This window comes from Streptomyces rectiviolaceus (genome assembly GCF_039533825.1).
GTDB classification, from domain to species: domain Bacteria; phylum Actinomycetota; class Actinomycetes; order Streptomycetales; family Streptomycetaceae; genus Streptomyces; species Streptomyces rectiviolaceus.
The window spans coordinates 1-49020 of record NZ_BAAAUG010000116.1 but is presented as its reverse complement, the minus strand read 5'-3'; the positions used below and the strand labels follow the sequence as shown (position 1 = coordinate 49020).

At 70.1% G+C, this 49020-nt stretch carries 47 protein-coding genes and 1 pseudogene; 23 read left to right on the top strand and 25 right to left on the bottom strand.

The window, feature by feature from the left end:
- Window positions 1–10: 10 nt before the first annotated feature.
- Complete coding sequence (locus ABD378_RS29280; protein ID WP_344525551.1) at window positions 11–901, bottom strand: D-alanyl-D-alanine carboxypeptidase family protein; 891 nt, start codon at window positions 899–901, stop codon at window positions 11–13.
- A 157-nt stretch (window positions 902–1058) separates the two neighbouring features.
- Here ABD378_RS29280 and ABD378_RS29275 point away from each other — a divergent pair, with 157 nt between their 5' ends.
- Both ABD378_RS29275 and ABD378_RS29270 read left to right on the top strand, forming a co-directional pair.
- Window positions 1059–1721 carry a GntR family transcriptional regulator gene (locus ABD378_RS29275; protein WP_344525549.1) on the top strand — a complete coding sequence of 221 codons (663 nt, stop codon included), beginning with the start codon at window positions 1059–1061 and terminating at the stop codon, window positions 1719–1721.
- 97 nt (window positions 1722–1818) lie between these two features.
- A complete protein-coding gene (locus ABD378_RS29270; protein WP_344525547.1) occupies window positions 1819–3126 on the top strand; it encodes an MFS transporter in 1308 nt (435 codons plus the stop codon).
- A gap of 25 nt (window positions 3127–3151) precedes the next feature.
- On the opposite strand, the gene ABD378_RS29265 is transcribed toward ABD378_RS29270, so the two are convergent.
- On the bottom strand, window positions 3152–3976 hold the full coding sequence (locus tag ABD378_RS29265; protein WP_344525545.1) for a maleylpyruvate isomerase family mycothiol-dependent enzyme: 825 nt from the start codon (window positions 3974–3976) through the stop codon (window positions 3152–3154).
- A 136-nt stretch (window positions 3977–4112) separates the two neighbouring features.
- Here ABD378_RS29265 and ABD378_RS29260 point away from each other — a divergent pair, with 136 nt between their 5' ends.
- Complete coding sequence (locus ABD378_RS29260) at window positions 4113–4928, top strand: carbon-nitrogen family hydrolase (protein WP_344525543.1); 816 nt, start codon at window positions 4113–4115, stop codon at window positions 4926–4928.
- Window positions 4929–4939: 11 nt separating this feature from the next.
- Here ABD378_RS29260 and ABD378_RS29255 read toward each other — a convergent pair whose 3' ends face one another.
- From ABD378_RS29255 to ABD378_RS29240, 4 genes are all read right to left on the bottom strand, one after another.
- On the bottom strand, window positions 4940–5434 hold the full coding sequence (locus ABD378_RS29255; protein WP_344525541.1) for an LURP-one-related/scramblase family protein: 495 nt from the start codon (window positions 5432–5434) through the stop codon (window positions 4940–4942).
- Between the two features lie 81 nt (window positions 5435–5515).
- Window positions 5516–5743 carry a hypothetical protein gene (locus ABD378_RS29250; protein WP_344525539.1) on the bottom strand — a complete coding sequence of 76 codons (228 nt, stop codon included), beginning with the start codon at window positions 5741–5743 and terminating at the stop codon, window positions 5516–5518.
- Window positions 5744–5818: 75 nt separating this feature from the next.
- Entirely contained in the window at window positions 5819–7174 is a 1356-nt protein-coding gene (locus tag ABD378_RS29245) for a M18 family aminopeptidase (protein ID WP_344525537.1), read from the bottom strand.
- 129 nt (window positions 7175–7303) lie between these two features.
- Window positions 7304–9145, bottom strand: coding sequence for an acyl-CoA dehydrogenase (locus ABD378_RS29240; RefSeq protein WP_344525535.1), 1842 nt, complete (start codon window positions 9143–9145; stop codon window positions 7304–7306).
- 135 nt (window positions 9146–9280) lie between these two features.
- Between ABD378_RS29240 and ABD378_RS29235 the strand changes: the two genes are divergently transcribed.
- From ABD378_RS29235 to ABD378_RS29225, 3 genes are all read left to right on the top strand, one after another.
- Entirely contained in the window at window positions 9281–9769 is a 489-nt protein-coding gene (locus tag ABD378_RS29235; protein WP_344525534.1) for an SseB family protein, read from the top strand.
- 117 nt (window positions 9770–9886) lie between these two features.
- Window positions 9887–10843 carry a pirin family protein gene (locus ABD378_RS29230; protein ID WP_344525533.1) on the top strand — a complete coding sequence of 319 codons (957 nt, stop codon included), beginning with the start codon at window positions 9887–9889 and terminating at the stop codon, window positions 10841–10843.
- Between the two features lie 60 nt (window positions 10844–10903).
- Window positions 10904–12010: an AI-2E family transporter gene (locus ABD378_RS29225; protein ID WP_344525532.1), complete on the top strand. Its 1107-nt coding sequence runs from the start codon at window positions 10904–10906 to the stop codon at window positions 12008–12010.
- Here the strand turns inward: ABD378_RS29225 and ABD378_RS29220 are convergent.
- Window positions 11923–14148 carry a SpoIIE family protein phosphatase gene (locus ABD378_RS29220; protein WP_344525531.1) on the bottom strand — a complete coding sequence of 742 codons (2226 nt, stop codon included), beginning with the start codon at window positions 14146–14148 and terminating at the stop codon, window positions 11923–11925. The genes ABD378_RS29225 and ABD378_RS29220 overlap by 88 nt on opposite strands.
- Window positions 14149–14312: 164 nt before the next feature.
- Between ABD378_RS29220 and aspS the strand changes: the two genes are divergently transcribed.
- The gene (gene aspS / locus ABD378_RS29215; protein WP_344525529.1) at window positions 14313–16103 is read left to right on the top strand and encodes an aspartate--tRNA ligase; all 1791 of its coding nucleotides are present in this window, start codon (window positions 14313–14315) and stop codon (window positions 16101–16103) included.
- Between the two features lie 154 nt (window positions 16104–16257).
- On the opposite strand, the gene ABD378_RS29210 is transcribed toward aspS, so the two are convergent.
- The 4 genes from ABD378_RS29210 to ABD378_RS29195 form a co-directional block, all read right to left on the bottom strand.
- Window positions 16258–16728, bottom strand: a complete 471-nt coding sequence (locus ABD378_RS29210) for a hypothetical protein (RefSeq protein ID WP_344525527.1) — start codon at window positions 16726–16728, stop codon at window positions 16258–16260.
- A 273-nt stretch (window positions 16729–17001) separates the two neighbouring features.
- A complete protein-coding gene (locus ABD378_RS29205) occupies window positions 17002–17760 on the bottom strand; it encodes an ArsR/SmtB family transcription factor (RefSeq protein WP_344525525.1) in 759 nt (252 codons plus the stop codon).
- A gap of 40 nt (window positions 17761–17800) precedes the next feature.
- Window positions 17801–18373 carry a DinB family protein gene (locus tag ABD378_RS29200; RefSeq protein WP_344525523.1) on the bottom strand — a complete coding sequence of 191 codons (573 nt, stop codon included), beginning with the start codon at window positions 18371–18373 and terminating at the stop codon, window positions 17801–17803.
- A gap of 101 nt (window positions 18374–18474) precedes the next feature.
- Complete coding sequence (locus ABD378_RS29195; RefSeq protein WP_344525521.1) at window positions 18475–19371, bottom strand: NAD(P)-dependent oxidoreductase; 897 nt, start codon at window positions 19369–19371, stop codon at window positions 18475–18477.
- Window positions 19372–19499: 128 nt separating this feature from the next.
- Here ABD378_RS29195 and ABD378_RS29190 point away from each other — a divergent pair, with 128 nt between their 5' ends.
- A complete protein-coding gene (locus ABD378_RS29190) occupies window positions 19500–20126 on the top strand; it encodes a TetR/AcrR family transcriptional regulator (protein WP_344525519.1) in 627 nt (208 codons plus the stop codon).
- 119 nt (window positions 20127–20245) lie between these two features.
- On the opposite strand, the gene ABD378_RS29185 is transcribed toward ABD378_RS29190, so the two are convergent.
- The 3 genes from ABD378_RS29185 to ABD378_RS29175 all read right to left on the bottom strand — a co-directional run bounded on the left by ABD378_RS29185 (window position 20246) and on the right by ABD378_RS29175 (window position 23745).
- Window positions 20246–20431, bottom strand: a complete 186-nt coding sequence (locus tag ABD378_RS29185; protein WP_344525517.1) for a hypothetical protein — start codon at window positions 20429–20431, stop codon at window positions 20246–20248.
- A gap of 187 nt (window positions 20432–20618) precedes the next feature.
- The gene (metG, locus tag ABD378_RS29180; protein ID WP_344525515.1) at window positions 20619–22253 is read right to left on the bottom strand and encodes a methionine--tRNA ligase; all 1635 of its coding nucleotides are present in this window, start codon (window positions 22251–22253) and stop codon (window positions 20619–20621) included.
- 88 nt (window positions 22254–22341) lie between these two features.
- Window positions 22342–23745 (bottom strand): VWA domain-containing protein, encoded by a 1404-nt coding sequence (locus ABD378_RS29175; RefSeq protein ID WP_344525513.1) that lies wholly within the window; start codon window positions 23743–23745, stop codon window positions 22342–22344.
- A 512-nt stretch (window positions 23746–24257) separates the two neighbouring features.
- On the opposite strand from ABD378_RS29175, the gene ABD378_RS29170 reads away from it, so the two are divergent.
- Complete coding sequence (locus ABD378_RS29170; RefSeq protein ID WP_344525511.1) at window positions 24258–26354, top strand: PhoX family protein; 2097 nt, start codon at window positions 24258–24260, stop codon at window positions 26352–26354.
- Between the two features lie 105 nt (window positions 26355–26459).
- Here the strand turns inward: ABD378_RS29170 and ABD378_RS29165 are convergent, their stop codons facing one another.
- On the bottom strand, window positions 26460–27389 hold the full coding sequence (locus tag ABD378_RS29165) for a hypothetical protein (RefSeq protein ID WP_344525509.1): 930 nt from the start codon (window positions 27387–27389) through the stop codon (window positions 26460–26462).
- A 207-nt stretch (window positions 27390–27596) separates the two neighbouring features.
- Complete coding sequence (locus tag ABD378_RS29160) at window positions 27597–28535, bottom strand: LysR family transcriptional regulator (protein ID WP_344525507.1); 939 nt, start codon at window positions 28533–28535, stop codon at window positions 27597–27599.
- A gap of 222 nt (window positions 28536–28757) precedes the next feature.
- Here ABD378_RS29160 and snpA point away from each other — a divergent pair, with 222 nt between their 5' ends.
- Complete coding sequence (gene snpA, locus ABD378_RS29155; RefSeq protein ID WP_344525505.1) at window positions 28758–29423, top strand: snapalysin; 666 nt, start codon at window positions 28758–28760, stop codon at window positions 29421–29423.
- A gap of 123 nt (window positions 29424–29546) precedes the next feature.
- On the opposite strand, the gene ABD378_RS29150 is transcribed toward snpA, so the two are convergent.
- Entirely contained in the window at window positions 29547–29939 is a 393-nt protein-coding gene (locus ABD378_RS29150) for a hypothetical protein (RefSeq protein WP_344525503.1), read from the bottom strand.
- A gap of 101 nt (window positions 29940–30040) precedes the next feature.
- On the bottom strand, window positions 30041–30481 hold the full coding sequence (locus ABD378_RS29145) for an SH3 domain-containing protein (protein WP_344525501.1): 441 nt from the start codon (window positions 30479–30481) through the stop codon (window positions 30041–30043).
- A 195-nt stretch (window positions 30482–30676) separates the two neighbouring features.
- On the opposite strand from ABD378_RS29145, the gene ABD378_RS29140 reads away from it, so the two are divergent.
- From ABD378_RS29140 to ABD378_RS29120, 5 genes are all read left to right on the top strand, one after another.
- Window positions 30677–31675: an ATP-binding cassette domain-containing protein gene (locus ABD378_RS29140; protein ID WP_344525498.1), complete on the top strand. Its 999-nt coding sequence runs from the start codon at window positions 30677–30679 to the stop codon at window positions 31673–31675.
- Entirely contained in the window at window positions 31672–32523 is an 852-nt protein-coding gene (locus ABD378_RS29135) for an ABC transporter permease (RefSeq protein WP_344525495.1), read from the top strand. Before ABD378_RS29140 ends, ABD378_RS29135 begins: the two co-directional genes overlap by 4 nt.
- A gap of 76 nt (window positions 32524–32599) precedes the next feature.
- Window positions 32600–33469: a hypothetical protein gene (locus ABD378_RS29130; protein WP_344525493.1), complete on the top strand. Its 870-nt coding sequence runs from the start codon at window positions 32600–32602 to the stop codon at window positions 33467–33469.
- A 156-nt stretch (window positions 33470–33625) separates the two neighbouring features.
- Complete coding sequence (locus ABD378_RS29125; protein WP_425583880.1) at window positions 33626–34657, top strand: endonuclease/exonuclease/phosphatase family protein; 1032 nt, start codon at window positions 33626–33628, stop codon at window positions 34655–34657.
- Window positions 34658–34707: 50 nt separating this feature from the next.
- On the top strand, window positions 34708–36684 hold the full coding sequence (locus ABD378_RS29120) for an FUSC family protein (protein ID WP_344525487.1): 1977 nt from the start codon (window positions 34708–34710) through the stop codon (window positions 36682–36684).
- Window positions 36685–36896: 212 nt separating this feature from the next.
- Here the strand turns inward: ABD378_RS29120 and ABD378_RS29115 are convergent, their stop codons facing one another.
- A complete protein-coding gene (locus ABD378_RS29115; RefSeq protein WP_344525485.1) occupies window positions 36897–38165 on the bottom strand; it encodes an SGNH/GDSL hydrolase family protein in 1269 nt (422 codons plus the stop codon).
- Between the two features lie 179 nt (window positions 38166–38344).
- On the opposite strand from ABD378_RS29115, the gene ABD378_RS29110 reads away from it, so the two are divergent.
- Both ABD378_RS29110 and ABD378_RS29105 read left to right on the top strand, forming a co-directional pair.
- Window positions 38345–39256: a LysR family transcriptional regulator gene (locus tag ABD378_RS29110; protein WP_344525482.1), complete on the top strand. Its 912-nt coding sequence runs from the start codon at window positions 38345–38347 to the stop codon at window positions 39254–39256.
- 26 nt (window positions 39257–39282) lie between these two features.
- Window positions 39283–39912, top strand: coding sequence for a MarC family protein (locus ABD378_RS29105; protein ID WP_344525479.1), 630 nt, complete (start codon window positions 39283–39285; stop codon window positions 39910–39912).
- Here the strand turns inward: ABD378_RS29105 and ABD378_RS29100 are convergent.
- The 3 genes and pseudogenes from ABD378_RS29100 to ABD378_RS29090 form a co-directional block, all read right to left on the bottom strand.
- Window positions 39880–41148 carry an ion channel protein gene (locus tag ABD378_RS29100; protein ID WP_344525477.1) on the bottom strand — a complete coding sequence of 423 codons (1269 nt, stop codon included), beginning with the start codon at window positions 41146–41148 and terminating at the stop codon, window positions 39880–39882. The genes ABD378_RS29105 and ABD378_RS29100 overlap by 33 nt on opposite strands.
- Window positions 41149–41333: 185 nt before the next feature.
- Window positions 41334–41729, bottom strand: a pseudogene (locus ABD378_RS29095) (DUF7144 family membrane protein); the annotation flags it as partial.
- 67 nt (window positions 41730–41796) lie between these two features.
- Window positions 41797–42111: an ATP-binding protein gene (locus tag ABD378_RS29090; protein WP_386544453.1), complete on the bottom strand. Its 315-nt coding sequence runs from the start codon at window positions 42109–42111 to the stop codon at window positions 41797–41799.
- 212 nt (window positions 42112–42323) lie between these two features.
- Here ABD378_RS29090 and ABD378_RS29085 point away from each other — a divergent pair, with 212 nt between their 5' ends.
- Window positions 42324–43172, top strand: coding sequence for a helix-turn-helix domain-containing protein (locus ABD378_RS29085; protein WP_344525472.1), 849 nt, complete (start codon window positions 42324–42326; stop codon window positions 43170–43172).
- A complete protein-coding gene (locus ABD378_RS29080) occupies window positions 43132–43428 on the top strand; it encodes a DUF397 domain-containing protein (protein ID WP_344525469.1) in 297 nt (98 codons plus the stop codon). Before ABD378_RS29085 ends, ABD378_RS29080 begins: the two co-directional genes overlap by 41 nt.
- Here ABD378_RS29080 and ABD378_RS29075 read toward each other — a convergent pair.
- Complete coding sequence (locus ABD378_RS29075; RefSeq protein WP_344525467.1) at window positions 43397–44365, bottom strand: SGNH/GDSL hydrolase family protein; 969 nt, start codon at window positions 44363–44365, stop codon at window positions 43397–43399. The two genes, ABD378_RS29080 and ABD378_RS29075, sit on opposite strands and share 32 nt — an antisense overlap.
- 204 nt (window positions 44366–44569) lie before the next feature.
- Here ABD378_RS29075 and ABD378_RS29070 point away from each other — a divergent pair, with 204 nt between their 5' ends.
- The gene (locus tag ABD378_RS29070; protein WP_344525555.1) at window positions 44570–44953 is read left to right on the top strand and encodes a nuclear transport factor 2 family protein; all 384 of its coding nucleotides are present in this window, start codon (window positions 44570–44572) and stop codon (window positions 44951–44953) included.
- A gap of 25 nt (window positions 44954–44978) precedes the next feature.
- Here ABD378_RS29070 and ABD378_RS29065 read toward each other — a convergent pair whose 3' ends face one another.
- A complete protein-coding gene (locus ABD378_RS29065; RefSeq protein WP_344525464.1) occupies window positions 44979–45344 on the bottom strand; it encodes a PH domain-containing protein in 366 nt (121 codons plus the stop codon).
- A gap of 179 nt (window positions 45345–45523) precedes the next feature.
- Here ABD378_RS29065 and ABD378_RS29060 point away from each other — a divergent pair, with 179 nt between their 5' ends.
- Window positions 45524–45997 (top strand): carboxymuconolactone decarboxylase family protein, encoded by a 474-nt coding sequence (locus tag ABD378_RS29060; protein WP_344525462.1) that lies wholly within the window; start codon window positions 45524–45526, stop codon window positions 45995–45997.
- Window positions 45998–46176: 179 nt separating this feature from the next.
- Window positions 46177–46872: a TetR/AcrR family transcriptional regulator gene (locus ABD378_RS29055; protein ID WP_344525460.1), complete on the top strand. Its 696-nt coding sequence runs from the start codon at window positions 46177–46179 to the stop codon at window positions 46870–46872.
- On the opposite strand, the gene ABD378_RS29050 is transcribed toward ABD378_RS29055, so the two are convergent.
- The gene (locus ABD378_RS29050; protein ID WP_344525458.1) at window positions 46862–47314 is read right to left on the bottom strand and encodes a DUF5707 domain-containing protein; all 453 of its coding nucleotides are present in this window, start codon (window positions 47312–47314) and stop codon (window positions 46862–46864) included. The genes ABD378_RS29055 and ABD378_RS29050 overlap by 11 nt on opposite strands.
- Window positions 47315–47549: 235 nt before the next feature.
- Here ABD378_RS29050 and ABD378_RS29045 point away from each other — a divergent pair.
- Window positions 47550–49020: sensor histidine kinase (locus ABD378_RS29045; protein WP_344525455.1), on the top strand; the 1471-nt coding region annotated here is incomplete at its 3' end.

Sequence of the window (49020 nt, the reverse complement as noted above, 5' to 3'; positions counted from 1 at the left end):
CCCGTAGGGGTTACTTCTTGAAGCCGTAGTCCATCAGCTTCTTCGCGTCCTTCGTGCGGTTGGTCGCGGAGGTCGAGGTGAGGACCGTGCCGATGACCGTCTTGCCGTTGCGGGTCGCGGCGAAGACCAGGCAGTACTTGGCCTGCGGTCCTGAGCCGGTCTTCACGCCGATGGCGCCGCTGTAGCTGCTGAGCAGGTTGTTCGTGTTCGACCACGACATGTAGCGGTAGCCACCGCTCTTCGTGGTGACCTTCTGCTTCGTCGACTTCGTCTTCACGACCGTACGGAACGTGGAGCTCTTCATCGCGCTGGAGGCGAGCTTCGTCAGGTCGCGGGGCGTGGAGTAGTTGCCCGCGCCGCCGATGCCGTCGAACGAGTCGAAGTGGGTGTTCGTCAGGCCGAGGCTCCTGGCCTGGGTGTTCATCTTGCCGATGAACGACTTCACGCGGGCGGAGCGGGTGGTGCCCTTGCCGAACTTGTCCGCGAGCGCGTACGCCGCGTCGCAGCCGGACGGCAGCATCAGGCCGTACAGGAGCTGGCGGACGGTGACCTTGTCGCCGACGATCAGACGGGCGGACGAGGCGGTGTTCCTGACGATGTAGTCGCTGTAGGCCTTTTCGATCTTGACCTTGGAATTGAGGTTCAGGTTCGGCTGCGAGAGCACCACCTTCGCCGTCATGATCTTGGTGGTGGAGCCGGTGGACCGGCGGGTGTCCGCGGCCTTGGTGAAGAGCGTCTTGCCCGTGCCGTTGTTCATCACGAAGCCGCCCTTGGCGGCGATGGACGGCTTCGGCAGCGCGGCCGCATGGGCCGGGGTCGTGAGGGCTCCGCCCGCGAGTACCGCACCTGTGGTGACGATTACGGCCGATGCGCGACGAATGCCCTTAATGGGGGTTTTCAAGGTCTGTGCTCCAAATGCCCCTGGAATGCGGCCACATGAGGGTGCCGCTCGATGGTGAGACGCACGAGGGGGGCAGATGGATGTGTTCTCAGGAGGGTGAAGTCCGGATCGTGGAATGGACGACCTCATGGGTACGTGTTGTATCTATGCTGTGCGCATGCCAGTTGCTGCCACCCCCGCCGTCAAACCGCCGCCCGCCGCCGAGCGCGTCTACGCGCACGTCAAGCAGGGCGTGCTCGACCGTCGGTACGAGGGCGGCACGCTGCTCACCGAAGGTGAGCTCGCCGAGGCCGTCGGGGTGTCCCGCACGCCGGTGCGCGAGGCCCTCCTGAAGCTGGAGGTGGAGGGGCTTCTTCGGCTCTACCCGAAGAAGGGGGCGCTGGTCCTGCCGGTGTCCGTGCAGGAGATCGCCGACGTCGTCGAGACGCGGCTCCTGGTGGAGACGCACTCGGTGCGCAAGGCGGTCCCCGCGCCGCCGGGTCTGATCGCCCGCCTCGAAGAGCTCCTGGCCCAGCAGCGGGTGCAGGCCGCCGCGGGGGCCCTCGCGGAAGCGGCGGTCACCGACCGCTGCTTTCACGCGGAGATCGTGCGGAGTGGGGGGAACGAGATCCTTGCCCGCCTGTACGACCAGCTTCGTGACCGGCAGTTGCGGATGGGGGTCGCTGTGATGCACTCCCATCCCGACCGGATCGCCAAGACTCTCGCCGAGCACGAGGAGATTCTTGACGCCTTGCGCGCCGGGGACGCGGAGGGGGCGGTGGGTGTGGTTACCCGGCACGTCGGGTGGTTCCGGGATCTTGCTCGGGGTGAGGTTCGATGAGGGTGCTCTTTGGCCTGTCGCCGACCGCCGTCGGTGGGTTTTCTTTTGCCGCTTCGCGGCGTGTTTCCCTCCCACCCACCCATTACTGGAAGTCCCGATGAGCGCCGCCTCCGCCCCCGTCTCCCTCCCCGGTGATCCGCCCGGCGGCAAGAAGGCCATGCTCGTTTGGGGTATCGGCGTCGCCGTCTACTTCGTCGCCGTCATCTTCCGGACCTCGCTCGGCGTCGCCGGGCTCGACGCCGCCGACCGCTTCCACGTCAACGCGTCCGCGCTCTCCACCTTCTCGATCCTTCAGCTGCTCGTGTACGCGGGCATGCAGATACCCGTCGGCCTGATGGTCGACCGGCTCGGCACCAAGCGCGTCCTGACCATCGGAGTCGTCCTCTTCACGCTCGGCCAGCTCGGCTTCGCGTTCTCGCCCTCATACGGCATGGCGCTCGCGTCCCGCGCGCTGCTCGGCTGCGGTGACGCGCTGACCTTCATCAGCGTGCTGCGTCTTGGCACCCGCTGGTTCCCGGCCCGGCGCGGCCCGCTGGTCGCCCAGCTCGCCGGTCTGGTCGGCATGGCGGGCAACCTCGTCTCCACCCTCGTCCTCGCCCGGCTCCTGCACTCCGTCGGCTGGACCGCCGCCTTCGCCGGCAGCGCGCTCTGCGGCGTCGTCGTCCTCGTACTGATGACGCTGTTCCTCAAGGACCACCCCGAGGGCCACGAGCCGGAGCCGGTGCGGCACACCGGCGGCGCCTTCGTGCGCAAGCAGATCGCCCTGAGCTGGCGCGAGCCCGGCACCCGGCTCGGGCTCTGGGTGCACTTCACGACGCAGTTCCCCGCGATGGTGTTCCTGCTCCTGTGGGGCCTGCCGTTCCTCGTCGAGGCGCAGGGACTCTCGCGCGGGACGGCCGGGGCACTGCTCACCCTCGTCGTGCTCTCCAACATGGTGGTGGGCCTGGTCTACGGCCAGATCGTCGCCCGGCACCACGCGGCACGCACGCCCCTCGCGATCGGCACCGTCGCCGCGACGGCCACCATGTGGGCGGTCACGATCCACTACCCCGGCGACCACGCCCCGATGTGGCTGCTCATCGCGCTGTGCACCGTGCTCGGCGCCTGCGGCCCCGCATCCATGATCGGCTTCGACTTCGCGCGGCCCGCGAACCCGCCGGAGCGGCAGGGCACCGCCTCCGGCATCGTGAACATGGGCGGCTTCGTCGCCTCCATGACGACGCTGCTCGCCATCGGCGTGCTCCTGGACGCGACCGGCGACAACTACCGGATCGCCTTCTCCGCCGTCTTCGTCCTGGAGGCGGTCGGCCTCAGCCAGATCCTGCGGCTGCGGACGCGCGCGGTGCGCCGGGAGAAGGAGCGGCTTGTCGCCAGCCGCGTCGAGGCGGTGCACGTCCCCGTCTGACGCACACCCCGTGAGCGGGAGGGAGTTACGGCGTGACCGCGAACTCCCGCAGGATCGCCTCGCCCAGGCCGTGATCGCCCTCGACCTTGATCCGGTCGGTCACCGATGCGTACGAGATACGGCCGCACGCGAGGCGGAAGTACGTCTCCCAGTCCAGGCTCAGTGTCGCGAGCGGGCCGAGTGACGGGGCGCTGTCGACCGTGGCGTGGCCGTCGGCGTCGACGCGGACCGTGCGCAGGAACTCGACGGGGCCGCTCACATCGAAGACGACCGCCGAGTTCGCCGGCGCCCCGGCCTTCTTGGCGACCACCTTGGCGAGTCCGTGAAGGAGCAGGTCACGCGCCACGTACGCCCCCTGGGAGTCCAGGTTGCCGGGCTTCTTCAGGGTCGCCCGCAGATCCTGCTCGTGCACCCACACGTCGAACGCGCGCATCCGCGTTGCCAGTTCGAGGGTCTGCTCGGTGCCGAGCGGGCCGCGCATCTTGTGGGACGGGTCGCGCGACTCGTTCCGCAGCTGCCGCGAGCGGCGGATGATCGTGTACTCCAGCTCGGAGGTCATCTCGGGCGCGGTGTGGTGGCGCCGGACGTCGACCTGGATCTCCATGTAGCGCTGGCCCTCGGTCTGTACGTGGTACAGGTCGCGGGGCAGCGTGTGGATGGGTCGCGGGTCGCCCAGCATCTCGCAGTCCATGCCTATGACGTGGGAGACGACATCCCGCACCGACCAGCCGGGGCAGGGCGTGGCCCGGTTCCACTCTCCCTCGGCGAGTGGTGACACCAGCTCGGATATGGCTGATACGGATTGGGTCCAGGCGTCGGCGTAGGTTTGCAGGCTGGGATGGAGACTCACGGGACCCCTCGACGGTCGTACGCGGGCGGTGGGTGTCTGGAACGTTAAGTTACGCTGCCCGCAGGCACCCCGGCAGTGCTTTCGTGTGACGATCGTAGGCCTGCATTGACGGCTCGAATGCCAGGACGGTGGTAGTGTGCGCGCCTCCCTCATCCAGATCGCCGTAGACGAGGGCGAATCGGTCAATTCCCGCCGCTCGCGGGTCTCTTCACTGGTACGTGAGGTAGCCGCGCGGGAGCGGCCGGATCTCGTCGTTCTTCCCGAACTGTGGACTACGGGCGCCTTCGCGTACGAGTCGTTCGCCGACGAGGCGGAGTCGCTTGAGGGGCCTACGTACGAGGCGATGGCCAAGGCCGCGAGTGACGCGGGCGTCTGGCTGCACGCGGGGTCCATTCCGGAGCGGGACGCTTCGGGGGACGGGCAGGGGGACCTCTACAACACCTCGCTCGTCTTCTCGCCCGACGGTGAACTCGCCGCCTCCTACCGGAAGATCCACCGCTTCGGCTTCGACAAGGGCGAGGCCGTGCTGATGGGGGCGGGCAGCGAGTTGGTGACGGTGCGGACGCCTTCCGCGGTCATCGGGCTCGCCACTTGTTACGACCTCCGCTTCCCCGAGCTCTTCCGGGGTCTTGTCGACGCGGGCGCCGAGATGTTCGTCGTCCCCGCGGGGTGGCCCGCGCGGCGGCGGGAGCACTGGACGCTGTTCGCCCGGGCGCGGGCCGTCGAGGACCAGGTGTACGTCCTCGCCTGTGGCACCGGGGGCACGCACGCCGGGGTCCCCCAGGCCGGGCACAGCGTCGTCGTCGACCCCTGGGGCGAGGTCCTGGCCGAGGCGGGGGACGGCGAGGAGGTCCTCACCGTCGACCTCGACCCTTCCAAGGTGGCCGCCACGCGGGAGCAGTTCCCCGCGCTCAAGGACCGGTTGCTCGGGATGGACGCCCCCCGGCGCTGAGCGGCGCAGGGTCAGTCGTCGCCCCGTTCCTTCTCCGCGAGGCGGATCACGCAGACCGCGATGGCCAGGAGCAGGGCCGGGTCGGCGTCCTCCCGGGTGACGTGCAGGCCGTACGTCTCGCGGACCCGGAACCAGCGCCGCGAGATGTCGGCCAGGAGTTCGCCGTCGTACTCGATGGCGAACTCGCGGTCCAGGATCTTGCCGCTCACGTCGAGTTCGGTGCCGTCGACCAGTTCCACGCGGTAGTGGTTGCGCAGGAGCGAGAGGCGTTTGCGCCTGACCGTGGCCAGCGCCTCGCCGTCCCGTTCGATCACCATCGTGTCGCGCAGCGCCAGCATCTTGGCGCGGATGTCGATGAGGACGCGGCCCTGCATGTCCTTGAGCTCGAAGGTCTCGCGCAGGCGCATCGCCTTGCCGTCGACGAGGAAGACCTTCTGGCCCTGGTCGTCCTCGATCCAGTAGTCGTCACCGATGCCGAGCAGCCGGTCGCGTACGAGAAGTTTCATGGGGCCATGACTACCCCGTGGCGGCCCGGCAGCCACGGAAGGCGGCTGTCCGGGCCCGGCGTCGCGTGGGGCCGTCGGCCACTAGCCGTGGTGACCGTGGTGGTGGTCGCTGTCCGTTTCGATCACGGTCGCGCCCGGTGGCACGACCGTCTTGCGGCGTGCGTTGGTGAACGCGGCGACACCGATCACGCCCACGGCCATCATGATCAGGCCGGTGACGGTGAGGTTGATGCCTTCCATCTCCCAGTCGGTGGCGAACGTGAGGATGGCGCCCGCGGCGATCAGGATGATGCATCCGCCCAGGCCCATGTGGACCGCCTCCCTAAGTCGTGGCGTGGGCACCCGGGTACCCGGGTGTGCCGCAGCCACACGGAGAGGCGGACATCAGCCCTCCAGGAACGCCACCAACGCGTTGGCCAGCAGGTGCGGGTCGTCCGCCCCGCACAGCTCACGGACGCTGTGCATCGAGAGGATCGCGACGCCGATGTCGACGGTCTTGATGCCGTGCCTGGCCGCGGTGATCGGGCCGATCGTCGTGCCGCAGGGCATCGCGTTGTTCGAGACGAAGCTCTGGAAGGGCACGCCGGCCTTCTCGCACGCGGCGGCGAACACGGCCCGTCCTGTGCCGTCCGTGGCGTACCGGTTGTTGACGTTGACCTTGAGGATCGGGCCGCCGTTGGCGCGCGGGTGGTGCGTCGGGTCGTGCCGCTCCGCGTAGTTGGGGTGCACGGCGTGGCCCGTGTCGGAGGAGAGGCAGATGGTGCCGGCGAAGGCGCGGGCCCTGTCCTCGTACGTGCCGCCGCGTGCGAACACGGAGCGTTCGAGCACCGAGCCGAGCAGCGGGCCGTCCGCGCCCGTGTCGGACTGTGAGCCGTTCTCCTCGTGGTCGAAGGCGGCGAGCACGGGGATGTACGGGAGGGATTCGGCGCCGTCCGCCGTGGCGACGGCGGCGAGCGCGGCCGTGCAGGCGTGCACGGAGAGGAGGTTGTCCATCCGCGGGCCCGCGATGAGGTCGCGGTCGCGGCCGAGGTAGGCGGGCGCCTCGATGGGGTGCGTCATCAGGTCCCAGCCGGTGACCTCGCCGGGGGTGAGCCCCGACTCCTCCTCCAGGAAGTGGATGAGGTCGCCCTCGTGCACGTCGTCGCCGAGGCCCCAGATGGGCTGCATGTGTTTCTGCTTGTCGAGCTTGAGGCCGTCGGCGGCCACCGAGCGGTCCATGTGGATCGCGAGCTGCGGGACCCGCAGCAGCGCCCGGTCGATGTTCACCAGGCGCGTCGAGCCGTCCCGCAGCGAGAGCCTGCCCGCGAGGCCGAGGTCGCGGTCGAGCCAGGAGTTGAGCAGCGGGCCGCCGTAGATCTCGACCGCGACCTGCCGCCAGCCGTGCGCGCCCGCGTCCGGCTTCGGCTTGACGCGGAGGTTCGGGGAGTCGGTGTGGGCGCCGACGATGCGGTACGGGGTGTGCGCACTTGTGCCTTCGGGGACGTACCAGGCGACGATCGCGCCGCCGCGCTGCACATACTTCCCGCCGGTCGACCCGTCCCAGGCGTCGGTCTCCTCGACATGCCGGAAACCGGCCTTCTCCAGCCGCTCCGCGGCGCTTGCCACTGCGTGGTACGGCGAGGGGCTCTGTGCCAGGAAGGTCATGAGGTCGTCGGAGTGGCCGCGGTCGAAAGCAAGAGGGGCGCGCGGAGCGCTCTTTGCAAGGGCGGCGGCGGGTGACGGGTGGGCAGGTGTGCTCATGCTTCCAGCCTAGCTAGCGGCCCCCCGGGGCGAGGGGGCCCTTTTCCGGGAGGTTCTGCACTGAAACGACGGTGGCCCGCCCCCGAAGCCGGGAGCGGGCCACCCTGCGGGTTCGCGGAGGCTGGAACGCTAGAACGCAGCCTCGTCCAGCTCCATGAGGTCCAGCTCCACGCCCTCGGCGAGCTTCCGCTCGGCCGCGACGCCCGGCAGGACGTTCGTGGCGAAGAACTTGGCCGCGGCGATCTTGCCCTCGTAGAAGGCCACATCCTTGGAAGACACAGCCTTGGCGGAAGCCGTCGCCAGCTTCTCCGCCGCCACCGCCGCGCCCCGCAGCAGCAGGTAGCCGACGACGACGTCGCCGGAGACCATCAGGAGGCGGGTGGTGTTGAGGCCCACCTTGTAGATGGACTTGACGTCCTGCTCCGTCGCCGCGAGGTCCGTCAGCATGACGCCGACGATGGCCTCGAGCTCGACCGCGGCCTTGGCCAGCTCCTCGCGGGCCCCGGCCAGCGTCTCGCCGCCCGTGCCGACCGCGAGGAACTTCTTGATCTCCTCGGCGAGGCCGTTCAGCGCGGCACCCTGGTTGCGGACGATCTTCCGGAAGAAGTAGTCCTGGCCCTGGATGGCCGTCGTGCCCTCGTAGAGGGTGTCGATCTTGGCGTCACGGATGTACTGCTCGATCGGGTACTCCTGGAGGTACCCCGAGCCGCCGAACGTCTGGAGCGACTGCGCGAGCTGCTCGTACGACTTCTCCGAGCCGTAGCCCTTGACGATGGGCAGGAGGAGGTCGTTCAGGGCGATCAGCGCCGAAGCGTCCTCGCCCTCCGCCTCCTTGATCTGGATGTCGTCCTGGACCGCCGCGGTGTGCAGGACAAGGGCGCGCATGCCCTCCGCGTACGCCTTCTGCGTCATCAGCGAGCGGCGTACGTCCGGGTGGTGGGTGATCGTCACCTTGGGCGCGGTCTTGTCCATGAACTGGGCGAGGTCCGGGCCCTGCACGCGCTCCTTGGCGTACTCCAGGGCGTTGAGGTAACCCGTCGAGAGCGTCGCGATGGCCTTCGTGCCGACCATCATGCGGGCGAACTCGATGATCATGAACATCTGGCGGATGCCGTCGTGCTTGTCGCCGATCAGCCAGCCCTTGGCGGGGTGCTGGTCGCCGAACGTCATCTCGCACGTGTTGGACGCCTTGAGGCCCATCTTGTGCTCGACGTTCGTGGCGTACGCGCCGTTGCGGGCGCCGAGCTCGCCGGTCTCCCAGTCGAACTCGTACTTCGGGACCAGGAAGAGCGAGAGGCCCTTCGTGCCAGGGCCGTGGCCCTCGGGGCGGGCGAGGACGTAGTGGAGGATGTTCTCCGACATGTCGTGCTCACCGGACGTGATGAAGCGCTTCACGCCCTCGATGTGCCAGGAGCCGTCCTCCTGCTTGATCGCCTTGGTGCGCCCCGCACCGACGTCCGAGCCCGCGTCGGGCTCGGTCAGGACCATCGTCGAGCCCCACTGCTTCTCGACGGCGATGGCGGCGATCTTCTTCTGCGCCTCGTTGCCCTCGTCGTGCAGGATGCCCGCGAACGCCGGACCGGAGGAGTACATCCACACGGCCGGGTTGGCGCCGAGGAGCAGCTCCGCGTAACCCCAGATCAGGGAGCGGGGGGCGGTCGTGCCGCCGATCTCCTCGGGCAGGCCGAGGCGCCAGTACTCGGAGTCCATGAAGGCCTGGTAGCTCTTCTTGAAGGATGCCGGTACGGGAGCGGTATTGGTCGCCGGGTCGAAGACCGGCGGGTTGCGGTCGGCGTCCTCGAACGACTCGGCCAGCTCGTTCTCGGCGAGGCGGCGCAGCTCCTCGAGGATGCTCTTGGCGGTGTCGACGTCCATCTCCGCGAACGGGCCGGTGCCGTACAGCTTGTCGCGGCCGAGTACCTCGAAGAGGTTGAACTCGATGTCGCGGAGATTCGACTTGTAGTGCCCCATGGCGACGGCTCCGTAAGCAGAAAGGGATAAGTACCAGCAAGTAGCTACGATGATGCTACCCGCCAGTAATAAGAAGCAACCCCTAATAGGTCATCTGTGACTCAGTCGTCTCGCGGGCTCAGTACTCTTGCGGGCATGTACGGCTACGACCAGAGCCCAGGCGCCCAGCAGCAGTACGCCCCGCCCGGGGCGCAGCCGCCGCCGCAGCAGATGCCCGGCGGCGCGGGCGGTTACGCCCAGCAGCCCCCGCTCTACCCCGAGCCGTCGCCCCCGTCCCTCGCGGACGCGGTGCGGTCCTTCACCACGGGCTCGATGTCCGCCGAGGACTTCCAGCAGGCCTTCGCCACCTCGAAGGTCTACTGCCCGCGCGGCGACAACCCCGGCTTCCTCGCCCTGCACAACACCCAGCAGCCCGTGATCCCGATGTTCACGTCGCTCAAGGAGCTGCGCCGGTACGCGGGCAAGGAATCCAAGTACTTCGTGATCACGGGCGCCGAGGTCATCGACCTCCTCCCCACCGGTTACGGCTTCGTGCTCGACATGGAGGGCGAGCACCGCATGGTCTTCGACGCCAAGGCCGTCGAGCAGATGGTCGACTTCGCGATGCGCCGGATGTACGGCTAGCGGCCACTTCAAGCCATCACGGACGCCCGGAGGGAATTCCCTCCGGGCGTCTCGCGTTCCCGGTGGCAAGAAGTTCTACGTTCAACTAAACTGAGCGTACGAGAAGGAGGCACCGACATGCCCGCTGTGACCGTCGAGAACCCGCTGACCCTGCCCCGTGTGGCCGCGTCCGGCGACGCCGTGGCCCGCCCCGTGCTCGCCGTGACGACCGCGCCGAGCGGCTTCGAGGGCGAGGGCTTCCCGGTGCGCCGGGCGTTCGCGGGGATCAACTACAAGTACCTCGACCCGTTCATCATGATGGACCAGATGGGCGAGGTGGAGTACGGAGCCGGGGAGCCCAAGGGCACGCCCTGGCACCCGCACCGCGGCTTCGAGACGGTCACGTACCTGATCGACGGAACGTTCGTGCACCAGGACTCGAACGGTGGCGGCGGCACCATCCAGAACGGCGACACCCAGTGGATGACCGCGGGCTCGGGCCTCCTGCACATCGAGGCCCCGCCGGAGTCCCTCGTCACGTCAGGCGGCCTCTTCCACGGCCTCCAGCTGTGGGTGAACCTGCCCGCGCGGGACAAGATGATGGACCCCCGCTACCAGGACATCCGCGGCGGCCAGGTGCAGCTCCTGACCACCCCCGACGGCGGCGCGCTCCTGCGGGTCATCGCGGGTGAGCTGGACGGGCACGACGGCCCCGGCATCACGCACACACCGATCACGATGATCCACGCCACGGTGCGCCCCGGCGCCGAGGTCACGCTGCCCTGGCGCGAGGACTTCAACGGACTCGCGTACGTGCTTGCGGGGCGCGGCACGGTCGGTGCCGAGCGCCGTCCGGTGCACATGGGCCAGACGGCGGTCTTCGGGGCGGGCTCGTCGCTGACCGTCCGCGCGGACGAGAAGCAGGACGGGAACACCCCCGACCTGGAGGTCGTGCTGCTCGGCGGACAGCCGATCCGTGAGCCGATGGCGCACTACGGACCGTTCGTGATGAACAGTCAGGCCGAGCTGCAGCAGGCGTTCGAGGACTTCCAGAAGGGCCTGCTCGGCAAGGTTCCCGCCGTGCACGGCATGTAGGCAGCGGCTGTTCGGCGTACACAACGTGCGGGGCCCAAGAGGTCATGCTCGGGTAGGAGGGTGAGCACCCTTCTGCCCGAGCCCGCACGCCGCGCCGCCGCCTGGTGCGTCGTCCTCCTGCTCGTCACCGGCGTGGCCGCCGTGGCGATCTGGCTCATCGTCATCTTCAAGACGGCCGTCACACCGGTGCTGCTCGCGCTCCTGGGCACGGCCCTGCTCGGGCCCGTCTACCGGTGGCTCCTGAAGATGAAGGTGCAGCGCTCGCTGGCCGCGGGGCTCACCTGCGCGGTCGTCGTCGCGGTCGTCGGCGGCGCGATGTACACCGTGGTCAGGGCCCTGATCGACACCGGCGACCAGATCATCGCCTCCCTGAAGCAGGCCGCGGCCGACCTCTCCGACCACTTCGGGGCCGCGGGCACATCCCTGGACGACATGGCGTCCAACGCCAAGGAACTGCTCGGCAAGTTCGGCGGCTCCGCCGCGTCCGGAGTGATCAGCGGGCTCAGCGTCGTCGGCGAGGTGATCGCCATGGCCGTCCTCGCGCTGCTGCTCGTCTTCTTCTTCCTGCGCGACTCCGACCGGGCCATGGGCTCCATGCGCTCGCTCGCCCCGCGCGGCACCGCCGACACCGTCGAGGCCATGGGCCGACGCGCCTTCGAGGCTGTCGAGGGCTTCATGCGCGGCACCACGTTCATCGCGCTGATCGACGCCATCTGCATCACCGCCGGGCTCCTGATCCTGCGGGTGCCGGGGGCGTGGGGGCTCGGCGCGCTCGTGTTCATCGGCGCCTACATCCCTTATCTGGGCGCGTTCATCTCCGGTGCCGTCGCCGTCCTGGTCGCGCTCGCCGACCGTGGCGTCATCATCGCGCTGTGGGCGCTGGGTGTCGTACTCGCCGTGCAGGTCCTGGAGGGCCACGTGCTCCAGCCGGTGATCCAGTCGCGGACCGTGCAGATGCATCCGGCGGTCGTCATGCTGGCGATCACCGCGGGGGCGTCCGTGGCGGGGATCCTCGGGATGCTGCTCGCGGTGCCGGTGACGGCGGCGGCGTTCGGGGTGGCCTCGGAGCTGAGGGGCCGCTATCCGACGGGCTCGGCCGGGCCGGACGCCTCGGAGGGCCCGGATGCCTCGGAGGGTCCTGTGGAGGGCTCTGCGGCGCCCTCGTAGAGCTCGAACCAGATGCTCTTGCCCTCGCCCCTCGGATCCACGCCCCACTCGTCGGCGAGCAGCTCCATCAGGACCAACCCCCGCCCGGAGGACGCCAGTTCACCGGGGTGGCGCTTGTGCGGCAGGTCGTCGCTGCCGTCCGAGACCTCGGCCCGCATCCGGCGCGAGCCCGGCTCCCCCATGACCTCGGCGACAAGCAGGGCGTCGCCGTCCGTGTGCACGAGTACGTTCGTGATCATCTCGGAGACCATCAGGACCGCCGAGTCGATCTGATCGGCGTCCGCCCAGTCGTGCAGCAGCTCCCGCACATGGCGCCGCGCCCCCGCGATGCGCTCAGGCTCGGCCTGCGCGACCGTCAGGACCGTGCGGCGGGCGGGCGTGCGATATGCGGGGTGGCCGGACCTGCGCAGCAGCAGGACCGCTATGTCGTCCTCGCGGCGGTCCACCAGCGTCCCCGTGGTGTGGTGCGACGAGGGCCCGTGGACGGCCTGCACGAGGTTGTCGGCCAGCTCTTCGAGGCCGTCCTCGCCGCCGCCCCCGTGCTCCTCCAGGATCGTGCGGATCCGCTTCCAGCCGCTGTCCAGGTCGTGGCCGCCGGTCTCGATGAGGCCGTCGGTGCAGACCAGCATCGTCTCGCCGGCCTCCAGGACGAGGCGGGTCGTGGGGTAGTCCGCGTCCGGGTCGATGCCCAGCGGCAGGCCGCCGGCGGTGGGGCGCAGCAGGACCGTTCCGTCGCTCATCCGTATCGCGGGCTCCGGGTGGCCCGCGCGGGCGATCTCCAGGACGCCGGTGACCGGGTCGGCCTCCACGTAGAGGCAGGTCGCGAAGCGCGCGTCAGTGGGGTCGCCACCCGCGTCGCCGTCCGAACCGATCGTGATGCCGTCCGTGATGCCCGACAGGAAGCGGGTCGCGCGGGAGAGCACGGCGTCCGGGCGGTGGCCCTCGGACGCGTACGCGCGCAGGGCGATCCGCAGCTGCCCCATGAGGCCCGCCGCGCGCACGTCATGCCCTTGTACGTCGCCGATGACGAAGGCGATGCGGCCGTTGGGCAGCGGAATCATGTCGTACCAGTCGCCGCCCACCTGGAGCCCGCCGCCGGTCGGCACATACCGCGCGGCCACGCTCATCCCCGGGATGCGCGGCCCGAGCAGCGGCAGCATCGAGCGCTGAAGCCCCTCCGTCAGCTCCCGCTCCGACTCGGCGACCCCGGCCCGCGACAGGGCCTGGGCCAGCATCCTGGCCACCGTCGTCAGGACGGAGCGCTCGTCCGGCGTGAACGAGACGGGGTAGGCGAACGCCGCGAGCCAGGCGCCCATCGTGCGGCCCGCGACGGTCAGCGGCAAAAACGCCCACGACTGCCGCTCGAAGGGCCGGGCCAGCGGCCAGGTGGCGGGGTAGCGGCGGTGGTACTCCTCGGGCGACGAGAGATAGACCGCGCGGCCCGTGCGGACCACCTCGGCGGCCGGGTAGTCCGTGTCCAGGGGCATCGCCGAGAAGGGCAGGTCGTCCCCCGGCTGGTGTCCGTGATGCCCGATGACCTTGAGCCGGTCGCCCTCGACCCCGAAGACACCGAGCCCGTCCGGCGAGAACCCCGGCATGGAGAGCCCACTGGCGACCCGAAGCACCTCCTCCGTCGACCGCGCCTCGGCGAGCGCGCGCCCCGCGTCGAGCAGGAACGCCTCGCGCGAGCGCCGCCAGTCGCCGGTGACCGGGCTGCGGGCGGCTGCGCCCGGCGGGGGCTCGCTGACTTCCTGCAGGGTGCCGATGAGCTCGTACTCATGCGTGGCAGGGTCCACGATCGGCTTGGAGCGGCTGCGCACGATGCGCAGGACCCGCCGCCCCTGCTCGTCCATGATCCGCAGTCGGGCCTCGGCGAGGGTGCCCTCGGCGACGGCGAGCTGGACGATGCCGTCGATCTCGTTCCAGTCGACGGGGTGGAAGCGGGAGCGCACGCCCGCCTCGGTGAGGGTCTGGGCGTGCGCGGGGAGCCCGAGGAGCCGGGCCGCCTCGGCGTCGAGCGTGACGGTGCCGGTCGTGTTGTTCCAGCGCCACAGGCCGGTGGCGATGGCGGCAAGGACGTCCCGTACGGGAGGCAGGGGTTCGTCCCCCGCCTGCTGCAAGGGATCGTCGGTGCGCATTGACCCACTTTAGGAAGATCCGCGGACAAGCCGCCACCGCCGGGGGTGGCGAGGAGCGCTCCCGGGGCGATCCGCGAAGTAATCCGGAAAGCGATCTCCGCCCGGACGGTAGCCTTGGGGACTGTCTGCTCTCTCCCCTATTCGCGAAGACTGGATGAACGAAGATGCATCGGTACAGGTCCCACACCTGCGGCGAGCTCCGCGCCTCTGACGTCGGCTCCGACGTCCGGCTGAGCGGCTGGCTGCACAATCGCCGAGACCTGGGTGGCATCCTCTTCATCGATCTGCGCGACCACTACGGCATCACGCAGCTGGTGGCCCGCCCCGGCACCAAGGCCGCCGAGGTCCTGGACAAGCTCTCCAAGGAGACGGTCGTCCGGGTCGACGGCAAGGCCGTCTCGCGCGGCGCGGACAACGTGAACCCCGAGCTGCCCACCGGTGAGATCGAGATCGAGGCCGCCGAGGTCGAGGTGCTCGGCGCCGCGGCCCCGCTGCCCTTCACGGTCAACGCGGACGACGGCGTGAACGAGGAGCGGCGCCTGGAGTACCGCTTCCTGGACCTGCGCCGCGAGCGCATGCACCGCAACATCATGCTGCGCTCGTCCGTCATCGCCTCCATCCGCTCGAAGATGGTGGCCCTCGGCTTCAACGAGATGGCGACGCCGATCCTGGCCGCGACGTCCCCCGAGGGCGCCCGCGACTTCGTCGTGCCGTCCCGCCTGAACCCGGGCAAGTTCTACGCCCTGCCGCAGGCCCCGCAGCAGTTCAAGCAGCTGCTCATGATCTCGGGCTTCGACCGCTACTTCCAGATCGCGCCGTGCTTCCGCGACGAGGACGCGCGCGCGGACCGCTCGCCGGGCGAGTTCTACCAGCTCGACGTCGAGATGAGCTTCGTGGAGCAGGAAGACGTCTTCCGGCCCATCGAGAAGCTCATGACGGAGATCTTCACGGAGTACGGCAACGGCCGCGAGGTCACGTCCCCGTTCCCCCGCATCCCGTTCCGCGAGTCGATGCTGAAGTACGGCAACGACAAGCCGGACCTGCGCGCGAAGCTGGAACTCGTCGACATCACCGACGTGTTCGAGGGTTCGGAGTTCAAGGCGTTCGCGGGCAAGCACGTCCGCGCCCTGCCGGTGCCGGACACGGCGTCGCAGTCCCGCAAGTTCTTCGACGGCCTCGGTGACTACGCGGTCGAGCAGGGCGCGAAGGGCCTGGCCTGGGTGCGCGTGGCCGAGGACGGCTCGCTGACAGGACCGATCGCGAAGTTCCTGACGGAGGCGAACGTAGAGGAGCTGACGAAGCGCCTCTCCCTGGCCCCCGGCTACGCGGTCTTCTTCGGCGCGGGCGAGTTCGACGAGGTCTCGAAGGTCATGTCGGCTGTCCGTGTCGAGGCCGCCAAGCGTGCGGGCCACTTCGAAGAGGGCGTCTTCCGCTTCTGCTGGATCGTCGACTTCCCGATGTACGAGAGGGACGAGGACACCGGCAAGATCGACTTCTCCCACAACCCCTTCTCGATGCCCCAGGGCGGCATGAAGGACCTGGAGGAGAAGGACCCCCTCGACATCCTCGCCTGGCAGTACGACATCGTCTGCAACGGCATCGAGCTGTCCTCCGGCGCCATCCGTAACCACGAGCCCGAGGTCATGCTCAAGGCCTTCGAGATCGCGGGCTACGCGGCCGAGACGGTGGAGCAGGAGTTCGCGGGCATGCTCCGCGCCTTCCGCCTCGGCGCCCCGCCGCACGGCGGCATCGCCCCCGGCGTCGACCGCATCGTCATGCTCCTCGCGGACGAGCCGAACATCCGCGAGACGATCTCGTTCCCGCTGAACGGCAACGCGCAGGACCTGATGATGGGCGCGCCCTCCGAGCTTGAGGAGTCGCGACTCCGCGAGCTGAACCTCTCGCTGCGCAAGCCGGTCGCCTCCGGCAAGGGTGAGGCGGACAAGGACAAGTAGCCTTGACGGCAGGCTTGTTGGGCCCGGAACCTATTTGGTTCCGGGCCCTTTCGCTGTGCGTAGGCAGCGGCGCACACGCTCCTGACAGGTGGGAAGCCCAGCGTCCGGGCGAGGACGGAGATGAGCGATGCGCAACCGGTAGTACGTCCCTACTTCACCTCAGGCGATCGGCACCGGGTTCCGGCTCTTCGGTGAACAGGTCGTTGGCGTCGTCGACCGTGGCGGAGCGGTCGCCCCAGCGGCCGAGGATGTCCAGGTCGGTGCAGTCGGCGATTCGCTCGCGGGTGCTGTCGGAGATCGGGATACCGCGCAGTTCCAGGAAGCGGAGGAGCGCCTCGGCACGGCCCTTGACCAGCCCTTCAGCGATCCCGTCTTCTTTGCCTTCGGCCTTGCCTTCGAGGTAGGCCTGCTCGCGGAACGTGCCCCGGCCCGGGAAGTAGTTGACGAATGTCATCAGCTTTCTCCATGTCTCTCTGGCCGGGGTGTCCCCCAGGCCGACATCCACGAGGTCGCCGTAGTACTCAGCGGACTCCTTGTCGGTCGCTCGCAGGGCACGAACCAGTGCTTCCAGTATGGCGTCGGCGTCCGCGTATCGCGCGTGAGTCAGGGCCGAGAAAGCCGCCATTGCCAAGTCTCGTGCCGCTACTGACGGGTCAGTGATCACCGGCACGTTGCCCGGCCCGACGACCAGGGGCCGGACGCTCAGAGCCGTCCAGCCCCGCACCCCGCAATTGAAGGGCCCGGCCGCCCAGGCTGCGGTCCTGCTGCGGCAGGCCAACGCCGCTGGACTGCGCCCGCAGTCGTAGCTCGCCGGTCGTGCGGGGGCTTCGCTGTACCGGCCCCGGTACGAATACCGCCGCCGGGCAGGATCGCTACCGGTGGGCGGGTGGGTGAGGAATCAGGTGCTCGGTACCAGCCATGGTTCCTCCGGGAGGGGGGAGCCCGTCTCCAAGAGGGACTTGAGGTTCGAGAGGACCGCCGCCCAGCCCGACGCCGCCGCGTTCCGCTCTTCCTCGTCCGCGAGGTTCTCGTGCGTCACCGTCAGGCGCACGATTCCGCCGTACGGCTCGATGTCGAACGTGACCTGGGAGGGGTCGGCGGAGGGGTCGGCCGAGTCGGGGGCCGCCCACGTTGTCACCAGGCGGGTGGGCGGCGTGCTTTCGAGCACCCTCCCCACCACGTCCGCGATGCCCGAGCCATCCGTGCGCCGGTGTTCCCAGGGCGAGCCCTGCCGCCAGTCGGAGACGTTGGCGTGGCCCCAGTACGCCGCCGTCAGCTCCGCGTCGGTGAGGGCGTGCCAGACCTTCTCCGGGGTGCTCTCGATGTAGGTGACGTAGACGTACGTCGGCTTCGTCGGGTTCGTGGTCATGGTGGCGGCCTCCGCCTGTTGTTTCAGTGTGCTGAGCGCTCGTAGGCGTGGGTGCTCGAACTTGTCGATCCATCGTTCCTGGATCTCGTGCAGAGGCACGGGATTCAGGTAGTGGAGCTTTTCGCGCCCTCGCCGCACCGTGCTGACCAGGTTCGCGGCCTCCAGGAGGGCCAGGTCCTGGGTGGTCGACTGGCGCGTCATCGCGACGCGCTCGGCCAGCTCGCCCAGCGTCTGGCCGTTGTGACCGTGCAGCTGGTCCAGGAGATAGCGGCGGGTCGGGTCGGCCAAGGCCTTGAAGACCTTGTCGACCGAGCCGACCGGGCTTTTGCTACATCCCCGTCGTCCCGTCGATCCGCTCCCTCAGCAGATCCGCGTGCCCGTTGTGCCGCGCGTACTCCGCGATCATGTTGATCAGGATCCTGCGGAGAGAGATCGGGTCACCTGTCGCTCTGCGGGTGCCCGTCACGTCCAGTGATCGCGCCGCCGCCACGATCCGGCGCGAGCGCTCGCACTCCTCGTGCCACACCGCGAACGCCTTCCCGGCGTCGCCCGTCAGGTCGCCGAAGTCCTGGTCCGGGTCCTCGTCGGAGTAGTAGAGCAACGGGACCCCCTCGCCCGTCAGTTGGATGCGGAACCACCAGCGCTCCACCCCCGCCAGGTGCCGGAGCAGGCCGTGCAGCGAGAGCTCGGACGGGGGCGCCGCGCGCTCCGACAGCTGCTCCTGCGTCAGGCCCGCGCACTTGAGCTCGAACGTTGCGCGGTGCCAGTCCAGGGAGGTCGTCAGCGCCTCCCGTTCGTCGCCCGTGTTCGGTGGGGGCTCCCGGGTGTCGTCGCTCCAATTGGGCGCGAAGTACTGGGGAGTTGGAGTGGTGGAGTCGCTGCCGCCTGTGGTGTCGGTCATGTCGGCGAGTCTGGCAGTCGCCACTGACAGTCGCCCGGCACCGGGGAGCAGGGAGAGGTGGTCCGTGGTCCGGATCGGCGGCTTCCACGGACCGATCGGGGTCACCGTCGCCCAAGCAGCTCCACGATGCTGGAGAAGCTGTCCGCCGCGTGCCCCGCCTCCATTCCGCGCCGGAACAGGTCGGCCACCGCCGACGGCAGTGCGGCGTCCACGCCCGAGTCGGTGTGGGTGTCCACCACGTGCTCCATGCTGGCAAGGCCCATGGCCAGGCGGTCCACGTCGCCCTCGTGGTTGCCCGCGTCGATGCGTGGCGCGTAGAAGGACAGGAACTCCGGCATCCCGGTCATGTTCTCCGAGGCGTACGGCAGGATGTCCGTCGCCGAGAGGCCGTTGGCCTTCGCGAGGGCGACCGCGTACCAGTAGCTGGAGACGCTCGTCCAGAAGATGACCATGTTGAGCTGGTACATCAGGGCCGCGACGCCCGCGTCCTCGCCCCGGTAGTCCGTCTCGCCCGTCAGCACCTCAAGGGTCGCGCGGTGCTTGTCGTACGCCTCTCGCGGGCCGCTGTAGAAGGTGGAGAACTCCGGCTTTCCGATGCCGTGGGGCGGGGCGAGTACGCCGCCCGTGAGGTGCGCGGCGCCGTGCCCGGCGGCCCAGACCGCCGCCTCGCGGGCCTTCTTCGGGGTGTCCGAGCTGAGGTTGACGATCACGCGGCCGGAAAGGGCGGCTGCCGCCGGTTCGAGGACGGCGTACATCGCGTCGTAATCCGTGAGGCTCAGGATCACCAACTCGTTGGCGGCGATGGCCTCCCCGGGAGTGGCGGCGAGGATCGCACCGCGCGCGACCAGGTCGTCCGCGCGGGACGCGGTGCGGTTCCAGAGGGTGACCTGGTGGCCCTTGTCGAGCAGGGCCGTGGCCATCGCGTGGCCCATGGGGCCGAGGCCGATGAGGGTGACGGGGGTGAGGGGAGTGACGGGGGTGGTGGTCGTGGCGTTCATGTGAGTCCTCCTGGGCTGGCGGTCCGGCGGCCTAGCGGTCTAGAACGAGCGCTCTATTTAGGGCGCACCGAGAACGTAGCACGCCTCTGGAACGAACGCTCTAATTAGTTGCGAGGTAAGCTGCCCGCATGGCTCAGACCCCCTCGACCTCAGGCACCGGCGCGGGCGCAGGCGCAACGACCGGCACCCGCGACCGCATCGTCATCGCTGCCGCCCGGCTGCTGCAGCGCCAGGGGTACGTCGGCACCGGCATCAAGCAGATCGCGAAGGACGCGGAGGCCACGCTCGGCTCCGTCTACCACTTCTTCCCCGGCGGGAAGGAGGCCGTCGCGGTGGCCGCGATCACCCACAGCGGCGAGGAGTTCGCCGGGATGCTGGGCGAGGCGCTGGCCACGTCCGACGACCCCGGCGCCGCGATCGAGGCCTGCGCGGCGGAACTCGCCGTGGGGCTGCGGGAGTCGGGCTGGATCGAGGGCTGCCCCGTCACCGCGGCGGCCCTGGAGACGCTGGGGACGGACTCGGAGATCCAGCGGGTGTGCGCGGCGGCGCTGGGGAGTTGGGAGCGCCTTGTCGAGGAGAAGCTGCTCGGCTCCGGTTTCGGCGCGACGGACGCGCGTGACGTGGCGACGACCGTGATCAGCGCCCTGGAGGGCGCCGAGGTGACCGCCCAGGTCAACCGCAGCGAGGAGCCGCTACGGGCGGCGGGGCGTCAGCTGGCGCGACTGGTGGGGTCGTACAGGATCGAAGCGGTCTAAGCGGTCTAAGCGGTCTAAGCGGTCTAAGCGGTCGAAGCCGTCGAAGGGGCCGCTGCGGGGCGGTAGTTCATGCGGGGCGAGAGGTCCGTGGTGGGCGAGAGGTCACGCGGTGAGTCGGCTCACGCGGCCGGCGAATGCGTCGCCGTCGCGGCCGTCGCCTCTGCCCACTCCGCCACGAGGCGTTCGTACACCTTGTGCTGTTCTGGGCGCAGATACCCGCCCGTGCGCAGCCAGAGCGCGCGTATCTCCTCGTTCACCTCGGCCGCTGAGCGCGGCCGGTCGGGGGTGCCGGGAGTCGTGGTCATACGGTGAAGCGTACGTAGGAAGATGTGAAGACGGCGTGAGTTCTGGTCGAATGTGATCGGTATCGCTATTTGACCCGCATGAATCAGCCAAGTTGGGCAAGAAGAAGGGGCCCGCGAGTTCAATCGCGAGCCCCTTCAGGGTAGTTCGGGCCGAACGGTCCGACCGATTACGGCCGGTTGCGACCGATTACGACTGCTTCGGCTCCTCCAGGCGCGGGAACAGCACCGCGCCCTTCGTCACCGTCGCGCCCACCGGCAGCTGCCCCCACGTACCCGCGTCCTGGACCTTCTGCTCGGCGAGCGCGCCAAGCGAGGCCTCAGCGCCGAGCGAGTCCCACAGCTTCTGCGAGGTGTCCGGCATGATCGAGTTCAGCAGGACGGCCACCGCGCGCAGCGACTCGGCCGCCGTGTAGAGGATCGTCGCCAGGCGGGCCTGGCCCTCCGGGGACTCGTCCTTGGCCACCTTCCACGGCTCCTGCTCCGTGATGTAGCCGTTGACCTGCTTGACGAAGGCGAAGACCGCCAGGATGCCGGCCTGGAAGTCCAGCTCCTCGCCGATCTTCAGGTCGGCCGCCGCGACCGCCTTGGCCAGACCTTCCCGGACCGCCTGCTCCGCCGCACCGGACGCCGTCGCCTCGGGGAGCGCGCCGCCGAAGTACTTGCCGACCATGGCCGCCAGGCGCGAGGCGAGGTTTCCGTAGTCGTTCGCCAGCTCGCTCGTGTAGCGGGCGGTGAAGTCCTCCCACGAGAACGAGCCGTCCTGGCCGAACGCGATGGCACGCAGGAAGTACCAGCGGTACGCGTCGACGCCGAAGTGAGACGTGAGGTCCTGCGGCTTGATGCCCGTCAGGTTCGACTTCGACATCTTCTCGCCGCCGACCATCAGCCAGCCGTTGGCCGCGATGCGGCCCGGCAGCGGCAGACCCTGCGCCATCAGCATCGCGGGCCAGATGACCGCGTGGAAGCGGAGGATGTCCTTGCCGACGAGGTGGACGTCGGCGGGGAAGGTTGACTTGAACTTTTCCTCGTCCGCGCCGTAGCCGACGGCCGTGGCGTAGTTCAGGAGCGCGTCGATCCAGACGTAGATGACGTGCTTGTCGTCCCACGGGACCTTGACGCCCCAGTCGAACGTCGAGCGGGAGATCGACAGGTCCTGAAGGCCCTGCTTGACGAAGTTCACGACCTCGTTGCGCGCCGACTCGGGCTGGATGAAGTCCGGGTTCGCCGCGTAGTGCTCGAGGAGCTTGGGGCCGTACTCGCTCAGCTTGAAGAAGTAGTTCTCCTCCTTGAGGAGCTCCACCGGCTTCTTGTGGATCGGGCAGAGCTTCTGGCCCTCGAACTCGCCGCCGGCCTCGCCGTCGATCAGGTCGCCGGGGAGCTTGTACTCCTCGCAGCCCACGCAGTACGGGCCCTCGTAGCCGCCCTTGTAGATCTCGCCCTTCTCGTAGAGATCCTGGACGAACTCCTGGACGCGGTCCGTGTGGCGCTTCTCCGTCGTACGGATGAAGTCGTCGTTCGCGATGTTCAGGTGCTCCCAGAGAGGCCGCCAGGCCTCGTCCACGAGCTTGTCGCACCACGCCTGGGGCGTGACGTTGTTCGCCTCGGCAGTGCGCATGATCTTCTGACCGTGCTCGTCCGTGCCGGTGAGGTACCACACCTTCTCGCCGCGCTGACGGTGCCAGCGCGTGAGCACGTCCCCTGCAACGGTCGTGTAGGCGTGGCCCAGGTGAGGAGCGTCGTTGACGTAGTAAATGGGGGTCGATACGTAGAACGCCTTTGCGCCTTCGCTCGTCCCCTGCTTCTCGGATCCAGTGGCCGCCATGGTCGAAATCCTAACGGCCCCGGAGCGGGCGATTCACCTTGATTCCAGGGGGTGGACCCTCGCCCACCCCCTGGACCGTCCGTGTGGCTTACGGGCGCCAGGCCGCCAGCAGGCCCTCGTACAGCTCCGCGTCCGTGAGCTCGCGGGGGGTGGGGCCCGCGTGGAAGAAGGCGGCGTTATCCGCCTTCAGCTTGCGGAGGTAGTCGAAGCCCTTCGCCTCGTGCTCGCCGAACGCGACGAACTGGAAGAAGAGGGGGTGCTTGGCCGCGTCCGCGAGGGCCTGGTTGGCGGGGCCCTTCGCGTCCGGGGGGCCGTCCGTCTGGAACACGACGAGGGCGGGGCTCCCCTTGTGCTCCGACTTCTCGTAGTGGGCTACGACCTCTTCGATCGCGCGGTGGTAGCTGGTGCGGCCCATGCGGCCCGCTGCCGCGTGCAGCTCGTCGATACGGCCCTCGTGCTCGGGGAGGGTGAGGGTGCCGGTGCCGTCGATCTCCGTCGAGAAGAAGACGACGTGGACGGAGGGGGCGTCGGGGTCCGGGGCGGTGTGCGCCGCCAGGGCGAGGACCTGTTCGCCCAGGCTCTGGGCGGAGCCGTCCTTGTAGTACGGGCGCATGGATCCGGAGCGGTCTAGTACGAGGTAGACCGGGGCGTGGACCCCGGTGAGGTCCCTCTTCTCCAGGGCTGCGCCGGCTGCCTTGTACGCGGCGGCGAGGGCTGGCTGCGCCAGAGCTTCGGCCGCTTCATCCGCCCCCGGCGCTTCGGGCTCCGCCGGGGTCACGGATGCCTCCGCTGCTTCATCGGCACCCGGCGCGTCCGGCTCCGCCGAGGTCACGGGTACCTCCGCCGCTTCATCCGCACCCGGCGTCAAGGGCTGTGCCCACCCGTCCCGCCCAGCGGGACGATTGCCCACAGCGGCGGCGGACACGTCTTCCGCCTCGGCTTCGGGTGACGCCGCAGCGGCGGGCGGCTCGGCGACCGGCTCGGTGTCGGCGGCGGTCACAGCGGCGGATGACTCGTCGATGGGCTCTGTGTCGGCGGCGGTCACAGCGGTGGGCGACTCGGCCGGCTCGGCTTCGGGTGACGCCGCAGCGGCGGGCGACTCGGTGTCGAGGGCCGTGGGCTCGTTGAGCGGCTCGGTCGCAGCGGTGGGGGGTTCCTCCGCCGGGGCAGGCTCTGTGGGGGCATCTTGTTGTGGGCATTCGTCCCGCAGGGCGGGACGGGTGGGCACAACTGACGGGGCTGAGTCAGCGGCGTCGGCGACAACCGGCTCGGGCTTCGGGGCGGCAGGCTCCGGGGTCGGGTCAGCGGCGTCGGCCACGACCGGCTCGGGCTTCGGGGTGACAGGCTCCGGGGTTGTGTCCTCGGCCTCCGGAGTCGGCTCCGGGGGCGTGGTCTCGGCCTCGGGGGCCGTGGGCTCCGGAGTTGGCTCCGGCGAAGGTGCCGGTACCGTCACGCGGTCCCGGTCGAACGCCGCGGCGACAAGATCGTCCACCGCCGCAGGCGAAGGCTCGGACGACGGCGCCGGAACCGTCGCCTTCGGCTCAGCCGCCGGAGGCACCCGCTCGGACGAGGGCGCCGGCACCGTCGCAGAGTCGGCAGCGGCAGCAGAGGCAGCAGCCTCCGGGGCATCCGGGGTCTCCGGGGCCTCCGGAGCCTCTGCTTCAGGCTCCGGAGCCTGGTTCCCCTTGCGTGAAGACAGTCCGAACGCGTTCCGCAGGACACTCAGAATGCCCATGGGTGCACCCCTTCGCGTGAGTTGATTCCCGATAACCCCTGGCCAGGGCGGACACGTAAGGTTAGCCGTCGCAATACGTGATCTTCGGCAGGGTCGCCCCACCGCCCCTCCACCATCACCCTTACCGAGCACACGCACCCCAACTGCCCTATGTGCGCTCCCGGTTCACCTCCCGTTCACTCTCAGGCCGTCGCCCTGCCGACCTCCGCGCCTAACGTCTCGGCGGAAACAAGCCACGCCCAGACACACGTCCACACAACGGAGGAACCGTGCGCAAACTGCTGCCGATCATCACCTCGCACCAGGGGAGCGGCGGCCGTTCCGCCATGACCTGCCGGTTCCGTTGTGGTGATGCCTGCTTCCACGAGGTGCCCAACACCAGCGACAACGAGTACGTCGGCGACGTCATAGCCGGCGCCCTCAGCCGCCGCTCGATGATGCGCGCCGCCGCGGTCGTGACCGTGGCGACCGCCGCCGGCGGCGCCGTCGTCGCAGGTCCCGCAGCCCCGGAGGCGGAAGCCGCCGCCGCGGCCCAGAAACCCTCGTCGCAAAAGAGCAAAAAGGGGGCGCGCGGTCTCCGTTTCACGCCCGTCGCGCCCAACACCACCGACTCCGTCACCATCCCGGACGGCTACGCCCAGAACGTCGTCATCCGCTGGGGCGAGCCCATCCTCCGCGGCGCCCCCGCCTTCGACGCGGACAAGCAGACCGCGAAGGCGCAGGCCGGACAGTTCGGGTACAACAACGACTTCCTGAGCCTCCTGCCGCTGCACCGCGAGCGCGGGCGGCAGGTCCTCGTGGCCAATCACGAGTACACCGACGAGATCCTGATGTTCAAGGGATACGACGCCGCGAACCCCACCCGCGAGCAGGTCGAGATCGCCTGGGCCGCGCACGGCCTCTCCGTCGTGGTCGTCGAGGAGGAGCGCAGGAGCGGCAAGCTGAACGCCGTCAGCCGCCACCAGCTCAACCGCCGCCTCACCGCCACCAGCGAGTTCCGGCTCACCGGTCCCGCCGCGGGCAGCGAGTACGTCCGTACGAAGGCCGACCCGCGCGGCACCACCGTCCTCGGCACCCTCAACAACTGCGCGGGCGGCACCACCCCGTGGGGCACGACCCTGCACGGCGAGGAGAACTTCAACCAGTACTTCGCCAACGCGGAGAAGGTCACCGAGCCCACCGCCGCCGCGCGCCTCAAGCGCTACGGCGTCATCGGCGCCGCGTCCGAGCGCAAGTGGGAGCGGTTCGACGACCGCTTCGACCTGGTCAAGGAGCCCAACGAGGCCAACCGCTTCGGCTGGGTCGTCGAACTCGACCCGTACGACCCCGAATCGACCCCGCGCAAGCGCACCGCGCTCGGCCGCTTCAAGCACGAGGCCGCGCAGCCGCGCCTGACGCACGACGGCCGCCCCGTGGTCTACATGGGCGACGACGAGAAGTTCGACTACTTCTACAAGTTCGTCAGCAGCAAGCGCGTCGCCAAGGGCACGTCCCGCGCCGCGCACGAGCACAACCTCACGCTGCTCGACGAGGGCACCCTGTACGTCGCCAAGCTGACCGGCGACTCCCCGGCCGCCGACATCGACGGCACCGGCAAGCTGCCCGCCGACGGCGAGTTCGACGGCAGCGGCGTCTGGATCCCGCTCGCCACCGCGGGCCCCAAGGGCCACGCCGTCTCGCACGTGGAGGGCATGAGCGCCGAAGAGGTGTACGTCTTCACGCGCCAGGCCGGTGACAAGGTCGGCGCCACGAAGATGGACCGACCCGAGGACATCGAGCCGTCGCCGCACACCGGCAAGGTCTATGTCGCGCTCACGAACAACTCCGACCGCGGCAAGGCGGGCAAGGCCGGTGCCGACGAGGCCAACCCGCGCAACCTCAACAAGCACGGGCAGATCCTGGAGCTGACCGAGCGCCGCAACCGGCCCGAGTCGACCACCTTCGCCTGGTCGCTCTTCCTCGTCGCGGGCGACCCCGAGGACCCGGCCACGTACTTCGCGGGCTTCCCGAAGGACAAGGTCAGCCCGATCTCCTGCCCGGACAACGTCGCCTTCGACCCGCACGGCAACCTGTGGATCTCGACGGACGGCAACCAACTCGGCTCGCACGACGGCCTGTTCGGTGTCGCGACCAAGGGCGACCGGCGCGGTGAGCTCAAGCAGTTCCTGACCATGCCGAAGGGCGCGGAGACCTGTGGCCCGCTGGTCCAGGACCGCCGCGTGATCGTCTCCGTGCAGCACCCGGGCGAGATCGACGGCGCGTCCGTCGAGAAGCCCGCGAGCGCGTGGCCCGACGGGCCCGGGAAGATCGTCCGGCCGTCGGTCGTGTCCGTCTGGCGCAAGGACGGCTGCGACATCGGCGTCTGAGGAGCAGGAGTGCGGGAAGCGCGTCCGTAGTACGCGCGTACCCGCGTCTGGGGCACCCCCTCTCCAAAGGGGGTGCCCCATCGTCGTACCGCCGCTCCCGCGCGGTCAGTTGTTCTGCTTGCGGCGGTACACCGCGAAGCCGAGGCCCGCCGCGCCGAGCGCCGCCATGCCGCCGCCCGCCGCCACCAGCGGGGTGCTCTCGCCGACCGGGGACACGCCCTCGGCACCGGCCTTGACGCCCCCCTTCGGGACAACCTGGGACGTGCCGTTCCGCGGCTTCTGGCTGTTGCCGGACTTGCCCTCGGTCCAGCCCTTCATGGTGCCGTCGGGGTTGAGCACGAAGTGCGCTCCGTTGTGTTGGCCGTACGCGGGCTTGCTGCCGGACTGCTTGAGGGTGTCCCAGACGATCTTCTTGCCGGTGTCGGGGGCCTTGGCGATCATGTCGGCCTCGTAGCCGCCCTTGACCTTGTAGACCTTCGCGTCGAAGCCGCTGCCGCCGAGGTTCGCGTACTGGTGGACCAGCGTGCGCTTGTGGTCGGGCGTCGGCTTGGGCTGCGGCTTCGGCGGGGTCGGCTTGCCGCCCGTCCTGGTGATGGTGCCGTCGGGCGTCAGGGTGAAGGTGCTGCCGTCGATGGTGGTGCTCGCGGGCTTCTCGTACGCGGTGAGTGAGCCCTTGGCGGTGCCGTCGAGGGAGAGGGACGCCTTGGCGGTGCGGGCGGACACGTTCACGTCGACCTTCGCGGACCAGCCCTTGCCGAGGTCGGTGGTGCCCTTCGACTCCCAGCTGCCGGGCTTCGGCGTCTCCGTGTCGGTGTTCGTGTCGTCCGTGTGATCCGTGCCGTTCGTGTCGTCCGTGGCCTTGGACTTGTCCTGGCCGGTCTCGTCCACCTGGCCCTGCGGGTTCGACGGGTTCGACGGGTTCGACGGGTTCGGCGGGGTGTCGGCGGCGAAAGCCGCTGTCGTGGGGACGGCGAGAGCGGCGATCGCTCCGGTGGCGATGGCGGCGGTGCGGAAGGTACGGCGGGTGGCGCGCATAGCGGATCCCTCGTGACTTGTCGTTCGAACTGTCCGTCTTTGTGCCTCTTTGCGGCGGCGACAGACATGAAGCTACGGGCGCTGTGTGTGCGTCATCCGTAGAGAACGTAACAATCGGCCGCATACGGTGACGCGGAACCGTAAAACGGGCAAAAGTGCAGGTCAGGCCGGGTGGGGACGAAGGTCATCAGTTGGTGGGGACCTAGGTCACGCCGCCGTCGCCCGCCCAGCGAGCCACTCCCCGTAGGTCGGCGCCTGCCGCGCCGCCTCCCAGTACGAGGCCTCCAGGTCCTCGTACACCGCGTCGAGCTCCCCCTCCGTACGGGCCGCCACGAGCAGCCGCACGCCGAGCGGGTCGCCGTGCAGCGGCCGGACCGCCATGTCGGGTCTCGCGCGCGAGGTCGGCTGGCAGACGGTGACGACCTCGCCGGTGGCGACGAGGGAGGACGCGGTGAGGTAATCGCCGTGCAGGACACGGGGGTTGAGCCCGGCCGCGCGAAGCACCCGGAGCAGCCCGTCCCACTCGCCGTCCACCGTCGGGTCGACCATCCACCGGTCGGCGGCGAGGTCGGTGAGGTGGACGACGGCCTTCGCCGCCGCCGGGTGATCGGCGGCGAGGAAGACGAACTGCGGCTCACGCTCGACCAGTACGCGCCGCCGCAGCCCCTCGGGGAACCGCAGCGGACTCCCCTCCACCTCGTGCACGAAGGCCACGTCGAGCTGACCGCCCGCGACCATGCGGAGCAGCGCGTTCGCGGAGACGTCCATCTGGAGCGAGGTCTCGGTGGCGGGCAGGCGAAGCCGCAGCCGCCGCAGCCAGCCCGGTATGGCACGGCTCGCCGTGGAGCCGATGCGCAGCTGCGGGCCCTCGGACGCGCGGGCGGCGGCCGCCTTGGTCTCGTTGACCAGTGCCCGCATCTCGCTGACGAGGGGCCGGGCGCGGCTGAGGACGACCCTGCCCAGCGGGGTCGGACGGCAGCCGGTGCGCTCGCGGGCGAAGAGCTGGCCGCCGATCTCCAGCTCGATGCGGCGCAGCTGGGTCGTCAACGAGGGCTGGCTCATGCCGAGTTGGCGTGCCGCCTTGTGCAGACTGCCGGTGTCGGCGATGGCGCACAGCGCACGGAGGTGCCTCACCTCGAGCTCCATGGCTGTGAGCGTAGAGCGGCGGGCGGCGGCGCACCAGACTCACAAACCCCACGGGAACCACCTGAGTTGGGCGGAGGGGCAGCCGCCCGGAAGGTTGGCGAAGGGCGGGCGATAGCTCGGTGCTATCGCCACTTGCCATCATCCCCAGACGCCCCTGGCTCCCCGACACTCCCGGTACCGAACCGTTCACCTTTCACCGAACGAGTAGGGAGCCCCCCACACATGAACAAGCGATACCTGTCAGCCGCGGCCGTCTTCGGCCTCGCTGCCGCCGGTCTCGGCACGACATCCGCGACGGCCGCGACCCCCACCGCGCCGTCCGTCAACTCCGCGTACGCCAACTACGCGGGCTCCGGCGAGGAAGCCGCGGCCAACAAGGCGTTCTTCGAGGCCGTCCTGAAGTCGGTCGCCGAGAAGCGTGCCGCCAACCCCGGCGCGAAGCAGGTCACCGTGGTGTACGACGCCTCCGGTGCGCCCAAGTTCGCGCAGCAGATAGCCAGCAGTACCTCCATCTGGAACAGCGCGGTGTCCAATGTGAAGCTCCAGGAGGGGAGTGGCGGTGCGAGCTTCGAGTACCGCGAGGGGAACGACCCGCGTGGTTCGTACGCGAGCACGGACGGCCACGGCAACGGGTACATCTTCCTGGACTACGCGCAGAACCAGCAGTACGACTCGACCCGTGTGACCGCGCACGAGACGGGTCACGTCCTCGGCCTCCCGGACCACTACGAAGGCCCGTGCAGTGAGTTGATGTCCGGAGGCGGACCGGGCACGTCGTGCACCAACGCGCAGCCGGACGCGAACGAGCGGGCCAAGGTGGACCAGTTGTGGGCCAACGGTCTCGCGAAGGCGCTGGACAAGCTGGACAGACTGGAGAAGGTCGGCTGAGCCGGTTCTTCGGTTGATCCGGTTCTTCGGCTGAACCGGCCCCGCTTCACCCACTGTGCCCATCAGCGCGCTCGACGCTGATGGGCACAGTGGTGTTCAGGGGAGGGAGGAGCCAAGGGCCGGTCACTCGCTCGTGTAGTAGCGGTAGAACGCCACGGCGAACACGCCCGCCGCGATGCCGAGCGCCATGCACGTGGAGCGCAGGACGCTCGGTCCTGGCATGCCCTGGCTGTAGAGGAAGCCGACCGCGATCCCGGCGAAGCTCGCCCACGCCGTCGCGCGCAGCTCGCGCGGCAGCCGGGGCGCCGCCCTGTGCACGCCCATGAAGAGCACGGCGAAGACGACGCCGGAGACGATGCCGAGCCAGGCGTTGCCGTCGGGGATCGAGCCGCCTTCGCGCTGGGCGACCACAGTGCCGAAGAGGAGGCCGAGAACCACGGCTGCCGCTCCGGCCCTGCTCGTGGCGGAGCCGCCGAACACATGGGGTGCTGATGATGTGGGTGCCATCTGAGCCATGACGGTTCCTCCAGACGGGGTCGCCCTCCCGGGCCGACGCTCCTCACGCCCGCCCTCTCTCCAGGGCACACCCGCCCGCGCCGCCCGGCAACTCGGCGGCTTCAGTGGTGGCGGTTGTAGCCGCCCTGACAGGTGTCCCAGCACGGCTTGTACTGCTGGCACGGGTCCGCGGTGGCGCAGCTCGGCACGTGCTGGCCGCCGACGTCGACGTACGCGGCGCTGGCCCAGCCCTGCACCCCGCCGAGCCAGTACCAGGACGTGTCGCCCCAGACGCTCGTCCCCTGCGTCACGCACTCGACGCGGTCCTGGCTCTGCGCCGGGAGCTTCGCGACGATCGAGGCGCTGGTGGACGGCATGTCCCGGATCTTCAGGTCGACGGGGGCGACGATCGTCCCCCAGACCACATTGCTGTTGTGCTGGGGTGGCGCGGCGGCGGATGCTGGAGCAGCACCTCCGAGGGACAGCGCACCCGCGGTCAGGAGCGCGGCGGCGAGAGTTCCCAGGGCGGCCGGAGTGGTTCTCAGGGCCGGAGTGGTCCGCATGATCGACCTCCTCTATCCCCCCTTTCCCCTGTTTCCCCCCGTTTCCCCCCGTTCCCCCTCCACCCCATCCACCCCTTTTCCTCCCCCTCCAGCAAACACCCGTTCGGGCTAGTGCTCCACCGGACGATGAGTTTGAGCCGCGAGGACGGTCTGCCCTCGTAACGAACGACCACTGACGTGGAGAGGGCGTACGACATGAACAGCGTGGCCATCGAGACCGCGGGCCTGGTGAAGACCTTCGGCGACAACCGCGCCGTCGACGGCGTGGACCTCACCATCCCGTCCGGCACGGTGTACGGCCTGCTCGGCCCGAACGGCGCGGGCAAGACCACCACCGTGAAGATGCTCGCCACCCTGCTGCGCCCGGACGGCGGCGACGCCCACGTCTTCGGCCACGACGTCGTGCGGGAAGCCGACGCCGTACGCAGCAGGGTCAGCCTCACCGGGCAGTACGCGTCGGTCGACGAGGACCTGACGGGCACCGAGAACCTGGTGCTCCTCGGCCGCCTCACCGGCCACGGCAAGAAAGCCGCGTACAGCAGGGCCGGACAGCTCCTGGAGGCCTTCGGCCTGAGCGACGCGGCCACCCGCCAGGTGAAGAACTACTCCGGCGGCATGCGGCGCCGCATCGACATCGCGGCATCCATCCTCAACACCCCCGACCTGCTCTTTCTCGACGAGCCGACGACGGGCCTCGACCCGCGCAGCCGCAACCAGGTCTGGGACATCGTCCGCGCGGTCGTCGCGCACGGCACGACCGTCCTGCTGACCACGCAGTATCTGGACGAGGCCGACCACCTCGCGTCCCGCATCGCCGTCATCGACGACGGCAAGGTCATCGCCGAGGGCACCAAGGGCGAACTGAAGGCGTCGGTCGGCGCGGGCTCGGTGCACGTACGGCTCCGGGACGCGGGCCAGCGGGAGGACGCCGCGAAGGCGCTGCGGATCGCGCTCGACGCGGAGGTCCAGCTCGAGCCCGACCCGGTCGCCCTCACCGCCCGCGTCGGCAACGGCGAGCGCAACGGCACGGGCGCCGCCGAGAAGGCGTCCCGTGCCCTGGCCGAACTGGCCCGCGCGGGGATCACCGTCGACAACTTCTCCCTCGGCCAGCCCAGCCTGGACGAGGTGTTCCTTGCCCTGACAGGCACCCCCCATCACGCGACGGACACGGCGGAGAAAGAGGCAAAGGCATGAGCACCGCGACCACCACATCCGAGGCCCAGGACCTGGCGCCCGTCAGCACCGAGTCCCTCGCCGAACTGCTCATCGCCGGTGACCGGCCCCCGCGCCCCAGCGCGCTCTCCGCGTCCCTCACGTTCGGCTGGCGGGCCATGCTCAAGATCAAGCATGTGCCGGAGCAGCTCTTCGACGTGACGGCGTTCCCGATCATGATGGTGCTGATGTACACGTACCTCTTCGGGGGCGCGCTCGCCGGATCGCCGAGCGAGTACATCCAGTACCTGCTGCCCGGCATCCTCGTGATGTCCGTCGTCATGATCACGATGTACACGGGCGTCTCGGTGAACATCGACATCACGAAGGGCGTCTTCGACCGCTTCCGCACGCTGCCGATCTGGCGCCCCGCGGTGATGGTCGGATACCTCCTCGGCGACGCCCTGCGGTACGCCATCGCGTCCCTGGTCATGCTGGCCGTCGGCATGATCATCGGCTTCCGCCCGGACGGCGGCGTCCTCGGCGTACTGGCCGGAGTGCTTCTCCTCCTCGTCTTCTCCTTCGCCTTCTCGTGGGTGTGGACGATGTTCGGCCTCCTGCTGCGCACCGAGAAGTCGGTGATGGGCGTCAGCATGATGGTGCTCTTCCCGCTGACGTTCCTCAGCGACATCTTCGTGAAGCCCGAGACGATGCCGGGCTGGCTGCAGGCCTTCGTGAACAACAACCCGGTCACCCATGTCTCCTCCGCGGTCCGCGATCTGATGGCGGGTACGTCACCGGGCTCGTCGCTGGTCTGGGCGCTGGGCTGGGCGGCGCTGATCGTCGCGGTCTTCGGCCCGGTGACGATGCGTCTCTACAACCGCAAGTAACCGCAAGGAGGAGTTCTTGCCCCGTATGCACTCGTCCCGGTCGCGCCCCGCGTGACCGGGACTTCTCCTTGGGGACGTGTTCAGACGCACGCTGTCCGCGGTCCTCCTCGTCCTCGCCGTCCTCCTCGTGCCGCTCGGGGCGCTCTCCACCTGGGCGAAGTACGAGATCGAGGACGCCGACGCGTACGTCGCCACGATGGCTCCGCTCGCCTCCGACCCCGATGTGCGGGACGCGGTGGCCGGCGCGGTCACCGACTCGGTGATGAAGGAGATCGACGTGGGCCCGCTGCAGGGCACCGTCGAGTCCTTCGTACGGGACGCGGTGTTGTCCTTCAGTGAGACGAAGGCGTTCAAGACGGCCTGGAACGCGGCGAACCGCGCGGCGCACGACGCGGTGCAGGACGCGCTGAGCGGCCGGTCCGACGGCGGCGCGGTGACCATCGACCTCGCGCCGATCACCGAGCAGGTCAAGCGGCAACTGGCTGATGACGACGTGCCGTTCGCGGACAGCATCCCGGTCAGGCACACCGAGGTGACGCTCATGGAGTCGTCGGACCTGGGCCCCTTCGGGAAGGGATTTCACATGCTCCAGGTGGCGGGCCTCTGGCTCCCGGCCGCGGCGGTCCTCCTCGCCGTGGCCGGAATCCTCCTCGCGGTGCACCGCCGCCGCGCGATCATCCGCACGGCGCTCGGCGCGGCCTTCGCGGGGGCGTTCCTTGGAGCAGCGGTCATCGTGGGCCGGGGGCTCACCATGGACGACCTGCCGAAAGACGTCTCCCAACCCGCGGCGGAGGCGGTGTACGACGCGTTGACGTTCTCGCTGAGTGTGGCGGGGTGGGTGATTCTCGGGGTGGGGCTGGGGGTTGCGCTTGCCGCGTGGCTGCTTCGGCGCCGTGGATCACCGGCTCCGCCGAGTTCGTCCTCAATCGCCGGACGGGCTGAATGATCTTCGGCCGGGCTGGAATTTTCACCCGTCCGGCGATTGAGGACATCTTGTACGGGGGTTTCGGGAAAGGGCGGGGTGGGGGAAATGCAACCCTCCCGCACCCCCCGCCGTCTCTAGGGGAAGATTCGCGCAGGACCCCAGACGGAGAGGCCGGCCTTGGACAGCGCAACGGCAGCGAGGACGGCGCCCCAGGAGGACTGGCCCGAGCCGCAGGCGAAGAGGCGACCCCGCCAACGCCCCTCCGCCTGGCTCGCGGCCCCCCTGCTGGCAGGCGTGACCACCATTCTCGGCTTCCGGATCGCCGACTCCGACGGCTTCACCCCCGTACCGCAGCTCCTCGCGTTCCTGCCCCTCCTCCTCGCCCCTGCGATAGCCGCCCTGCTGCTCGCGGCGCTCGCCCGCTGGCGCGTCGGCCTCGTCTGGGGAGTCGTGGTGCTCGGCGGCGTCGCCTGGTTCCTGGAGCCGTACGGCAAGACGGACGACCCGGAAGGCCCCGCGGTCGCCGACATCCGCGTCATGGCGTCGAACGTCGAGTTCGGCCGGGGCACGCAGGGCCTGATCAAGGCGGTCCGGAAGGAGAAGCCCGACCTCCTCTTCGTCCCGGAGTGCGACTACACCTGCTCCGACACCCTGCGCGACGAACTGCCCCGCTCCGACTACCCCTACCGCACCGCGAGCGAGGCAGGCGGCGCCGAAGGGTCGGTGATCGTCAGCAAACTGCCGCTGAAGAAGGCGAGCGGCGTCGCGGGCACGCTGGGCATGCCCGGCGCCGTGGCCGAGCTGAAGGGCGGCCACCAGATCCGCGTCCAGCTCGCCCACCCCATGCCGCCGCTGCCCAAGCAACTCGGCACCTGGCGCTCCGAACTCGCCGAACTCCGCGACTACGCAGCCGAGGGCAAGGGCGAGGACCGGTCCACCATCATCGCGGGCGACTTCAACGCCTCCCAGGACCACGCGGCCTTCCGCGACATCCTGGACACCGGCGGCGTGCGCGACGCCGCCGCCCTCTCCGGCTCGGCCCGCACCACCAGTTGGCCCGCCGACCTCATGTCACCGCTCGGCACGCAGATCGACCACGTCCTGGCCACCCCGGACTTCTCGGCCCGGGGCGCCCACTTCCTGGACATCGGCGACACGGACCACCGGGCCCTGGTGGTGGACCTGACGCTGCACAGGCCGAAGCGGTAAAACGCAGGTCAGGCAGGGATGAGCGCAGCAAGGGCGGCAATAATGACCGCATGCCCCGCCGCGATTCACCCGCACCACCGGGCCCTCTGAGCGCTCTCGCCCCACCTCCCTGGCTGGTCAGGACGCTCAAACCGCAGACGGCGCCGATCCCGTGGGCAGCGGTGGCGCGCGCCTCCGTCGCCATGGCGCTGCCCCTCCTCGTCGGCCTCGCGGCGGGACAGCCCGCGTACGGCGCGCTCGCCTCCATGGGCGCCCTCTCCGGAGTCATCGGCGACACGGCCGACGCGTACCGCATGCGGATCTTCAACATCGCGGTCCCGCAGCTGTTCGGCGCGCTCGGCGTCACCATCGGCTCGCTCGTCTTCGGGCACGGCTGGGTCGCGGTCGGCGTGGTCACCCTCGTGGCGCTCGTCTCCGGGATGATGTCGACGATCGGCGCCGTGGCATCCGTCGCAGGCCTGCTCCTGCTGCTCAACTCCGTGGTGGGGGCGGGCCTCCCGATGCCCGGGGAGTGGTGGCTCGCCCCCGTCCTGATGACCAGCGGCGGCCTCCTAGTCCTCACCCTCGCCCTGCTCGCCTGGCCGCTGCGGTCGGGCATCCCGGAGCGGGCCGCCGTCGCGGCGACCTACCGCAGCGTGGCCGCGCTCCTCGAAGCGGCGGGCACGGAGAGGTACGACGAGGCGCGCGCGGCCGTCACCACCTCCCTGAACCAGTCGTACGACCTCGTCCTCTCCCGCCGCACCCGCGCGCACGGCCGCAACCCCGATCTGGTGCGTCTGATCGCCCAGTTGAACGCGATCACGCCGGTCGTCGAGGCCGCGCCCGCCGCGCACCAGTGCGGGGTTCCGATGCCGCCGGAGTTCCCCGCGGAGGTGCGGCGCCTCGCGGAAGCGGTGGCCTCGCCGAGGGACGCGCAGATCCCGGCCCCCGAGCTGCCCGAGCCGCTGGAACCCTCCGCCGACGCCGTCGACCATGCCCTGCGGCACGTCGCCGAGCTCCTCAACGACGTCGACCCGCACGGCGTCGTGCACATCAAGGACGACGCCGACCGCCTGGGCCGCCCCGCGGCCCTGCGCGTACGGGCCCGCCGAGCGGCCCGCAACGTCATGCTGTCCAGCGCCTCTTGGCGCTACGGCCTGCGGCTCGCCCTGTGCATCGGCATCGCGCAGTCCCTGGTGTCACTGATCGAGGTGCCTCGCTCGTACTGGGTGGCGCTCACCGTCACGTTCGTCCTCAAGCCGGACTTCGGCTCGGTCTTCTCGCGGGCGGTGCTGCGGGCGCTCGGCACGGCGGCGGGTCTCGTGGTGGCTGCGGCGGTCCTGTCGCAGGTGCCGCGGGGCTGGTGGGACGTACCGGTGATGCTTGTCCTCGCGGCCCTGATCCCGGCGTTCACGCCGCGAGGCTACGGCTACCAGACGGCAGCGATCACCCCGGTGATCCTGCTCCTGTCGGACGTCCTGAACCACCAGGGCTTCGGCCTCGTCGTGCCGCGCCTGGTCGACAGCCTGATCGGCTGCGCGATCTCGCTGGTGGCGGGGTACTTGCTGTGGCCGGAGAGCTGGCACACCCGGATCGGTGACCGCCTCGCGGACGCGGTCGCCGCTACGGCGACGTACGTCGAGAGCGCGTTCGGCACGGCTGTGGACGCGGCCGAGCGGGCGCGGATGCGGCGCGGCCTGTACCGGGACCTCTCCGTCATCCGGACGGAGTTCCAGCGCGCGCTGACGGAACCGCCCCCGATGGGGGCGCGGGCCGCGGCGTGGTGGCCGCTGGTGATCGCCGTCGAGCGCATCGTGGACGCGACGACCGCTGCGGCGGTGCGGATTCGCCATGGGGCGGGGGAGCCGACGCTGACGGAGGTGGGGGAGGTGGCCCGCCAGCTCCGGGAGCTGGCGGAGGGCCTCCGCGGCTCCGAAACCCTGGAGAAGGTCCCGACCTCGTTCACGGGCCCCCAGGAGAGCGTCCTGGAACCACTCCGCCAGGAGGTGGTCGCCGCGCGCGCGATTGCCTCGCCATCGCGGGGGTGAAGGGCGGTCCCTGCGGGGCTTTCCCCAATCCCACCCCTTCCCGAAACCATGGGGCTCCGCCCCCTGGACCCCCGACAAGATGGCCTCAAACGCCGGCCGGGCTGAACTATCAGCCCGTCCGGCGTTTGAGGACGAACTCGGCGAAGCCGGTGATGAGGGCAACCAAGGCCCCCGCGCCAGAGCGGGTTTTCGGGAAGGGGCGGGGTTGGGGACTAGATCGCTTCGAGGTCAACCGCGCGGGCCATCGCCCGATACCCCGCATCGTTAGGGTGCAGGTGATCCCCACTGTCGTACTCGGGAGCGAGACGCTCACCATCCGCCGGGTCCGCAAGAGCCCGGTCAAAGTCCACGTACGAGTCGTACTCCCCCGAAGTCCGCACCCACGCATTAAACGCATCGCTAACCTCCGCAGCCCGCACCCCGTAGTGATCCGAACCCCCCAGCGGCAGCAACGTAGCCCCCACCACCTTGACCCCCTTCGCCTTCGCGGCCCGGATCAACTTCCGGTGCCCCGCGATGAGTTCATCGGCGCTCACCTTCGGAGCGGGCTTGTACGTAGGCGTATCGCTCTCACTGAACCCGATGTCGTTCAGGCCCTCCAGAACGACCACGGTCCCCACCCCCGGCAGGTCAAGCGCGTCCCGCCCGAAGCGCGCCGTACCCCGCTCCCCGTACCAGGCCGAGTCGTTGAGGACGAGATTGCCGCCGATACCGGCGTTCAGCACCGCCCGAGGCGTCCCCGCCTTGGCGAGCCGCTCGGCGAGTGCGTCGGACCACCGGCGGTTGAGGTCGGTGGAGGAGGCGAAGCCGTCGGTGATGGAGTCGCCGAAGACGACGACGCCCTTGCCGGTGCGCGGCTTCTTGCCGGTGACGTCGACCCCCGACAGGAAGTACCAGGACTCCGAGGACTCGTCGAACGCCCCAGCCCCCGTGTCCCCGACATGCTCCCCGTCCGCCCGGTAACTCGTCGCGAACGACTGCGCGTGGAACGTCGCGGGCCCCGTCGTCCGGGCGAGGTGCAAGGTGACGGTGACCGACTCGAAGGGCTTCAGGGCCAAGCCAGCCTCATCACTCGAAAGCTGCCCGTGCGCCGGGATCTCCACCGACCGCCTCCCCTCGAACGTGAGCCTCCGCACCGAGCCCTCCTCGACCGCCGCTCCCTTCTTCGTACGCGCGATGGTCGCCCCCGCGATGTGCAGCGGTGAGGTGCCGTACGCGTTGGAGAGGCGGATGCGGGCTCTGTCGCCACCCTCCGTGACGCGCACGACCTGGCGCAGGGTCTGGCCGGAGAAGCCGTCCTCCGACCAGTTGGGCTTGAAGCCCGTGCTGGCCCGCTGCGGCGACGCGGCCCAGGCGGCGGCCCAGGCGGGGCCGGACGGCGACTTCGAGCCCGAGGCGTGGGCCCCCGTGACGGCGAGACCGGCCGTCAGGGCGAGCGCGGCAGCGGCGGCGACGGCGGAGTTGCGAGTGCGCGAAAGCATGGGAATCTCCGGGGAGTTGAGAGGATCAGTGTGTCCGTGAAGGGGTTCGTGGTGGGTCCGTGGTGGGGACTCCTCCAAGGTCCGCCCCCATCCAGCCCCGATCAACGGCGATCCATGAAACGATCGGCACGCTCAGACTTATAGATGCAGGTCAGAGACGGACAGGGTGGCTGAGAAGCATGGAACGCCAGGAGCTCGAAACCTTTCTGACCCTCGCCGAAGAACTCCACTTCGGCCGCACCGCCGAACGCCTCCTCCTCTCCCAGGCCCGCGTCAGCCAGACCGTGAAGAAGCTGGAGCGCAAGATCGGCGCCCCGCTCTTCGAGCGCACCAGCCGCAAGGTGGAAATGTCCCCGCTGGGGCGTCAGTTGTACGACGATCTCGCGCCGCTGCATCTGCGGATGGAGGCCGCCCTCGCCCGCGCCAAGGACGTGGCGCGCGGCGTCGAGGGTGAGTTGACCGTGGCCTTCCTCGGGGCGGGGGCGGGCACGCTGACCACCGCGATCCTGTCGACGTTCCGCGAGCGCTGCCCGGGCTGCGACGTCCGGATGCGGGAGACCCAGTTCGGGGACCCGCTCGGCGCGCTCCGCAGCGGTGACGCCGACGCGCTGTTCACCTGCCTCCCCGTCGAGGAGCCGGACCTCACCGTCGGGCCCGTCGTCATCAACGAACCCCGCATGCTCGCCGTGCCACTCGGCCACCGCCTCGCCGGCCGCCGGAACGTCTCGCTCGAAGAGCTCGCGGGCGAGACCTTCTTCGGTGTCGTGAACGGCGCGCCCGCCTACTGGTGGGACTTCCACATCCCGCCCCGCACCCCCAGCGGCCTGCCGATCCGGCGCGGCCAGTCCGTCGCCGGGTTCCAGGAGCTGATGACGCTGGTCGCCACCGGGCAGGGAGTGTCGCCGGTCGTCGCGTCCGTGGAGAAGTACTACTCACGGCCCGACATCACCTTCGTACCCCTGACGGACGTCCCGTCGGCCGACGTCGCGCTGATCTGGCGCACGGCCGCCGCGGGCACCCCGCGCCTGGAGGCCTTCGTGCGCGCGGTGCGCGACACGGTCGCGGCGAACGGCGGGCCCGCCGCGTTCTAGGGGCGGCGCGGTACAGGATGCCGTGCGTGACCGCTGCTCTGACCTACTCCGCCGCTTTCATCACCTTCTTCTCCGTCGTCGGCCCGCCCAAGGTGCTGCTCGCCTTCGGCGGCCTCGCGCAGAACCATCCGGTCCGCGAGCTGCGGATGATCGCCCTCGTCTCGTCCGGTGCCGCCGTCGTGGTGGGCCTGATCGCGGGCTTCACCGCGCCCTGGCTGCTCGAGCTCTTCCACATCTCCACGCCCGCGCTCCAGCTCGCGGGCGGCGTCATCTTCTTCATCTACGCCGTCGGCCTCGTCCTCGGCGTCCACCTCGGCTCGGACCGCGCGGACCAGGACGCGCCCGATCTCGTCAGCGGCGTACGCGAGCTGCTCATGCCGTACATCGTGAGTCCGCTCGCCATGACCGCCGTGCTGATCGAGGCGGCGGCCCGCGACACCTGGTCCTGGCGGTCCACGGTCGTCGGCGCATACGTCGCCGTGATCGCCCTGGACCTGGTGTGCGTGGTCCTCCTGGCCCGCGTCCTGCGCGGCACGCATCACGCGACTATCGAACTCTTCGGCAGGTTGCTCGGCCTGCTCCTCGCTGCGGTCGGCGTGGACCTGGTCCTGGACGGGCTCGCGTCACTGGGAGTGCCGGGCCTTGACCGCATCTGACGAGTCCTCCTCGATCAGCATGTCCGGGCGCCCGGTCACAAGGAGCCAGGCGGGCAGGGCCGCGACGCACAGGACGGGCAGCAGTTCGAGGTCCATCACCACGACCGCCGCCGTGAACAGGCTCAGCCAGCCCTGCCGCGTCGTGGCGAGCAGGAGGCCGAGGATGGCGCAGGTGATCGCCAGAGCGGGCGGTACGGATTCGACGAGTGCGTGCGCGAGCATGCCGAGCGCCACGCCCACGAAGACCGCGGGGAAGATCCGCCCGCCCCGGAAGCCGCAGGTGGCGGCCACGCAGAGCGCGAGCAGCTTGACCAGGGCGAGCAGCAGGAGGTTGCCCGCGTCGTGCTCGGAGGCGTGCGCGGTCAGCTCCTTCATCTCGTCCAGGCCCTTGAAGAGCGTGAGGTGGCCGCCGAGCGCGCCGAGGACGCCGAGCACGAGACCGCCCACCGTCAGCATCAGTACGGGGTGTCCGAGCTGGCGGAAGACGCGGTGGAGGTAGGGGAAGGCGTACACGGCGCACAGCCCGATGGCCGCCGCCGCCGTGCTGATGACCATCGCGGAGAGGATGTCGCCCCAGCGCGGCCCGGCATACGCCTCGACGTCGATCTGGAACGTCGGGTGCGCGATGAGCACCGTGGTCAGCGCCCCGGCGCCCGCCGCGACCAGCGGCGCGAACAGCCGGTCCCACAGCGGACGCGGATCGGGGCCGGGGCCGGTGGCGGTCTCGGAGAGGATGAGCGCCGCGGCGACCGGCGTACCGAAGAGGGCGCCGATGGTCCCCGCGGCGGCCAGCGCGACCCAGTCCGCGGCGGGCGTGCGGGGCATGGCCTTCGCGCCGAGTGTGTAGGCGAGGGCGATGTTGATCGCCGTGATCGGGTTCTCGGGGCCGAGGCTGACGCCGCCCGCGAGGCCCACGACGACGGCGAGCGCGATGCCGGGGAGCACCCGGACGGGCAGCGGCGGATCGACGAGGCCGAGCGTCGCGGGGTCGGGCCCCGCATGCCCCGGGACCTTCCACACGACAAGGCCGACGACCAGCCCCGCCGCGGTGAGCACGCCGATGATCCACCCCGCCGACGTCCCGGACACGCCGACCGCGTCCGGCAGCGTGTCCCACAGCAGATCCTGCAACCGCTCGGCCACCAGGCTGAGCAGCAGCAGGATCAGGCTGGACCCGACGCCGATGAGCAGGGCGGGCAGGACGAGCGGGAGCAGGGCGCGGGCCTGCGGCGTCATGGGCTCTCCGGGACCGGCCACCGCCTCGCGTCCGGTCAGGGTGCGGCGGGCGGAGTGCGGTCCTGGCCGCCGGGGGGCCCGGGGTCGGCGCCACCGGAGCCCTCGGCGAACGGGCCGGGACCGGTGGAGGTGCTCCGGGCGCCCCAGCCACCCGCCGCCTGGCCGCCACGGTGGGCGTCACGGTCCGAGTGGTCCGTGCACAGCGCCCAGATGACGAAGATGCCGATCGCGATCGAGATCAGCGCCCAGATCGGCTGGTAGGGCAGCCACATGAAGTGCACGACGACGGCGAGCGAGGCAAGGGCGACACCGCCCGCCTTGCCCCAGGTCGCGCCCTTGAGGATGCCGTAGCCGGTGACGGCGATCAGGATGCCGAGGACCAGGTGGATCCAGCCCCACGTGGTGAGGTTGAACTTGTAGACGTAGTCCCCGATGCGCGCGTAGACGTCGTCCTTCGCGATGCCCGCGATGCCTTCGAGGATGCCGAGGATGCCGTAGACCAGCATCAGGACACCCGCGAACATCGTGCCGCCTGAAGCCCAGAGGCTCTCGCCCCGAGGGTTGCTCGTGCCGCTGCTCATGGGCACCTCTTTCTCTGTCGACAGGAATTCACAGCGTCCGACAGCCCTACGGGGCGCGCGAGCGGGCTTAGCCCGAACGGGTCGGCCCCGATTCCTTCGCGTCGCACTCGAACCAGGCCGTCTTCCCGCTGCCGTCCGGCCTGGGATCCACCCCCCACCGGTCGCTGACCGCCGCCACGATGAGCAACCCGCGCCCGCCCTCGGCCAGTTCCTCGCCGTCGCCCTCCCTGGGCAGCCGGGGACACCGGTCCGCGATCTCGACGCGGAGGCCCTGCGGGCGCCGCAGGATGAGGAGTTCGCAGTGGCGGTCCGGCACGTGGCGCACGACGTTCGTGACGAGCTCGGTGAGGGCCAGCTCGGCACAGTCGCGCAGCTCGCGCATGCCCCAACTCCCCAGATACGCCCGCAGGATGAACCGAAGGTGCCGCGCGGAATGCTCACCGAGCGTGAGACTCGTCCGGTACGTCCCGCGAACGGGCAGGGGCGGAGGGGGAGTTACGTGATTCATGTCACCAGCGTGGAGTTGGCTGGTTACGCTGGGCTACAGAGCGAGAGCAACGTGACAGAGCGTTTGAGCCTGGGGGTGACCGTCCCATGGTCCGCATCAACGAACTCGACCCCAGCGCTTCCCCGCTGGACTACTACGGCTCGGAACTACGCCGCCTGAGGGAGGCGGCGAGCCTGAAGCAGGGCCAGTTGGGCGGCATCATCTTCTGCACGGGCTCGCTGGTGGGCCAGATCGAAACGGCGAAGAAGGTGCCCACGAGGGACTTCTCGGAGCGGGTGGATGCGGCGCTCGGGACTGATGGGGTGTTTTCGCGGTTGGTGGGGCTGGTCCTGAAGAGTCAGCTGCCTACGTGGTTCCAGGCGTATGCGGAGATGGAGGCGCGGGCTACGTTCATCTCCACGTTCCAGTGCCAGTTGGTGTACGGGCTGTTGCAGACAGAGGGGTACGCGCGGGCGCTGCTAGGCGTAGACCACCCAGGCCGGATCGAGGAGTTGGTCGCGGCTCGAATGGAACGGCAGCGCATCCTGGAGCGGGAGCACCCGCCCGCGTTGTGGGTGGTGCTGGGTGAGGCTGTGCTGCACCAGGAGGTCGGCGACCGGGACGTCATGCGAGGCCAACTGGCACGCCTGTTGGAGTTCCATGACCACCCGTGGGTGCAGGTGCAGGTGCTTCCCTACTCGATCGGTCAGCACACTGGGATGATGGGGTCGTTCACCCTCCTGCGCTTCGATGACAACCCGGACCTGTTCTATGCCGAGAGCTACGACTCAGGCCATATGACCGCCAATTCGCAAGTGATCAGGGAGCGTTCGGTCGGCTACGCTCGCTTGCAGAGCTGTGCCCTCTCGACGGACGGCTCGGCGAAACTGATCGCTCGTGTGATGGAGGAACGCTATGGGCACCGCACAGCACCTGCCGGGCGCACAGTGGCGTAAGTCGTCCTACAGCGGAACCAGCGGCGGCGAATGCATCGAGTGCGCCCCCCTCAACGGCACGGCATGGCGCAAGTCGACGTACAGCGGCAGCGGTGGCGGCGAATGCATCGAGATCGCCCCAGCCCAGTGCAACGGAACCATCGCGATCCGCGACAGCAAGAACCCCGAAGGCCCCGCCTTCACCATCGCCCAAGGCGCCTTCGCCAGCTTCACTGCGGCAGCCGCTACCGGAGGTCTGACGCAACCGCCTCAGTGATCGCGGCCGTCATCCGGCGGATGCCCGGTGAACGGGCCGGGCACGGCCGGGACTTGGCCGTGGTGGGGGCGAGGCAGAAGTGCAGGTAGTCGTCGCCCCGGTGCAAGGCCGCGAGGCCAGCCCCCGTGCAGTAGGGCGGGTTCTTCCTCTCGTACGCCGTGCACGGCAGCTTCTCCACCCATCGGTACCGGTCGGCCGCCGGGGCGACCACGCGGCCCGCGTCGGCGGCGATACCGCCCGAGGCCCGCGCCTGCGCCTCGTAGATGCCGTTGACGCGGCGTACGCGGTCGGGCGTGATCGGGTCGGGGCCCTGCAGCACCCACACGATGCGCGGCCGGTCCGCCCCGCCGGCGGCATGGATCTGCGAGGCCAGCGCCTTCGCGTCGGCGGCGTACCGGTCGAAGTACTTCTGCCGCTCCTTGTCGTACGTGATGCCGTCCATGCACGGCGTATAGCCCCACGCGTTGCCCCAGAACTGGAGCACCACGTAGTCGGGCCGCTGCTCGCGGACGAGCGTGGCGGCCTTGTCCTTGTCGGGGACGAGGGAGTCCTTGCCGGTGTCGTCGAGGTAGTCGCAGAGGGTGGTGCCGGAGTAGGGCGCGCTGCGGTAGCGGGCGCCGAGACCGGCGCGGAGCTGGTCGCCGAGGGCGGTCTGGTTCTCCATTGCGAGAGAGTCGCCGAGATAGAGGACTTTTGGGGCTTTTGTCTGCGACTTTTCTGCGACGGGCGATGCGGAGGGCTCGGCGGAGGGGTCGGCGGGGGGCTTGTCCCGTGCGGCGGCGGAGGTGCGCGCCGAGGGGGTCTGCGGGGCGTCGTCCGGCGTACCCCCGGAGCCGGGGTCGCCGCACGCCCCGAGGAGCAGCACGGCGGCAAGCACCGCACCGGCCCACGGCACCCCACCGACCCACGGCACCGCACCGGTCCACGGCTTGCGCATGACCCAACTCCCGTCCCAGCGACCGAAAGAGCCCCAAGGCAAGCACAGTCGCCCTCGCGTGAGAAGACAGCGGGTGGCGCTCGTGGCCGGGCATTACCCCGGACGTAATCGACCCGCGTCCGCCCGCCCGGCAAGCTCAGGCCATCGGAAAGAACGACCCGGATGACCGAGCCGCAGGAGGCACCCGCCATGTCCGCACCCGCCATGTCCGCACACGACACGTCCGCGTACGAGACCGCAGTCGCCCGCTACTTCGAGGCCTGGAACGCCGAGGGCGCCGAGGACCTGGCCAAGGCCGTGGCCGCCGCCTGGAGCGAGGACGGCGGTTATACGGACCCGCTGGCCGACGTCTCCGGGCACGAGTCCCTCGCCGCCGTGATCGCGGGGGCCCATGAGCAGTTCCCCGGCTTCGAGTTCCGGCAGATCGGCGCGGTGGACGGGCACCACCACATCGCACGCTTCGGCTGGGAACTGGTGTCGGTCGCGGACGGCTCAGCGCCCGTCGCCGGGTTCGACGTCGTCACGCTCGCCGACGACGGCCGTATCCGTACGGTGCACGGCTTCCTGGACCGCGTGCCCCAGGCCTGAGCCGCTGGGCGCTACGAACTACCGCTCAGCGCGCCACGTACTGCGTGAGGATCGCCTGCACCTCGTAGATGTCGACGCCCTTGGTGAAGGTCTTCTGGATCGGCTCGGGGGTGCCGGAGATCCAGATCTTGAGCTCGGCGTCGAGGTCGAAGTGCCCGGCGGTCTCCACCGCGAAGTGCGTGATGCTGCGGTACGGGACCGAGTGGTACTCGACCTTCTTGCCGGTTATCCCCTGCTTGTCGACGAGTACGAGGCGACGATCGGTGAAGAGCATGGTGTCGCGGATCAGCAGGAACGCGGCCTGCACCTGCTCGCCGTGGCCCAGCAGACGTGCGTAGTCCTGCTGCGCGGTGGCCGGATTGATCGTGTGCGCGTTTCCGAACAGTGCCATGAGAGGCCCCCCATTTTTGTCGAAATTGTCGAACTCGATTGAACTCACAGGATCTTCCGACTGTAACGCGAGCCCTGCGGGAGGGGCCGTGTCACATCTTGCCGGGCTCATCCGTCAGAGCAGTGAAGGCAACGGCAACTGCCGCGGCAACCGCTGCGGCGACGTGACAGGAGATCGCCATGGACGCTCGTCTGAACCTCTTCGGCAGCCCGCTCGCGGGCAAGGTCCTGAAGCACATCAACTCCGCGGGCAAGGTCGTATCGGACTCGACCCTGCCCGCCGTGACGCAGGAACTGGTGAAGATCCGCGCGAGCCAGATCAACGGCTGCGGTTTCTGCACCGACATGCACACCAAGGACGCCACGCACGCGGGGGAGACCGCGACGCGCCTCAACCTCGTCGCCGCCTGGCGCGAGGCCAAGGTCTTCACCGACGCCGAGCGCGCCGCCCTCGAACTCACGGAGCAGGGCACGCGGATCGCCGACGCGGCCGGTGGTGTCACGGACGAGGCATGGGCGAATGCCGCCAAGCACTACGACGAGGAGCAGCTCGCCGCGTTGGTGTCGCTCATCGCCGTCATCAACGTCTACAACCGCGTGAACGTCATGGTCCAGCAGCCGGCGGGGGACTACCAGCCGGGCCAGTTCGGATAGCGGATATCGGATAGCGGATCGCGGCTCCCGGCGGGATCCGGGGTCACGAGCGTGACGTCGGCTCCCGCCGCCGTGAGTTCGGCTGCGCAAATGGGGAGCGGTCCCCGCTTCCACTCCCGGCGATAACATCCCTACCGGGGAGCGCTCCCCACTTGGCTACCTTCGGCAGGGAAGTGACGATGGCCGGCGACTCACACCGTGCGACGCCCCCACGGCGACGCGACGCGCGGCGCAACTGGGATCTTCTGGTGGAGGCCGCCCGCGAGGTGTTCGCGGAGCAGGGGCTGGAGGCGCCGCTGGACGTGATCGCCCGCCGGGCGGGCGTGGGGAACGCGACGCTCTACCGGAACTTCCCCACCCGGGCGGCCCTCATCGACGCCGTCTTCCACGACCTCCTGACGGGCACGATGACCGCGGGCGACGAGGCGCGAACGGCCCCGGACGCCTGGACGGCGCTGAACGAGTACGTGCGGGCGGTCTTCGTCACGCTGGCCGCCGACCGCGGCACCAACGACCTCATGACCACGCACCTGCAAGGCATCGACGCGCTGCGGGCCGTGCACGCCCACAACCGCGAGACGATGGACATCCTGCTCGGCCGAGGCCGCGACCAGGGCACGGTCCGCGCCGACGCCACCACGGAGGACGTCCTGTTCGCCCTGGCCGCCCTCGGCCGCGCCATCCCGGCCCTGACCACGGCGACCACCCCCGACGCCTGGCGCCGCCCCCTGGCCCTCTTCCTGGACGGCCTGCGTGCCGCACCGGCCGCACCGGCCGCGCCGCCGCTCCCGGACCACTCCTTGACGGCCGACCAACTCGGCGACGTACTCCAGGAGTTGGGCCCGCACCGCGCGCCTCGCGGCGTCAGCGGGTGACGTCGAAGGTGGCGGCACGGGACACGAACTTCGTGTCACCGTCCTTGGCCGCCGCCCGCGCCGAGACGTACCAGGTGCCCTCAGTCAGCTCGGCTGCCTCGTCCCTCGTGACCTTCAGCGTGTACGTGCAGCGGGACGTCTCGGCGGTGGTGCTCCGGCACGTGGCGCTCTCCGCGTCCCGGAGCTCCGCCCCGGTCGGGTCGAGCTTCGAACTCGCGGGCCAGGCGAGGACCTTCAGGCCACGGACGCCCGAGTCGTCGCTCACGTCCGCGGTGAAGGTGAGCGAGCCCGCGCCGCCGTCGGACGACGGGGCGGTGTAGCGGGCCGAGCCGTTCTCCAGGGTCGGCTCCGTCGGGGCCGAGGCCATGGCGAGGCCACCGGCGGCGACCGCGCCGACGACGGCGACACCGATGAGCGACGAGACGACAACGCGCTTGGACATGGGAGTTCCCCCTGAGTGAGTCGTGGAAGGTTCGATGTGATCGAGGCTATGGCGAGGGGCAGGGTGCGGTCCTCGGGCCGCAGGACGATTGCCGTCTCGAACCAGAGGTAGAGGAGGTAGCGAAAGCAGGCAGAGAAGCAGGCAGAGAAAGCAGGCCTATAACCCAGGTACGAGGCCGACTTCCGCCTCCAGCCGGACCCGGCCCGCTCACCTGCGGCCATAGCCTTGATCCGTCATGACACGAACCGACGACCGGCTGCTCCCGGTCCTGCTGATCTGCGCCCAGGCCGTGGTGTGGCCCGGTGCGGCGCTGGCGCGCGGGGCCGTCCCGTCCGGGGCCGCCCTTCTCGTGGCGGCCCTGGTCGCCGGAGTCGTGCGGGCCGCGCTCGCCCTGGGCCGCGGCCGCCCGGTGATCACCCTCGTCGTGGTCGCCGCCGCCTGCGCGCTGGGTGCCGGACCACTGCCCGCCGGGGCGACGGCCGTGCTCGGGACCGCGGGCGTCGCGCTGGCCCTGTTCACCGTGGCGACCGGCCGCGACACCTTCACGGCCGTGCTGTGCGCGGGGGCACTCGCCGTCTGGCAGCTCCTACAGGGCATCACGCTGCACGGCCTCAGCGACCGGAACGGACTCGACCTGGTCCTGACCGCCCTCCTCTACGCCACCGCGTGCGGCGCCGGTCTCTTCGTACGGCGGAGGCGCCACGCACGGCAGACGGCCGAACAGCGGCTGAAGCGGGCCGAGGCCGAGCGCCACCGCCTCCCGGCGGTGGAGCGGCGCCGCATGGAACGGGAGTTGCACGACGTGAGCGCCCACCACCTGACGGCGGTGGTGGTCACGGTGGGGGCGGCGGCCGGGCTGCGCGAGCGCAGGCCCGAACTGGCCGACGAGGCGGTGCGGTTCGCGGTCGAGACCGGCCGCGAGGTCACCCGGGCGCTGGGCGCGGTGCGGGCACCCGCACCCTCGCGGGAGGAACTGCCTTCGCCGCAGGAGCGGCTGCGGGGCCTGGTCGCGGGCTTCGGCCGCCTCGGCGGGCGGGTGGACTGCGAGATCGGCCCACTGCCGGACGGCGCCGTAGCCGACGCGGCCCACGGCATCGTCCGCGAGGCCCTGACCAACGTGGCACGGCACGCTCCCGGCGCGCATACGACGGTGCTGTGCCGGTACGGCGAGACGCGTACGGACGTCGTGGTCACCAGCGCGGCACCGCGGGCCGGTTCGGCGGCGCACGGCGCGGGCCTGGGCGGGGGACGCGGCCAGGGGTTCCTGCGGTCCCGGGCGCGGGAGGCGGGCGGCACCCTGCACAGCGGCCCGACGGCGGATGGCGGTTGGGAGGTGCGCGCGGTTCTGCCCGGCAGGACCCCGGCCCCGGTGGATCAGTCCGCTCCGTGGAGCCACCGCCTGGCGCAGCTGACGGCGGCGGTCGGCCTCGTCCTGCAACCGCTGCTTCCGGCGCTGGTGATCCGGGCGGAGGAGGCGTCGAGCGCGCAGCGGGTGTCGGCGGGCGTGCTCTTCGCGCTGCTGGCGGCGGCACAAGCGGTCGCGCTGCTGTGGTCGCGCGGGGCGCCCCGCACCGCGCAGGGCGTGCTGTTGGGCCTGGCCCTGCTCTGGCCGGTGGCGATGGCCGTGGGCGACTACACCGGCCCTGTGGTCCTGCCGCCCGCGCTGAGCATGCTCGCCACCTGCGCGGCGCTCGCCTCGGGCGCGG

Coding starts and splice junctions, on each gene's coding strand:
- ABD378_RS29250 (WP_344525539.1), bottom strand. CDS start 5,743: ATGGGCCTGGGCGGATGCATCATCCTGATCGCCGCGGGCGCCATCCTC.
- ABD378_RS29080 (WP_344525469.1), top strand. CDS start 43,132: ATGGGCACCGCACAGCACCTGCCGGGCGCACAGTGGCGTAAGTCGTCC.
- ABD378_RS29145 (WP_344525501.1), bottom strand. CDS start 30,481: ATGCGGACCACTCCGGCCCTGAGAACCACTCCGGCCGCCCTGGGAACT.
- ABD378_RS29210 (WP_344525527.1), bottom strand. CDS start 16,728: ATGGCGGCTTTCTCGGCCCTGACTCACGCGCGATACGCGGACGCCGAC.
- ABD378_RS29185 (WP_344525517.1), bottom strand. CDS start 20,431: ATGACCACGACTCCCGGCACCCCCGACCGGCCGCGCTCAGCGGCCGAG.
- ABD378_RS29050 (WP_344525458.1), bottom strand. CDS start 47,314: ATGTCCAAGCGCGTTGTCGTCTCGTCGCTCATCGGTGTCGCCGTCGTC.
- ABD378_RS29195 (WP_344525521.1), bottom strand. CDS start 19,371: ATGAACGCCACGACCACCACCCCCGTCACTCCCCTCACCCCCGTCACC.
- ABD378_RS29115 (WP_344525485.1), bottom strand. CDS start 38,165: ATGCTTTCGCGCACTCGCAACTCCGCCGTCGCCGCCGCTGCCGCGCTC.
- ABD378_RS29255 (WP_344525541.1), bottom strand. CDS start 5,434: ATGAAACTTCTCGTACGCGACCGGCTGCTCGGCATCGGTGACGACTAC.
- ABD378_RS29150 (WP_344525503.1), bottom strand. CDS start 29,939: ATGGCTCAGATGGCACCCACATCATCAGCACCCCATGTGTTCGGCGGC.
- ABD378_RS29200 (WP_344525523.1), bottom strand. CDS start 18,373: ATGACCGACACCACAGGCGGCAGCGACTCCACCACTCCAACTCCCCAG.
- ABD378_RS29165 (WP_344525509.1), bottom strand. CDS start 27,389: ATGCGCGCCACCCGCCGTACCTTCCGCACCGCCGCCATCGCCACCGGA.
- ABD378_RS29060 (WP_344525462.1), top strand. CDS start 45,524: ATGGACGCTCGTCTGAACCTCTTCGGCAGCCCGCTCGCGGGCAAGGTC.
- ABD378_RS29120 (WP_344525487.1), top strand. CDS start 34,708: ATGCCCCGCCGCGATTCACCCGCACCACCGGGCCCTCTGAGCGCTCTC.
- ABD378_RS29190 (WP_344525519.1), top strand. CDS start 19,500: ATGGCTCAGACCCCCTCGACCTCAGGCACCGGCGCGGGCGCAGGCGCA.
- ABD378_RS29220 (WP_344525531.1), bottom strand. CDS start 14,148: ATGCGCACCGACGATCCCTTGCAGCAGGCGGGGGACGAACCCCTGCCT.
- ABD378_RS29100 (WP_344525477.1), bottom strand. CDS start 41,148: ATGACGCCGCAGGCCCGCGCCCTGCTCCCGCTCGTCCTGCCCGCCCTG.
- ABD378_RS29055 (WP_344525460.1), top strand. CDS start 46,177: ATGGCCGGCGACTCACACCGTGCGACGCCCCCACGGCGACGCGACGCG.
- ABD378_RS29065 (WP_344525464.1), bottom strand. CDS start 45,344: ATGGCACTGTTCGGAAACGCGCACACGATCAATCCGGCCACCGCGCAG.
- ABD378_RS29245 (WP_344525537.1), bottom strand. CDS start 7,174: ATGAGCACACCTGCCCACCCGTCACCCGCCGCCGCCCTTGCAAAGAGC.
- ABD378_RS29085 (WP_344525472.1), top strand. CDS start 42,324: ATGGTCCGCATCAACGAACTCGACCCCAGCGCTTCCCCGCTGGACTAC.
- ABD378_RS29235 (WP_344525534.1), top strand. CDS start 9,281: ATGTACGGCTACGACCAGAGCCCAGGCGCCCAGCAGCAGTACGCCCCG.
- ABD378_RS29240 (WP_344525535.1), bottom strand. CDS start 9,145: ATGGGGCACTACAAGTCGAATCTCCGCGACATCGAGTTCAACCTCTTC.
- aspS (WP_344525529.1), top strand. CDS start 14,313: ATGCATCGGTACAGGTCCCACACCTGCGGCGAGCTCCGCGCCTCTGAC.
- ABD378_RS29135 (WP_344525495.1), top strand. CDS start 31,672: ATGAGCACCGCGACCACCACATCCGAGGCCCAGGACCTGGCGCCCGTC.
- ABD378_RS29110 (WP_344525482.1), top strand. CDS start 38,345: ATGGAACGCCAGGAGCTCGAAACCTTTCTGACCCTCGCCGAAGAACTC.
- ABD378_RS29140 (WP_344525498.1), top strand. CDS start 30,677: ATGAACAGCGTGGCCATCGAGACCGCGGGCCTGGTGAAGACCTTCGGC.
- metG (WP_344525515.1), bottom strand. CDS start 22,253: ATGGCGGCCACTGGATCCGAGAAGCAGGGGACGAGCGAAGGCGCAAAG.
- ABD378_RS29275 (WP_344525549.1), top strand. CDS start 1,059: ATGCCAGTTGCTGCCACCCCCGCCGTCAAACCGCCGCCCGCCGCCGAG.
- ABD378_RS29230 (WP_344525533.1), top strand. CDS start 9,887: ATGCCCGCTGTGACCGTCGAGAACCCGCTGACCCTGCCCCGTGTGGCC.
- ABD378_RS29270 (WP_344525547.1), top strand. CDS start 1,819: ATGAGCGCCGCCTCCGCCCCCGTCTCCCTCCCCGGTGATCCGCCCGGC.
- ABD378_RS29090 (WP_386544453.1), bottom strand. CDS start 42,111: ATGCGCGAGCTGCGCGACTGTGCCGAGCTGGCCCTCACCGAGCTCGTC.
- ABD378_RS29075 (WP_344525467.1), bottom strand. CDS start 44,365: ATGCGCAAGCCGTGGACCGGTGCGGTGCCGTGGGTCGGTGGGGTGCCG.
- ABD378_RS29160 (WP_344525507.1), bottom strand. CDS start 28,535: ATGGAGCTCGAGGTGAGGCACCTCCGTGCGCTGTGCGCCATCGCCGAC.
- snpA (WP_344525505.1), top strand. CDS start 28,758: ATGAACAAGCGATACCTGTCAGCCGCGGCCGTCTTCGGCCTCGCTGCC.
- ABD378_RS29070 (WP_344525555.1), top strand. CDS start 44,570: ATGTCCGCACACGACACGTCCGCGTACGAGACCGCAGTCGCCCGCTAC.